General features: G+C 58.5%; 40 protein-coding genes and 4 pseudogenes (2 of these 44 only partly in view). 25 read left to right on the top strand and 19 right to left on the bottom strand.

All coding sequences use genetic code 11. The features are described from left to right. Positions 1-363, top strand: partial view of a hypothetical protein gene (locus BRA1417_RS43855; RefSeq protein ID WP_156948681.1) — the 3' portion only. The gene continues 201 nt to the left of window position 1, outside the view; only the last 363 of its 564 coding nucleotides appear in the window; the start codon falls outside the window, past its left edge; it ends in the stop codon at positions 361-363. Positions 364-1438: 1075 nt separating this feature from the next. On the opposite strand, the gene BRA1417_RS0111280 is transcribed toward BRA1417_RS43855, so the two are convergent. Continuing rightward, positions 1439-3091 (bottom strand): class I adenylate-forming enzyme family protein, encoded by a 1653-nt coding sequence (locus BRA1417_RS0111280; protein WP_027515885.1) that lies wholly within the window; start codon positions 3089-3091, stop codon positions 1439-1441. Positions 3092-3700: 609 nt separating this feature from the next. On the opposite strand from BRA1417_RS0111280, the gene BRA1417_RS42555 reads away from it, so the two are divergent. From BRA1417_RS42555 to BRA1417_RS0111300, 3 genes and pseudogenes are all read left to right on the top strand, one after another. Beyond that, positions 3701-4462: an IS5 family transposase gene (locus BRA1417_RS42555; protein WP_245286194.1), complete on the top strand. Its 762-nt coding sequence runs from the start codon at positions 3701-3703 to the stop codon at positions 4460-4462. Between the two features lie 25 nt (positions 4463-4487). Further along, positions 4488-4762, top strand: a pseudogene (locus BRA1417_RS42560) (transposase); the annotation flags it as partial. Positions 4763-5226: 464 nt separating this feature from the next. After that, positions 5227-5952 (top strand): LuxR family transcriptional regulator, encoded by a 726-nt coding sequence (locus BRA1417_RS0111300; RefSeq protein ID WP_027515887.1) that lies wholly within the window; start codon positions 5227-5229, stop codon positions 5950-5952. 802 nt (positions 5953-6754) lie between these two features. On the opposite strand, the gene BRA1417_RS0111305 is transcribed toward BRA1417_RS0111300, so the two are convergent. Further along, positions 6755-7492, bottom strand: a complete 738-nt coding sequence (locus BRA1417_RS0111305; protein ID WP_027515888.1) for an outer membrane protein — start codon at positions 7490-7492, stop codon at positions 6755-6757. A gap of 1515 nt (positions 7493-9007) precedes the next feature. Between BRA1417_RS0111305 and BRA1417_RS44720 the strand changes: the two genes are divergently transcribed. From BRA1417_RS44720 to BRA1417_RS42565, 4 genes are all read left to right on the top strand, one after another. Then, a complete protein-coding gene (locus tag BRA1417_RS44720; RefSeq protein ID WP_198034815.1) occupies positions 9008-9721 on the top strand; it encodes a helix-turn-helix domain-containing protein in 714 nt (237 codons plus the stop codon). Then, entirely contained in the window at positions 9645-10154 is a 510-nt protein-coding gene (locus tag BRA1417_RS44725) for an IS630 family transposase (RefSeq protein ID WP_245286353.1), read from the top strand. The genes BRA1417_RS44720 and BRA1417_RS44725 overlap by 77 nt, the downstream gene beginning before the upstream one ends. A gap of 868 nt (positions 10155-11022) precedes the next feature. Beyond that, a complete protein-coding gene (locus tag BRA1417_RS0111315) occupies positions 11023-12258 on the top strand; it encodes an IS701 family transposase (RefSeq protein ID WP_027515776.1) in 1236 nt (411 codons plus the stop codon). Positions 12259-12470: 212 nt separating this feature from the next. Beyond that, positions 12471-13219 (top strand): IS5 family transposase gene (locus tag BRA1417_RS42565; RefSeq protein ID WP_156948682.1). Its coding sequence is split into 2 segments (ribosomal slippage): positions 12471-12792 and positions 12792-13219, totalling 750 coding nucleotides; the frame shifts between segments, so codons are not numbered across the junction. A 171-nt stretch (positions 13220-13390) separates the two neighbouring features. Here the strand turns inward: BRA1417_RS42565 and BRA1417_RS0111330 are convergent. The 12 genes and pseudogenes from BRA1417_RS0111330 to BRA1417_RS0111390 all read right to left on the bottom strand — a co-directional run bounded on the left by BRA1417_RS0111330 (position 13391) and on the right by BRA1417_RS0111390 (position 27880). Next, the gene (locus tag BRA1417_RS0111330; protein ID WP_027515776.1) at positions 13391-14626 is read right to left on the bottom strand and encodes an IS701 family transposase; all 1236 of its coding nucleotides are present in this window, start codon (positions 14624-14626) and stop codon (positions 13391-13393) included. Then, complete coding sequence (locus BRA1417_RS44730; protein WP_198034937.1) at positions 14589-14996, bottom strand: NolY; 408 nt, start codon at positions 14994-14996, stop codon at positions 14589-14591. The genes BRA1417_RS0111330 and BRA1417_RS44730 overlap by 38 nt, the downstream gene beginning before the upstream one ends. 36 nt (positions 14997-15032) lie before the next feature. Further along, a pseudogene (nodC, locus tag BRA1417_RS40120) lies at positions 15033-16270 on the bottom strand (chitooligosaccharide synthase NodC); the annotation flags it as partial. A 15-nt stretch (positions 16271-16285) separates the two neighbouring features. Then, a pseudogene (locus tag BRA1417_RS45525) lies at positions 16286-16601 on the bottom strand (chitooligosaccharide deacetylase NodB); the annotation flags it as partial. A gap of 612 nt (positions 16602-17213) precedes the next feature. Then, positions 17214-17558, bottom strand: coding sequence for a hypothetical protein (locus tag BRA1417_RS0111345; protein WP_027515891.1), 345 nt, complete (start codon positions 17556-17558; stop codon positions 17214-17216). A 948-nt stretch (positions 17559-18506) separates the two neighbouring features. Next, complete coding sequence (locus BRA1417_RS0111355; protein WP_027515893.1) at positions 18507-18779, bottom strand: hypothetical protein; 273 nt, start codon at positions 18777-18779, stop codon at positions 18507-18509. A 68-nt stretch (positions 18780-18847) separates the two neighbouring features. Continuing rightward, the gene (locus BRA1417_RS40125; RefSeq protein ID WP_035968451.1) at positions 18848-19876 is read right to left on the bottom strand and encodes an LLM class flavin-dependent oxidoreductase; all 1029 of its coding nucleotides are present in this window, start codon (positions 19874-19876) and stop codon (positions 18848-18850) included. Between the two features lie 220 nt (positions 19877-20096). Then, the gene (gene hisC, locus BRA1417_RS0111370) at positions 20097-21173 is read right to left on the bottom strand and encodes a histidinol-phosphate transaminase (protein WP_198034919.1); all 1077 of its coding nucleotides are present in this window, start codon (positions 21171-21173) and stop codon (positions 20097-20099) included. Between the two features lie 665 nt (positions 21174-21838). Beyond that, on the bottom strand, positions 21839-22945 hold the full coding sequence (locus BRA1417_RS0111375) for a branched-chain amino acid ABC transporter substrate-binding protein (RefSeq protein ID WP_027515896.1): 1107 nt from the start codon (positions 22943-22945) through the stop codon (positions 21839-21841). 634 nt (positions 22946-23579) lie between these two features. After that, positions 23580-24299 (bottom strand): MerR family transcriptional regulator, encoded by a 720-nt coding sequence (locus BRA1417_RS0111380; RefSeq protein ID WP_027515897.1) that lies wholly within the window; start codon positions 24297-24299, stop codon positions 23580-23582. 2373 nt (positions 24300-26672) lie between these two features. Continuing rightward, positions 26673-26858, bottom strand: a complete 186-nt coding sequence (locus BRA1417_RS43860; RefSeq protein ID WP_156948683.1) for a hypothetical protein — start codon at positions 26856-26858, stop codon at positions 26673-26675. A gap of 92 nt (positions 26859-26950) precedes the next feature. After that, positions 26951-27880 (bottom strand): LysR family transcriptional regulator, encoded by a 930-nt coding sequence (locus BRA1417_RS0111390; RefSeq protein WP_027515898.1) that lies wholly within the window; start codon positions 27878-27880, stop codon positions 26951-26953. Between the two features lie 471 nt (positions 27881-28351). Here BRA1417_RS0111390 and BRA1417_RS0111395 point away from each other — a divergent pair, with 471 nt between their 5' ends. The 13 genes and pseudogenes from BRA1417_RS0111395 to BRA1417_RS0111455 all read left to right on the top strand — a co-directional run bounded on the left by BRA1417_RS0111395 (position 28352) and on the right by BRA1417_RS0111455 (position 43881). Next, on the top strand, positions 28352-28756 hold the full coding sequence (locus BRA1417_RS0111395) for a response regulator transcription factor (protein ID WP_245286354.1): 405 nt from the start codon (positions 28352-28354) through the stop codon (positions 28754-28756). Next, positions 28753-29385: a NodA family N-acyltransferase gene (locus tag BRA1417_RS0111400; RefSeq protein WP_027515900.1), complete on the top strand. Its 633-nt coding sequence runs from the start codon at positions 28753-28755 to the stop codon at positions 29383-29385. Before BRA1417_RS0111395 ends, BRA1417_RS0111400 begins: the two co-directional genes overlap by 4 nt. After that, positions 29382-30041: a chitooligosaccharide deacetylase NodB gene (gene nodB, locus BRA1417_RS0111405; protein WP_027515901.1), complete on the top strand. Its 660-nt coding sequence runs from the start codon at positions 29382-29384 to the stop codon at positions 30039-30041. The genes BRA1417_RS0111400 and nodB overlap by 4 nt, the downstream gene beginning before the upstream one ends. A gap of 15 nt (positions 30042-30056) precedes the next feature. Next, positions 30057-31415: a chitooligosaccharide synthase NodC gene (gene nodC, locus BRA1417_RS0111410; protein WP_027515902.1), complete on the top strand. Its 1359-nt coding sequence runs from the start codon at positions 30057-30059 to the stop codon at positions 31413-31415. A 24-nt stretch (positions 31416-31439) separates the two neighbouring features. Then, the gene (nodS, locus tag BRA1417_RS0111415) at positions 31440-32069 is read left to right on the top strand and encodes a nodulation methyltransferase NodS (RefSeq protein WP_027515903.1); all 630 of its coding nucleotides are present in this window, start codon (positions 31440-31442) and stop codon (positions 32067-32069) included. 11 nt (positions 32070-32080) lie between these two features. Further along, positions 32081-33793, top strand: a complete 1713-nt coding sequence (gene nodU / locus BRA1417_RS0111420; RefSeq protein ID WP_027515904.1) for a nodulation protein NodU — start codon at positions 32081-32083, stop codon at positions 33791-33793. Positions 33794-33797: 4 nt separating this feature from the next. Beyond that, entirely contained in the window at positions 33798-34712 is a 915-nt protein-coding gene (gene nodI / locus BRA1417_RS0111425) for a nodulation factor ABC transporter ATP-binding protein NodI (protein WP_027515905.1), read from the top strand. A gap of 3 nt (positions 34713-34715) precedes the next feature. After that, positions 34716-35504 carry an ABC transporter permease gene (locus BRA1417_RS0111430; protein WP_027515906.1) on the top strand — a complete coding sequence of 263 codons (789 nt, stop codon included), beginning with the start codon at positions 34716-34718 and terminating at the stop codon, positions 35502-35504. A gap of 205 nt (positions 35505-35709) precedes the next feature. Next, entirely contained in the window at positions 35710-37722 is a 2013-nt protein-coding gene (locus BRA1417_RS0111435; RefSeq protein ID WP_027515907.1) for a carbamoyltransferase, read from the top strand. 189 nt (positions 37723-37911) lie between these two features. Next, a complete protein-coding gene (locus BRA1417_RS0111440) occupies positions 37912-38886 on the top strand; it encodes a nodulation protein NodZ (RefSeq protein ID WP_027515908.1) in 975 nt (324 codons plus the stop codon). Positions 38887-39833: 947 nt separating this feature from the next. Beyond that, positions 39834-40519: pseudogene (locus BRA1417_RS42575) on the top strand (SDR family NAD(P)-dependent oxidoreductase); the annotation flags it as partial. 290 nt (positions 40520-40809) lie between these two features. Beyond that, on the top strand, positions 40810-42564 hold the full coding sequence (gene nifA, locus BRA1417_RS0111450) for a nif-specific transcriptional activator NifA (RefSeq protein WP_198034816.1): 1755 nt from the start codon (positions 40810-40812) through the stop codon (positions 42562-42564). A gap of 450 nt (positions 42565-43014) precedes the next feature. After that, on the top strand, positions 43015-43881 hold the full coding sequence (locus tag BRA1417_RS0111455) for an electron transfer flavoprotein subunit beta/FixA family protein (protein ID WP_027515911.1): 867 nt from the start codon (positions 43015-43017) through the stop codon (positions 43879-43881). A 532-nt stretch (positions 43882-44413) separates the two neighbouring features. Here BRA1417_RS0111455 and BRA1417_RS0111460 read toward each other — a convergent pair. The 4 genes from BRA1417_RS0111460 to gmd all read right to left on the bottom strand — a co-directional run bounded on the left by BRA1417_RS0111460 (position 44414) and on the right by gmd (position 50742). Further along, positions 44414-45763, bottom strand: coding sequence for an MFS transporter (locus tag BRA1417_RS0111460; protein WP_027515912.1), 1350 nt, complete (start codon positions 45761-45763; stop codon positions 44414-44416). A gap of 900 nt (positions 45764-46663) precedes the next feature. Further along, positions 46664-48490 (bottom strand): glutamine--fructose-6-phosphate transaminase (isomerizing), encoded by a 1827-nt coding sequence (glmS, locus tag BRA1417_RS0111470; RefSeq protein WP_027515914.1) that lies wholly within the window; start codon positions 48488-48490, stop codon positions 46664-46666. A 211-nt stretch (positions 48491-48701) separates the two neighbouring features. Then, positions 48702-49676, bottom strand: a complete 975-nt coding sequence (locus BRA1417_RS0111475; RefSeq protein ID WP_027515915.1) for a GDP-L-fucose synthase — start codon at positions 49674-49676, stop codon at positions 48702-48704. Beyond that, positions 49657-50742, bottom strand: coding sequence for a GDP-mannose 4,6-dehydratase (gene gmd, locus BRA1417_RS0111480; protein WP_027515916.1), 1086 nt, complete (start codon positions 50740-50742; stop codon positions 49657-49659). Before gmd ends, BRA1417_RS0111475 begins: the two co-directional genes overlap by 20 nt. Before the next feature lie 1892 nt (positions 50743-52634). Here gmd and BRA1417_RS0111485 point away from each other — a divergent pair. From BRA1417_RS0111485 to BRA1417_RS46220, 4 genes are all read left to right on the top strand, one after another. Next, positions 52635-52823 carry a hypothetical protein gene (locus BRA1417_RS0111485; protein WP_035969283.1) on the top strand — a complete coding sequence of 63 codons (189 nt, stop codon included), beginning with the start codon at positions 52635-52637 and terminating at the stop codon, positions 52821-52823. 819 nt (positions 52824-53642) lie between these two features. Continuing rightward, the gene (locus BRA1417_RS43865; RefSeq protein ID WP_156948684.1) at positions 53643-54059 is read left to right on the top strand and encodes a hypothetical protein; all 417 of its coding nucleotides are present in this window, start codon (positions 53643-53645) and stop codon (positions 54057-54059) included. Positions 54060-55477: 1418 nt separating this feature from the next. Then, positions 55478-56368: a 3-methyl-2-oxobutanoate hydroxymethyltransferase gene (panB, locus tag BRA1417_RS0111505; protein WP_027515918.1), complete on the top strand. Its 891-nt coding sequence runs from the start codon at positions 55478-55480 to the stop codon at positions 56366-56368. A 406-nt stretch (positions 56369-56774) separates the two neighbouring features. Continuing rightward, positions 56775-56870: a pantoate--beta-alanine ligase gene (locus tag BRA1417_RS46220; protein ID WP_354202422.1), complete on the top strand. Its 96-nt coding sequence runs from the start codon at positions 56775-56777 to the stop codon at positions 56868-56870. Between the two features lie 644 nt (positions 56871-57514). Here BRA1417_RS46220 and nolL read toward each other — a convergent pair. After that, a protein-coding gene (gene nolL, locus BRA1417_RS0111515) for a nodulation factor fucose acetyltransferase NolL (protein WP_198034817.1) crosses the window boundary here: on the bottom strand, positions 57515-57671 show its end. Its footprint extends 965 nt past the window's final position; 157 of the gene's 1122 nt are visible here — the last part of the coding sequence; the start codon falls outside the window, past its right edge; the stop codon is at positions 57515-57517.

The raw sequence follows: 57671 nt of genomic DNA on the forward strand, positions 1-57671 counted from the left end.
AACGCCGCCTGCAGCGTGGCGCGGCTGGCGGTGGCGGTTCCGGAGTTCTTGAACTTTGGCCGCTGCGACGTGTCTGCGATGGATGTGAAGTCGCTCCATGACATGCGGCAAACTTTGTTTGCGCTGAGATCGGGCGGCTCGGCGAACGAGGTATTAGAACGAGCCCTCACCAGAGGCGGGATTGCTCACCGGAAAGCTATGATGGACCGCGAGCATGATCTGCCGATCACCAGGCATGGAGGTCTCAAGATCGGCCAGCGGCACCGTTCAGGAATCGGCCCCGCGATCGGTGCAGGATGCCGATCGCGCGATCAGCCGGCGGCTCAACCGGGTGCATGGGGTTTTCGGTTCGCCGCATGCTGATAGATCTGCCGGCCATCGAACTGTACAACCCCCGCCGGCATGTTAAGGACGCTGACGCGGCAGATGCGGCTGATGCCAGCCGCGCATAACAAAGCCCGAGCCGGGCCCAAGATCTAACCGTACCTGCTGCGCGAATTCGAGATCACGCAATTGAACCAAGTTTGGGCGATGGACATCACCTATATCCCAACGGCTGTCGCTTTGGGTGCTGGACTGCGCGGCGCCTAACACCGCTCAAGCTGGCAATTGCCAGTGCGGTTTTCATCAGCGCGCTCGCTAACCGCGGCATCGCCATCAGCATGGAGGACAGGGACACATAGCGGGTCGCGAGCGGCCGTGACGCAGAGTCAGATATGCGGACGCCGGGGCTTATGACAGTGATCGAGACGCGCAGCTTCGATGGATCGAGATCTGGAGACTTTTGACGGCAGCACGCCGGACGACCCACTTCGGCCGCTGCCGCCCGCTGCGTTTTTCGCCCTGATAAATTCGTATGCACCAGCGTGCCCGCTGCTGAACGAATGAAGGACGGCGCGAACACTGTGCGGCTAGCAATACCTACAAGCGATCGTACCTTGCGCGAGTAGTGGCGCAGCAGCTTGGTCGCGGATTGAGGCAGATTGTCGTGCGCGTCGTGCGTGTTTGTGCGAAATGAGTGGCTCGACGCACCTGCGCCGCGCCTGGCGTTTGGCTAAGACGTGCGTGCATCGGTCGAATGCCAACTCGTTCCATGAGCCGTTTAACTGTGGAGCAAGAACTCGGTCCTGCCCTCAAGAACGTCGTCGGGTGGACGCGGAGCTCAGAGTCCGGGAGCCACACGTCAATTCGCATCAGAGCAGCAGCAATACGGATCGAAATCGAAAAGCACAACGTTGCGGAGGCCGAGCGCGAGCTCGATTGCGCCGGGATTCGCTAGCCCGGCGCCAGATGATTGACGGGAGGTAGATCTCGCATATTTCAGCGCTACTAACTAAGCCCGATCTCATGCTAAGCGTCGGGCGGATTGGACGTTTTGGTCATTTGAACTGTCGAACTGACAACAGCACGCCTGGTAAATCTGAGATGCAGGCGAGCTTCAGCGCCAGCGCTTCTCTTCAGTGTCATAGGCGCCGGCACACGGATCTTTAACGGCGGTCAGCTCTCGTTTGAGCACCTTGTTGCTGGACGTAGTTCGGGGTAGTGCGCGAGTGAAGGCGATGTACCGCGGCACCTTGAAGGAAGCAAGTCGCGCACGAGCATGATCGAGAATGCGGTGCATGATCTGATCGTCCGGCGTGACCCCATTCCTCAGTTCAACATAAATCTTAGCCTCCTCCCCGCGCTTGAGATCGTGAACGGGCACGGCAGCCACATCGGCGACGTCTGGAATTTCGCGGATGACGGCCTCCACCTCGCGTGCAGCGATGTTCTCGCCCGAGCGGCGGATCATGTCCTTGATGCGGCCCACCAGCCAATGAAAGCCGAGCTCATCTCGGCGCATCAGATCACCCGTTTTAAACCATTCGCCCTCAAACAAGGCGGCATTTGCTTCCGGCTTATTCCAGTAGCCCTCAAAAATCCCACGCCCTCTCACCCACAACTCACCAATCTCACCGATGGGCGTAGGGTTGCCGTCCGGGTTCATCAGGCGCAGTTCCCTAAAGGGCGCGCGAATACCCACGGACCCAAAGGGCGCGAATTCGTCCAGTTGGCTCGTCGTTAGTGTGCCGAAGCCGATTTCCGTCATTCCGTAAGCATCTTGAGTGCGCACCCGAAAGCGCTTTCGAAAGTCACGTGTGGTTTCAGGACTGGAGCCCCAATTCAAGGTGTGCTTCAGGCTTGTTAACCCGGCTTCGCCAGCGGCTTCGGCCTGACGCGCGATGAGCTCGGTGATTTGGCACCATTCGATATGGTGCTGCTTGACCCAGCCGATGAAGCGCGTCGAGCTGAGCTGCGGTGCCAAGAAGAGCGTCCCGCCCTGTCGATACGATCTCAGAAGATCCCCTTGCGGATCGCCATAGAAGAAAGGCTTCGCAGATAAATACCTTCGGTATGGCTGCTCGTCCCAGCACAGCCCCTGATACGAGCTCACGCCCCAGTAGTCGTGGGTCAACATGCAGCCCTTCGGAAAGCCCGTCGTTCCCGACGTATACTGAATGTTCAATAGGTCATCTGGGCGGATGTCCTCATCTATCGGAGCGTCATCAGCGCTCTTAAGCAATTTCTCGAGAGTGGTCGTGCTCTCAGAGGGGGGGTGTCCTGCCAGTATTATTCGACCCTTCGAGAGGTGTTCCGGCCAAGGCTCCATCGACGAAAATACCCGCCACGCGCTCCTTTGGACAACGGCGAAGCTGGCCTGTGTATCGGTGAGAACGTATTCGATCTCCCGCGGTGTGTATCGCATGTTAATCGGGACCATGACCGCACCCAGTTTCGCAATCGCGAACCAAAGGATGGGGAATTCGATGCAGTTTGGCAACATTACGCCAATGCGATCGCACTTGCGTACGCCAAACGCTCGCAGCGCATGCGCGAGTTTGTTGGACAGCTTGTCCATCTCCGAGTAAGTCGCGCGCTTGCCGCTCTCGAAAACATTGATAGCAGTTGTTGGCCCGTGCGTTCTCGCTCGCGTCGAAACCAGCTGACCAATAGTAATAGTTTCATACGCCGTTTCCATGGCCTCTAACTTTGACAACAAATTTGCGACGCACTGTTGCAGCTCCAGCGACCTCAACTTTGGATGGATCATCAATGGACTCCTTCGTTTTCAGGGGCAAAGAGAACGAGCGTGCCCTCTACGGTGACAAGCTTCCGATAGCGAGCGTTGAATCAACCGGTCCTGCAGCCGGGTGACGGATATTCGCTCTTCGATAACGGCACCGCAGCATGCGCGCGTTAACATCGGAGCGCATAGCTCGCATCGGGTGGAACGGTACACCCGAACGATGCGAATGTTTTGGATCGTCCAGAGCACCTCCATTCAAGTTAACTTCCCATTGCTGCACCTTCTGATCGTAATCATCAGCCTCATAGCGGAAGAAACTAGGCGAGTACCTCATCACGGAGGATCGAGACACTACCTACTCTGGCGAGGAGCATGAATTTGCTGTTTCATGTAGCCAATAATGAGCGATGAAGAGGGCCGTGAGTTCAAGGTCGCGGTTTGCCATCTGAAGGAGAGACCGATGGCCGCTCAGGAGGGGCGTAACCAGCAAGTTGACATGAACATTCTCCACGTTGGATGAAGCCCTGTGACGCCGATCCGCCGCAGGTGTTTCCCGTCAATCATCAGAATAAACCCCAAGCAGCAGGAGATTAAACAGCTGCGCCTCGGCCCCATGACCACAGCAGAACGACAATGCGGGCTGGTTTGTTTTGGCTGAATGACAGGCAATGGGCACGTATCGAGCCTCATCTGCCGAGCGGCCTTAGAGGACCGGAGCGGGACGACGACCGCCGTAATATCAGCGGGATCATTCACATGCTGCAGTCGGGGGCGCGATGGCGCGATTGCCCGCGTGAATACGGTCCTTACACGGCCGTCTACAATCGTTTCACCGCTGGGGCAAGCGTGGGCGATGGCGCGCCATCTTCGAAGCGCTGGCCAAGCCCGGCCAAGATGCCCGTCGCGCTGTCGCTCGACTCGGCCTCGATCAAAGCTCACCGGTGTGCCTCCGGCGGAAAAGGGGGGGAGCACAGCCAAGCCATCGGCCGTTCGCGGGGAGGCCCCACGACAAAAATCCATGCGCTGAGCGATCCGCTCTGCCGGCCGGTCGTCCTGCATCTGACCCCAGGCCAGGATGCCGATATTGCGGCGGCGCCCGACGTTCTGGCGCTCGCGCCGCCCATGAGCGCGCTCCTTGCCGACAAAGGGTACGACGGCGACAACCTTCGTGGCGAAATCGTTCGTCGCGGCGCCAAGCAAGTCATTCCCAACAAATCCAACCGCGTCGTCATCCATCGCTTCAACAAACGCGCCTACAAAGACCAAAATGTCATCGAGCGCCGCTTTTGCAGGCTCAACGACTTCCGGCGCGTCGCCACCCGATACGATAAGCTCGCACGGAATTTCATGGCCGCTGTTCATCTCGCCGCTCGCGTCGCATACTGGATCAATTGAATCTGGACCCTAAATCGAAAGCCAGACCGAGGCAGCTTACGGCGAGAAGAATCCAAACGCCTTGCCTAGCGCAACGGTTACCGCGACGGAATCTGGTAGACCCGTGCCGGCGCGGTCGAGCGCATCCCCAAGCTGCGCAAGGGTTCCTACTTCCCGGGCTTCCTGGAGCCGCGCCGGATGGCCGAGAAGGCGCTCACCGCCGTGGTGCAGGAGGCTCTGCAGGGCGTCTCGACCCGCTCGGTCGACGATCTGGTGCAGGCCATGGGCATGACGGGCATCTCCAACAGCCAGGTCAACCGTCGTCCAGCAGCAATGTCTTAGGCAAAGGCGGGAGACTGGCTAAAGTTAAACATCTTAGGTGGGCAGCTGCTGCTGCAGGATATGATCCCTCGCCAATACTGCCAGCGAGGCTGTCGCACTTACGACGAATGTCGCAATTCCAACAGTGTTCGTTGCGTTGGCATTAGATCCGCGGATGTCTCAATTGCTTGTCATTGTGCGAGATTTCGTGACCGCAGTGACTGGTACGACACTTGCTGGATTGCTTCAGGTCCGTCCGCCCCGGAAAGAAGCACATGCACAGTCGCTCCATCAAGCGAGTATCCCATCGGGAGACAGGGCGCCTCGCAGCGCGTGACGAGAAGTATGCTTGTTGCATTCGGTCGAGAACTTCGCAATGCCCGAAGTGGCGCCGAAATCCCCCGGACACGTTCAGTCAAACCACGCAGTACCGGCCTGCCTAAATCGGCGGCGCGAGGCGCCAAATGGACTTATTTAGCTTCGTCGAATGTGCAAAACAAACGCGATCTCTCAAGGCGCTATTCGAGCTGCTTGTGAGCTGTTCGAGCGAACAGGGCTTCAGTCACGTGGCTTACGGGTCACTGACCGACACGGGGCCGGCTCGCCTGCCAGAGTATCTCCGAGCCGCGGTGACGGTGAACTTTCCTTCCGATTGGTGCGAGCGCTATTCTGAACGCAGGTACAATGCCATCGATCCCGTAGTTCGGCGGACGACTATGCTATCGGCGCCGTTTCTATGGGATCGACTCGCCGACCAACATCAATTGCAACCGGGCGAAACGCGTGTGTTGAATGAGGCCAGAGAGGCCGGCCTGAAGCATGGCGTGACCGTACCACTGTTTGGACCATTTGGACGGCTATCCGTCGTATCGTTTGCGTCCAGCTTCGACGATGCCGACCCTGAGCATCGTCTCAGTCATCTCAACGCATTGGCTTGGCAGTTTCATCATGCGTTTGCAGAGATCGCGCCTTCATCGGACGGCAGATGCCAAATGCAAGTGGCTCTATCCGAACGAGAGAAGGACTGCCTCCGGTGGGTCGAACAGGGAAAATCATCTTGGGAAATCGGGGTGATTCTGAAGGTCAGCGAGAATACCGTCAACTTTCACCTCAAGAACGCAATGCGAAAGCTGGGGACGAACAGCCGTACCCACTGCGTCGTCAAGGCGATACGCCTTGGTCTTATTTGAATTGATATATGCGACCCAGGGAAGCTAGCGATGTCATTTCTTGACAATAGCTGCGAGCGGCGCGCTCACTCCGATATCGCCTTAGATGCAGCCGCTGTTGCAATAAATAGGCTGACAAGTGTGTCGTCCCGATCGTCATCGGTAGACAAACGTATTCTGCCGATGGTGGTTGGTCGTGGGTCGAAAGCGGGAGAGGTTCACACGAACTCCGTTAGTCCGACGCGGGCTGGACATGAGGGCGGACCATTCGCCGCATCGTTGATTGCGTGCGGTCAGAGTGATCTTCAGCGCAAGCGTAATCATCGGCGCGTGGCCCGCCCCCTCGACCCCGTGCTGCCGCCCGCTCAAGGATGGGCGCGCATGCAACTGGCCAAGACATGCACGCTTGGATGTTCCTCTTGCCCGTCAATCTGGCTGCCCAATCGAGCCGGAAACCTAAGCGCACGATTCCCCTGTTCTACGGACGCGCTCTTTAGGGGGTAGTCCCTGTGAAGTGAGGCTGAGTGGGCCCCCAGAGCAAAAGAGGCCCGTTCAGCGCCAGGTGCCAACTCGAACAGCAGCTTCACAGAATACAGGCCTCATCTGCCCGGTTCGGCTCGATTTTTGACATTCTCGCGTATATGAGCTTTTCGGGCGCGGATCGCGACGACATACCTGCCCAGGAGAACGGTTTTGCTTGATGCAGCAAGCGCGGCCTCCCGGAATGTCATAAGACCGTGTATGGCTCCTGTACAGCAGACTAACAGGTCAAAAAACCCCGGCCCATGGGCCGGGGCTTTCAATCCGCCGTTTGAACGACAGATCAATATTTGAGAAGAATCGGACCGCCGAACTTATAGTTGAGCCGTGCCGTTATAAGATCGAACTCCTGGCGGATGCGATCGGTCCCACCAGCGGGCGCGGCGAAGTTCACCGTGGCGCGCCGCATGAATAGGTGGTCGTACTCGAGGCCAACCGACCAGTTCGGCGCAAAACCGTACTCGATCCCAGCTTCCAATGCGCCGCCCCAAACTATGTGGTCGCTTTTCCCAAGCTGCGCGCCCGTCAGGGTCGAGCTCATTTGATAGGTGTTGCTCGTCACTGCGGCGCCACCTTTGGCGTAAAACAATACGTTGTCCAAGGCATAACCGATCTGCCCCGTCATAGTACCGAACGCATCAATCTTGCTCTGGTTGACATCCGAAAACGCGACGCTGACATTCGAGCCGGTCAAATCAGCCCAGTTCCCCTGGCCTTCAACACCAAGCACGGTCTGGCCCATCTGCCATCGATAGCCGATCTGGCCACCAACGATCACGCCGGTCGCATCATGACAGCCCTCGGGCGTGCCGCCATTGAAATCCCAGCAATTCGAGCTTGAGCCCAAACCGCCATTCATACCGATATAGTAGGCGCTCCAGTCGTAGATTGCAGCCGCGACAGGCTGTGGAACTTTGGTGTAGAGAGGTTGGACGGGCTGCGCAGCCAGATCTGCACCGAATGCGGGCGCCACTGCGCCAAACGCCACCATGCCCACAGTCGCAAGCAACAGGTTCTTCATTTCTACTCTCATCTCTTGAGTGCCCCGTGCCCCGTGCGTCTTAACAACGTCCGCGCGAATTGCTGTAACTGCATCGCGACATTCGTGCCAAAGGAATGTTCGAACCGAACGCTGCGTCAGGTTGCGGCATTGCAGATCATCTCCAACCGCGTCGCAATGCTCGGTCGCGTGCGAACAAAGGTAGCTAAAGGTAGCTTGTTGACGAAAAGCGGGCTGCTGATCTCAGCGGATTAAGCGCACCGCAAGCCAGATGATGCCCAGCCACACCGCTACCGAAAAGAGCAAAGCGCTTTGCAACGTCCTTGCTCTTATCCTGTGACGCCATCGAAGGAGCTGCGATGAGCAACCGGTGAAGCGCCGACCCCGTACAACAGCTATCACTTCATCGTAATCTGTGAACCGGAAGTGAGAGCGATGCTTACGAATATACTCCAGCCGCTCAGTGGGTGAGAGGCACTGTGCCCACAGCTCCCATGCCTCATCATCAAAACACGCGCGATTCTCAAGGACTTCGGCGAGGCGCTCGTCAGGCTTCATGATGCATCCGCTGTACTGACTATCGCGGATCGAGTTCTACGAAGGAAGCCTCACCTTCGAAACCTCTCAGTTTAGGTAGGCTAGTTCAGCGAATCGAACTCGGCCAGGAAGCATTGGTCACGGTCAACGCGGCGTTGATCCTGTTGCGAGATGAAATTCGAAGTCGTGAGGCCTCTGGATCTCTCTTCTCGTCCCGAAGCACTGTAGATGCCGGAAGGAGAGTCTTGTCGACGCTGCCGCAATCGTGCTCGCCGTTGCACTCAGTTTCAACCGCTCGCTCGCGTCTCAGACATATCTCCTCCGCGCTTCCCACCAGCGCTGATTGGAATTCGGTCCGGCAATCGCTTCCGCACATGCCAAGATCACACAGCGGTACGTTGTCAGGCCGGGGCCGGTTGCGAATCCACCGCCCCGACCCGATGATTCGTGAACGGCCGACTCGCAGTCTTGACCGCTCAGTGTCTCGGGTCAGATCGGCGATCAGTCACACGTTACGCCGTGCTGTTGGGGCCGACTCAACGCGACCACGCGTGGCCTCAACTCCGCCTTGCGAATCTGTGCTCGACGATGGCGGTGAAGGGCGTTCGCCATCGCGTGGCGGATCGGCAATTTCCTTCTTTGAACAGGGCCGAATGCAGCGTTAGGAACCACGGCGTGCGGGGCCTCGGAGCGGCGGCGGAGCAGAAGTGCCGGAATGAAAGAGAGCACCATAGAGCCGGGCGCGCTCACGTCGCTTCCGGGAACGCCAGCTGCGCACACCGTAGCCCAATCCAAAGCCGCCGAAGAAGATCATAGTGAAAAAAAGGAGTGCTGTCGTCATCTCGATGTCTAATCCAGAGGGATTGCTTTGATGTGTTACGTCGCACTCCCGCCATCGGTGGTTAACTAGACGACCGATTCCATGAACTTGGCAGTCATGGAACGGGACGCTTGTTTGTGGATTCTTCGTTTGGGATTGACTGAACGAGGAGTTTCATCATGGCAGGATGGCGGCAAGCGGTCGAGTTGGCGATGACCAATGAGGAGATCGAAACGTTGACGGCTCTTTCGCGGTCGAGGACCGAACCGGCGCGCCGGGTGTCGCGGGCCGCGATGCTGCTTGCCTACCGCGAGACCCCGTCGTTCTTTGCGGTGGGACAAAGACTTGGTGCCCATCATCAGACGGTCCAGCGCTGCGTCGAGCGGGCGGTGGCTGACGGTGCATTGACTGCGCTCGACGAGCGCCCGCGACCGGGCAGGGAGCCGGTGATCACGCCGGAGGCCAAGGCGTGGCTGGTCTCTCTGGCGTGCGACAAGGCCAAGGAGCACGGCTATCCGCACGAATTGTGGACGACGCGGCTGCTGGCCCGCCATGCGCGCGAGCACGGACCGGGGGCCGGACATGAATGTCTCGCCCATCTGGTTCAGGGCACGGTGTGCAAGCTTCTCGGCCAGGAGGAAATCAAGCCGCACAAGGTGCGCTACTACCTTGAAAACCGCGACGCCGAGTTCGAGCAGAAAATGGCGGAGGTTCTGTATGTCTATCGCGAGGTCCAGGTCCTGAAAAAAGCCCGCCGCCAAGTCGAAGAAATCGGACAAACCGGTAGCGATCGTCTCCTACGACGAGAAGCCTGGAATCCAGGCCATCGCGACGACAGCGCCAGATCTGCCGCCCGTGCCGGGCGTGCATGCGACCTTCGCGCGCGATCATGAGTACAAACGTCACGGCACGCTCAGCCTGTTGGCGGGGATTGACCTGCTCACCGGGAAGGTCCACGCGCTCGTCAAAGACCGCCACCGCAGCCGAGAGTTCATCGAATTCCTCAAGCTCCTTGATGCCGCTTATCCGGCCAGGACCGCGATCAAGTTGATCCTCGACAACCATTCCGCGCACATCTCGAGAGAAACCAGAGCCTGGCTCGATACACGACCGGCAGGCCGCTTCCAGTTTACCTTCACGCCCAAGCACGGCTCCTGGCTCAACCTCATCGAGGGCTTCTTCTCCAAGTTCGCCCGCTCCGTCCTGCGTCACATCCGGGTGACATCAAAGTATGAACTCAAAGAGCGCATCATGGCCGGAATCGACGACGTCAATCGCCATCCGGTCGTCCACAACTGGTCCTACAAACTCGCCGACGCCGCCTGATATGATTCGAACCAAGAAAACGCTGAACTAGTTGGTCGGCGCGAGGCGGCGGATGCCTGCTTCCTACAACGTGACGCCACGTACGATTCAAGTGCCTTCGGCTACTCCCAGCCAAAATGTATTCTAACTCGAGGTGGCCAGCAGCAGCAATGTGCGTGGAACCAGGCATAGTCTGCAGATCCGCGGAGCGGCCCACGCCGTGATCGTTGCACGAAACGACATTCCTTATGGCTGATACCCGTGGTTTGGTCAGAGTGGCGCGTTTCTCTCGGCGGCATTGCCCCAGCAGCCCGGGGAGCACCAGAGAAGACTTTCGGTCGCAGCCGAAACGTGGACGAGATCAGCCATCCCACTGCGCAGTCGGCGTGCTGTTAGGACGACCGGACTATTTGCGCGTCGGGGCGGCCGGCAGGCGGTCGCACTGCAGTGAAGGGGTACCGCACTCATCCTCTGAGCCCGAGGGTCTGAATTGCAGGATTCTTGCCTTGAGGATGCCGAAGAAGTGGTCCTACCACCTCTCCCGCGGCCTGCCTGCTGACGAGACGAATCTGTTAGGAAAAGGGGGCTGCCTGTATACACACGCTTGGCGATCTCGAAAGAACCTCCGGGTTCTCAAAAGTAAGGCGATGTCTTATTACGGTTCGAGTTTATTACCGTTCGAGTGCCTTGACGTATGTCCTTAAGCAGAATTCCGCCAGGTGCTAGCTGGAACCTCGATTTGATTAGAAGAGGAAGCGTTGAACGTGTGATCAATCAAATCGCCAAGAACGCAGGCGCCATGATTTGGGTCGGATTTGAGTTCACTTGTCGTTCCCCTAGCTAGCATTACAGTTGCTTTTGTTACGGGCTTCTGAATCCATGGGCAACCATGATTCGAATGTCGTGGGCGAGGGCCGCGTTGGTTGAGGAGACGCTTGCGTTGTGGGCGGCGTCGCTTCGAGAGATCAAGCAACGGATACGTCCGTTGTTCACGCAAGAGCGTGTTGCGACGAATGCAGGTCTATTCCTGGAAGGTCTGCTCGGAGATGAGCAACGCAAGACCGGTTGGATGCGCGCGGAGGCGGCTGGCGATCCCGGCCCATGGCGGCAGCAGGCGATTCTGGGTCGTGGAGACTGGGACGCTGATGCCCTGCGCGATATCGTGCACGACTATGTCATCGAGCATTTGGCGGATGACGATGCGGTGCTGGTGATCGATGAGACCGGTTTTCTCAAACAGGGCAAAGCGTCATGCGGAGTGGCGCGGCAATACACTGGTTCGGCAGGCAAGATTACGAACTGCCAGATCGGAGTCTTCGCTACCTACGTTTCGCGTCATGGTCATGCGTTCATCGACCGCGCGCTGTATCTTCCGAAGGAATGGACCGACGATCCGGATCGTCTGGAAGCCGCATATGTGCCTGCCGATGTCGGCTTTGCGACCAAACCAAAGCTTGCGACGAGAATGATCGCACGCGCGATAGCCGCGTCTGTACCATTCAGGTGGGTTGCCGGCGATACAGTCTACGGCGTTGGCGACATCGAACAGCAACTACGTCGGGCAGGCAAAGGCTACGTGCTTGGGGTCAGCAGCGCTCATGTGTTTCGATCCTGGGGCAAGCGACCGCCGGTCGCCGGTACGGCTGCAGACCTCGCCCGGACGCGGCACCAATCCGACTGGAAGCGCCTGTCGGCGGGAGCCGGAACCAAAGGACCGCGGCTGCACGATTGGTGTTATCTCGAATTGGCCGATCTCGAGGCCGAGCAGTTCAACAGTGCAAATGACGGTTTGTGGACACGCGGTCTACTGATCCGTCGTCGCATCGCCGATGATGACCTCGCCTTCTTCACCACCTGGTGCCCAGCGGGAACAGCCATTGAAACGCTGGTCGCGGTCGAAGGCCATCGATGGGCGATCGAGGACAGCTTTGAAACCGCGAAAAACGAGTTCGGGCTCGATCACAACGAGAGCAGATCCTGGCATGGCTGGCACCGTCACGTGTCCCTGGTGATGCTCGCCTTCGCCATGATGGCTGCGATCCGACATCGCGCTAACCCGCCACCGCCCAAAAAAACAAAACGGCGCCCCCCGGCAAAAGCCAAAACACAGCCACGGCGCCACTGATCCGTTGGTCAATCCAGGAAATCCGCCGCATTGCCATCAGACTCGCTCGAAACCGTATTCAACCCGCACACATCATCGCATGGTCTTGCTGGCGCAGAGCTCACCAAGCTAACGCCCAACGCGCTCACTTCAAATCAAAAATGCAACTGTAATGCTAGGGTCTGTTTGGATTCGGGATTCTCATCTTGGCTTGGTTATGATTCAAGCTTGGGATGGACCGATTCGTTTTGACTGACGCCCAATGGGCGAAGATGGAGCCGCTTTGTCTTGGCAAGCCGGGTGATCCCGGCCGGAGCGGCAATAACAACCGGCTGTTTGTCGAAGCCGTGCTGTGGATTGCCCGCACAGGCAGTCCGTGGCGCGATCTGCCGCGCGCCTTCGGCAACTGGATAACCGTGTACACGCGCTTTCGCTACTGGGCGAAGGCGGGCGTCTGGAAGCGCATGTTTGATGCGGTCTCAGACGAGCCGGACATGGAGTACGCCATGGTCGATGCCACCATCGTCAAGGTCCACCGCCAAGGACAGGGCGCAATAGGGGGACGCAAAACCAGGCCATCGGCCGCTCGAAAGGCGGAATGACCACCAAAATCCTGGCACTGACCGACGCGCTCGGCAATCTCGTGCGTTTCGTGCTGCTGCCAGGACAGCGCTTTGACACGGTCGGCGTCCCGCCACTGATCGAAGGACTGACCTTCGATGCGCTGATTGCAGACAAGGCCTTCGACAGCAACGCCATCATCGCCGACCTCGACGCACGCGGCGCCAAGATCGTCATCTCTCAGCACCCGCGGCGCGCAAAACCTCTCGCCATCGACGCCGAAATCGACAAATGGCGACATCTGATCGAAAACTTCTTCTGCAAGCTGGAATTCAAGCGGATCGCCATGCGAGCCGACAAAACTGACATCAGCTTCGAAGCAATGATCAATCTCACCGCCGCCGTGATAAATTCAAGATGAATCCAAACAGACCCTAGCATTACAGTTGCATTTTTGATTTGAAGTGAGCGCGTTGGGCGTTAGCTTGGTGAGCTCTGCGCCAGCAAGACCATGCGATGATGTGTGCGGGTTGAATACGGTTTCGAGCGAGTCTGATGGCAATGCGGCGGATTTCCTGGATTGACCAACGGATCAGTGGCGCCGTGGCTGTGTTTTGGCTTTTGCCGGGGGGCGCCGTTTTGTTTTTTTGGGCGGTGGCGGGTTAGCGCGATGTCGGATCGCAGCCATCATGGCGAAGGCGAGCATCACCAGGGACACGTGACGGTGCCAGCCATGCCAGGATCTGCTCTCGTTGTGATCGAGCCCGAACTCGTTTTTCGCGGTTTCAAAGCTGTCCTCGATCGCCCATCGATGGCCTTCGACCGCGACCAGCGTTTCAATGGCTGTTCCCGCTGGGCACCAGGTGGTGAAGAAGGCGAGGTCATCATCGGCGATGCGACGACGGATCAGTAGACCGCGTGTCCACAAACCGTCATTTGCACTGTTGAACTGCTCGGCCTCGAGATCGGCCAATTCGAGATAACACCAATCGTGCAGCCGCGGTCCTTTGGTTCCGGCTCCCGCCGACAGGCGCTTCCAGTCGGATTGGTGCCGCGTCCGGGCGAGGTCTGCAGCCGTACCGGCGACCGGCGGTCGCTTGCCCCAGGATCGAAACACATGAGCGCTGCTGACCCCAAGCACGTAGCCTTTGCCTGCCCGACGTAGTTGCTGTTCGATGTCGCCAACGCCGTAGACTGTATCGCCGGCAACCCACCTGAATGGTACAGACGCGGCTATCGCGCGTGCGATCATTCTCGTCGCAAGCTTTGGTTTGGTCGCAAAGCCGACATCGGCAGGCACATATGCGGCTTCCAGACGATCCGGATCGTCGGTCCATTCCTTCGGAAGATACAGCGCGCGGTCGATGAACGCATGACCATGACGCGAAACGTAGGTAGCGAAGACTCCGATCTGGCAGTTCGTAATCTTGCCTGCCGAACCAGTGTATTGCCGCGCCACTCCGCATGACGCTTTGCCCTGTTTGAGAAAACCGGTCTCATCGATCACCAGCACCGCATCGTCATCCGCCAAATGCTCGATGACATAGTCGTGCACGATATCGCGCAGGGCATCAGCGTCCCAGTCTCCACGACCCAGAATCGCCTGCTGCCGCCATGGGCCGGGATCGCCAGCCGCCTCCGCGCGCATCCAACCGGTCTTGCGTTGCTCATCTCCGAGCAGACCTTCCAGGAATAGACCTGCATTCGTCGCAACACGCTCTTGCGTGAACAACGGACGTATCCGTTGCTTGATCTCTCGAAGCGACGCCGCCCACAACGCAAGCGTCTCCTCAACCAACGCGGCCCTCGCCCACGACATTCGAATCATGGTTGCCCATGGATTCAGAAGCCCGTAACAAAAGCAACTGTAATGCTAGAACAAGTTTTGCGATTTGCGTACGATTGGCGATAGTACGGCAATCTGGCGGTAAAGCCGCGACTGCCTCGTCGAAAAGTTTAGCTAGGATGCGGAGGTCTTCTGGATAGAAGAGGCCACCGTATTTTTCCGCTGGGACTGTTCGCCTGCTGGCGCTCGCCTCGCCTATTGCGCCAAGTTCCAGTTTTGCCGCGACCAGTTCGCTTGTGAGTTCGTCGAGCAGCTTGACCGCTCCGAGCGCGAATTTGTCCTGGCAGATCAGTTGAGCCACGACCTCCAATTGTAGAGCAATGCGGTGCTCAATGTGCTGAATGCGCGACATGCAAACAATCTCCTTCGGTTTATCGGTTCTGGGGGCCGGGTACAAAAACTTGAAATGCCTTCCATTTTCGTCGGACAAATCTGGCGGTCTACGCGAGAGCCAGTCGCTGTTGCTCAAGGTACAGAGCGCATAGATTTCATCGGGAGCAGGAGGAAAATGTTGATCGGGGTGTGCAGCGAGAAGCCGAGAAATCGGAGCTCGCCGGCACGAAGGGCCGCCAGGCTGCATCGAATCATGGTCATCGCGACGATGGTCATACCGGTCCACCAGGGCACGCTGCCCGTGAGCGCGAGCTGAGCGAGCGCGGCAATCGACGAGATGGCGAGCAGCAGCGGCCCGAGGTTTTGTCCGAGCACATCGAGCGTGAGGTACCGATCGAGGCCGGGCAACAGGTGCAAACCGAGCAGCGTGTCGCGGTAGGTGCTCCGCGCCCAGCGGAGCTGTTGCCGCAGATACGGCACGAGCTTGTCCGGGACCACCGTGGCGGCGATGGCGTCCGGAACGTACTCGGTTCGAAACCCTGCCTTGAGCATGAGGATCGTGAGATGACGGTCCTCACCGAAGTCGCTCGGCTTTCCCCGGAAGAACTGCGTCTCGTACTGGTCGAGCAGCAACATGAGCGCGGAACGGCGGTACATGGCACAGGGCCCGCAGCAGCACATGACGGCACCAAAGCGCGTTTGCGCCGCGCGCTCCTCGTTGCAAGCCAGCCAGTACTCCATGTCGATCAATCCGGTCAGCCAGCTGTGGTTCCGGTTGCTGGCCGTCAATTGACCCATCGCCGCGCCGACGGCCGGATCCTGCATCTTGCGTACGAGCTTGCTGACGACGTCGGGCGCGATTTCCGTGTCGGAATCGACGTTGAGCACGAGATCGCCGAATGACCGGCGTATCGCGGCGATCTGTGCCTTGCGCTTTCCAACGTTACTTGGCAGCAGAATGACACTGACCCTCGGGTCATACGCGTAGCTCGCGTGGACCGGGGCCACTGCACCGACATTTGCAGAGCCGTCATCGACCACATAGACCTGCAATCGCCCTGGGTAGTCCTGGCTTGCGATCGACTTCAGGCAGGCCGCCAGCGTGCGCGGGTCCTCGTTGAAGCAGGGCACGATGACATCCACGCTAGGCAGAGCACCGGTGTCGACCGCGTCGTATCTCGGCAGTGAGGCGTCGGTTCGCAGCGCATAAAGCGCCTGCGCGCTCTTATGGACGCTGGAGAGCAACGCGTAGGAGGCAACAGCAGCGGTGCTGATGGTGGCAAGCAGGCTCATGGGAATTGATCTATTTCAGTGAGATTGAGGAAGCGACCGGATTGCAAAGCCACGGTCATGGAGTGCTGGAATGAGCTCGGCGAGCGCCGTCACAGTCTGGTCGCGCCGACCAGCATGAGGGCAGCGTCCCAACTCGTCGGGAGGGCATCCGTCGTAGGAGCACGATTGCCCCCGGCCGGATCGAGGTCAGCACCGCGGCAACAATCGCCTCGGCGCCAGGACGAGACCAGTCTTGCGGGTCGACTGACCAGTGCAGGGCTGCCAGTTCGGCCTTCGCCGACGCGGCAAGGGCCTCCTTGGTCCATATCCCATACGGCGCACGCATGTGCCGTGGCCGCGAGCCCGCATCAAAGACACTCCAGTTCCTTGTTGACTCGCAAAGCACTCACGATCGACACGGCGCCGGACCGGTGCGCGTTAGCGCAGCCATCCGGGATCAGGCTGCCAGAGCGCTGCACCAAACGGCGCTAGACCGCCCTTGTCGCTATTGGCTTGCGCTGCGCTGCGCTGCTCCTGCTAACGTTGGCTAGAGATCTGAAGGCGAGCTGCCCACGCTGTCTCAAGGCTGGTGTTGGAGCCAGATGAATGCATGCAAGCAGCTCGCTCGTGCCACCATAGCGAGATCAAGACTTGCCTCTATCTGAACGCAAGGGGTGGTCATGTGCTGACGCTTGCTCGTCATCCGTACATTGCATTGAAAATCGCGAATACATCGTCACACGCCTTATCCTGAATCATCCTTGCTATAGGCGGCGACAGCATTTCGGCAGGTTCCAACCAAGCGTGCCGGCCCCAGGAGACATTAGATTCATCAACTAGCGAGGTCGCTGTCGCTCGATTCCACCAGCTTCAAAGCTCCTCAGGAGCTCAATCGAAGCGCCTCGGCTAACATCAACAGTGCACAGCCAAGTGTTGCGGCGGGCGATGGGTGAGCGGGCATGGATCAATGCATCTTGGGATTAGCGCTGCAGATACCGACTCGACTAAGCGGATCCTGAATGCGGCGCGGTTCGCTGGTCATAAACATTTTCATCGCAAAATCGAGCGACCTGAATGCTCGGTCGCGGACTGCCTGCGACAAATCGGGAGTTGCGTCGATCGCAGCGCGCGCGTCGGTCACAATCTTAACTTTTGCGGAAAGAAGCTTTGCGTCCAATATTACGTGAAGCGTATCTCGCATGTCAGGTGCGATCGAGCTGTCGCCATCGATCAATTCTCGAAATTTCCAAAACATACGCTCGACTGCTACCATCGACCCGAGGACTGACATCAGTCTTGGTGACATCATTGGCCATCTCCTTCTCCAGCCAGATTCTGGCGACCATCCCAGCGAAATCAGATCTGTCCCTGTTTGACACCGGCGCGCGAGGCGACCGTGTACAGGCGAATGACTGGGCTAATTTCCTCTGCTACGCCCCAGGGGGGGTGAGCCGGACGTTCAAGATATGCCTCAGGGGAACTCGCAAAGAGTGCGATTGCGAGCAAAGCATCTATCTCTCCTGTGCTCGAGACCGTAAGCTGGGCGCGTGCGGTGGCTCACCTTCAAAACCGACATGAAGGGTGTGCGCCGTTTTCTGTTGCCACAATATTGCCAGCGAATCGGACTTGGACCTCTACTGCCACGCGACCGCGCTCTTCCGGTTGTTCACTCTGATCGCTCTGTTAGCCAGTCGGTATCGACTGAGTGATCCCGGTCACCCAAAGGTGGTCATTCGATATCCCGGTGCTCGGGGCCGGCGCGTTTTGTGATTGCATGGGTGCATCGAGATCGAGCCTCCCGATCTGTCGACGGTGTGTTGGTCGTGCGCTACGTTGGCCTCGATCGATCTCTTGAGTCTTCATCGGGCCGTCCGGTCGAGCCCAGGAGAGATACCAACTTAAACGCACAGATCATTTCCATGTGCCGGATTCCGTATCTCGGATTGATTCATCCCGTCTCTCTTACTGTTCTCGTCACTGCACGGCTATGCTGTGCAAACCGTGCATTTCACCAACCAGCGGCCACCGCGTTTCTCCGCGCGCAACTTGCCGCGGCGGATCCGAGAGAGCACGGCTTCGGGGCTTATGTGGTTCATCACTGCGAACCGCTGAACAGTGAGGTAGTCCTCCCCGAGAGGTCGCGGGGTGCTAATGCCGTGCGCGGCCAGCAGAATGCGCAGCGAAGCCAACTCCGCCAGGACGATCTCGAGCTTACGCGCGATCTCCTCCGTCTTGGCGGAGCGCTGCCGGGACCGCGTCACGACAGGGCCGCTCGGGCGATAAGCCACACCTTGGATTCGTGTGGAATGAGATCGAGGAACTGGCGCGCCAAAGCGGGATGAGCGTGAGCCAACTCACCTGTCCAAGCAAACCCCTGCTCCGGCAATGTCAACGCACGCAAAATGAGGGCCAGGCCATTTATTGCCGTCAAGCCTCCTGTTTGGTGATGTAGTCGAAAAGGTCGCATGCGCGTAAAAGCCATTTGAACCATGAGAGCGGCCTGATCGATGCATTCGGCGGCGGTACTCATTGGCCTCGGTGTTGCCATTTGTTTGCCGGGTCAAGGGCGAACGTTTTGGAATCGCTGTTGGGTCACCGTCAGCGCTCTGCCGCTATGAGTTCGGAGTGAATCGCAGTTGCGGTGTTGATGCAGGCATCCAGTGACAGGGATCCGAAGGCGAGCTGGCAAAGGAGATAGTTGGCCCCTGCCTCTTCCAAGTGATCGAGAAGAGTTTGGCGCACCGAAGCGCGGGTTCCGACAACGCACAGTTCACTTTCAATTGCGGCATCCAAGGTCAGGGGCAGGTTGGATGGAGGAGGGATGTCGTTGAGCTCGTACAGGAACTTAAAGCTCTTGAGCCATGTTTCGTAGGCTGGCGCCGCGAGGGAGTGGGCCGCTGCTTCAGAGCTGGCAATTACGACCATGCGGAGCAATGCGAGAAACGGTGCTGAACCGCCCACGTCACGCTCCGTGTTTCGATGAGCGCGATAGACATCGGTTATCTTGCGAACGGCAGAAGAGGGGCCCATGCACGCGAGATTGGCGCCATTTGCCGCAGCCCAGCGGGCTGAGTCTGGCCGATTTGTTGCAATCCATGTCGGGGGACAAGGATGCTGGTGAGGAGAAAGCGTGAGAGGAACGTCGGTCAGCGCAAAATGTTGCCCTTGGTATGAGAGCGGGCCGCCATTCATCGCGCCAATAAAGATTTGGGAAGCTTCCTCGTAACGGCTTGAGGCAACATCGGCTCCAACTCCAAAATAGCTCAGTTCGATCGGTAGGGAGCCGCGACCAAGGCCGACCTCAACCCTGCCGCTGCTCAGGTGATCCAACATGCAAATCTCCTCGAATGCACGCAGCGGATGATAGAGGTTGAGCAGCATGACCAAGGGACCAACGCGAAGTCGCCGTGTGCGTTGTATGACGCTCGACAGAAACAAGTTCGGCGATGGGCCCCGTCCATGGGGAGTGCAATGATGCTCCGCCAGATGATAGGCATAGAAACCGAGCCGGTCGTAGGCCTCCGCGAGGGTGAGGCGGTCCGCGTATTGCCGTGCGATATCGCGGCCGTCCTCGTCAAGATGATCAAAGATGCCGCAGGTCAGGTTTGAGGGAAGAACGTTTCTCACTCAGCTATCTCCTATAGAGAGAGGACCGGAGTCCGCCGCGTTTCGGGGGTGCAAGAGGTGCTCGCCGGCAATGCGCTGCATATGCTGCGAAGCCGTTCTCAATAGCTCGTAATGCGCTGACTGGATGAAAACTGACTCCGGCTGCGTCGCGAAAGCTGCATCAGGTGTTCGATCCAGATCGATCACGAACGGGGATGCGTGACATGAGTGGAAGGGGCCACTAGCCACGGGATCCCACTTTCTTAAGAATGCTGCCGACAGCCGCAAGAAAAGCATCCATCTGGCGCTTTGTACCGATGCTAACCCGAATACACTCTTCCAGGCCGGCGTCCGGAAAGAAGGCAACAAGGACTTTCTGGTCTTCCAACGCCGCCTGCCACCATCTGCCACTCTGGCCTGCGGGCACACGGGCGAGGAGGAAATTCGCGTGAGAAGGCGTTACAGAGAACCCAAAGTCTGAAAGGGCGGCCGCTACGCGCTGCCGCTCAAGCGTGACGTGGCGATGGTTCTCCTCGTAGGCGTCGCGATGCGCAAGGACGCTCATGCCCACTGCATGAGCGACCACATTCATGTTGAAAACATTCTGGATGTTGCGAAGCCGCCCAATCAGCTCTGGATGGCCGAAACCGAAGCCGACGCGAATGCCAGCGGCGGAATAACTCTTGGAAAACGTGCGCAGGACCAGCAGATTCGAATGGCGCTCAACAAGGCGCAGGCCGTCCTCGGGTGCGAAATCGACATAAGCTTCGTCCAATACAATCAATCGGTCAGATCGTATAACGAGGCGTTCGATCTCGGCGAGCGGAACAAATGTTCCGGTCGGATTGTTCGGATTGGCCAGCAGAATGAATTTGGCATCTTTCGCCGCACCGAAAAGCAGCTCGTCCATCGGCAAGCAATCAGGTTCAGACCAGGGAATTTCAATGAAGCGAGCCCCTTGCAACATGGCAAGCTTGCGATTGAATGAGAAGCCGGGCGACATCATTGCGACGCCGTCGCCGGGGGCAAGAAGGGCTCTGTAGATCAGGCTGAGGAGTTCAGACGATCCATTGCCAGCCATCACGCGATCAGTTGCAATGCCATAGGCAGCTGCGGCCGCTTGTCTCAAGCTGACATTGTCGTCTTCTGGATAGAGGTATTGCAACTCAAGAGCTGCAATTGCGCTTCGCATCACGATGCCTGGCAAAGGAAATGGGTTCTCATTCGTGTTCAGTTTCACGCAACCATTGTCGGGGGTAGGCCGCCCGGACGGCAGGGCATCCAATTCGCGTGCGACCGGCGAGAGCGAGGAAAGCATAGCTTGCAGTTTGGTATCCAATTTGGTGTTCTCCCTTTTGTCGACGCGAGCAGTTGACGGCGTTCATCGAGCCTACGTGGCGCGTGCTATATTCGGAGCCGGGAAGCGCAAGGCGTTCATGAATGAATGTTGGGGGTTCAATAGCCGGGCTTAGATCTAAGCGCCGCACCGGATCAGAGCCCGTCTCAAATTGTTAACGATCAGCACGGATCAGGCGCCGCACGGCGTTATCCAAACGGATATTTATTTCCGCGAAGAGAAGGCACGCCACGTCCACTCCGCCGAACAGCGCTCTAACGCTTGGCTCGAATTCGCGCAAATCGTAGAGCGACTGTGCGCGACTGACATCTTGCCCATAAGGTACGTTCCTTCTGAAGAGGCCATGACAGTTTCCAATCAGTTTGAAGAGCGGGAAGAAGGTGCCGATGTTCGTCGGCCTTGCGAATCTGGAAGTGGTGCTCACTGCAGTGGCACCAGGCGAATGGGAACGTACTCTTCGGGCGGCCGTTCGGGCGCGCACGACAGCTGTGATAGCACTGCTGTGAGGGCGAGAAATGCTGCGACTGCTGCGACTGCTGCGACTGCGAGGCACGTGGGCAGCGCGTAATCGCTATGTCGAGGATGGTTCATCATTCGAACGCTCCGTGCGGTGTTGAGTCGGGCGATCAGTTCTGCTCGACCGCTTCGACGGTATTGTCGCGCCAGCCGTAAACGATGAAGCCAGGAGCGGCATTGTCTCCCTTGGAGTCGAATCGAACTGTGCCAATGGCCGTTTCGATTAAACCCGAGCGTAGGGCCGCAGCGACCGGGGTGGCATCGAAGCTCCCGGCCCGTTTGACGGAGTCTGCCCATGCTTGAACCGCGGAATAAGCGTAGAGCGTGTAACCCGCGGCCGATAGGCTCGAATCCTTGAGCCTAGCGACAGCGGCTGCCCCTGCAGCATTATTCGTACGGTCCGGCATAAAGGTGATGAGCGTGCCCTTTGCGGCCTCGCCGGCAATGGCCAAAAGGCCGCTTGACATCAGCGGATCGTCGGCGATCACGGTCAGGCGTGCGCTCGCCTCAGCAGCTTGACGCAAGATGATGTCGATCTCGTTGTAATAGCCGATATAGACGATCTGGAGTCCCTCTCTCTTCAGTTTCGAAACTCGAGTGGTGTACTCCTTCTCGCCGGCAACATCGCTTTGTCGAACAGTGTGCTCGCCAGCTGCTCGAAGCCGCGGTTCAACGATATCGGCGATGCCTTCTGCTGTACCCTTATCGTCGAGGACCGCGAGCTTGGCGCCTTGGTGGTGCCGCACGATGTAGTCGGCCGCACCCCTGCCTTGTTGGTCATCGCGGCGGCAAATCCGAAACAGCGTGGTTAGGCCACGCTCTGTCAGGCGGGGATTCGTCGAGCCAGGTGAAATCTGAATCACCTCCGCTTCGGTGTATATATCTGAAGCCGGGGTCGACGAATTTGAACGGAAGGGCCCAACGACAAGCTCGATCCCGTCAGCGGTCAAGCGATTGGCAACAGCGACGGCCCGCTTGGGATCGCTTGCGTCGTCGGCAATCCTCAATACGGGCTTTGTGTCAGGCAGTAGACCCGATGCATTTATCGAATCCATGGCCGCGGTCGCTCCGTCGCGTATCTGCGCGCCCAGCGCCGCAGTACTTCCCGTCATTGGGCCCGCTACCGGAATGTAAACATCGTTTGCCCAGGCGCTCGAACTCAGGGTCAAGGAAAGGAGCGCAGCAATTGCAAGCCTATGAACGCGAAGAATCGGCATGTGGGGCTCCCGACTATCGCGCCACGTCTTAGTCTGCTTCGCCGTTGGTATGACGCGGCGACCAGCAGCCCGGCGCAATGATGTTTGAATCGAACTCAGATTGGTACGAACAGGCTCAAGTTGTTGCCAAGTTCATCCATAAGCATCGGGCGGGCACGGACGGATTGGGGAGTGGTCAGGAGAGCGTCCTCCAGGCGTTGATAGGACCCATATCGAACATCCTGCCGGCATCCGGTACACTCGCCAAATCTCCTGTGCTCGGCAGATGTGTGCCGACGAGGCGCTTGAAGGGCCCGGACGATCATCCACCGACGTGTTCGCGCCGAGGCCTCTCACCGGGAAAGTCCGAAAGTGATGCCGATCATTGGAGTCTCCCTCGGTTTAGCCGACGGTCTGTCCGCCCCGTCGCTGTGACGACGCGTTAGACGGTACAATATGACGCTACGTGCGAATCAAGTGCTTCGAAGCTTGCACGTCGAGGTTGCTTGCCAAACCTCACAGAGCGAAGGACTCAATGAGTGCCGACAATGCAGAGTCGGAGAGGAACTGCTACAGGCCAACGACCTCGTCAGAATTGATCGGTCACCATCAACTCGTTGGTTACAGACATTCCGACAAGCAGTGCGCAACCGCGTCAATTCTGTCCCAGTTGGTCCTCCAGCGCGGCGAGGGCGAGATCGAGGTATCGCATGAGGCTCGCATCCCAGCCGGCGAGATTATGTGGTTCGGTCAATCGCGTCAGCACCTTGAGTATCATTGAGACGGTCGAATCAACTCCTGCGATCTCAGTCAGCAGCGAACGGGCCTGACGCGCGACCGCAATTGCCCGCTCACTGCATGGAGGCTCGCCCTGATCCATGCAGCTTCGTAGCTCGTCGCGAATCGTGCGCCACCGATCTTCGCGGCTAGCATTAGAGGCGCATGTGCAGATCGCCGAGCGGGTACGCTTCTCAATCCGCGACATTGCGTCCAACGTGGCCGGCAGTTCGTCGACACTGACTTGTGTCTCACCTTGCGTCGTCATATTGCGCAATCGGTCCCTTAATAATGTCGCCCGCGCGACTTGAAGTTCAATCCGTTCCAGATGGTTGCGCAATAGGTCCGTGAGAGACGTCCGCCCCTCGATTGCTTTGCGGATCTCAGGAAGCGAGAAGCCGAGCTCACGCAGCGCGCGAATCTGAGAGACGCGTTGTAGGCTTTCACGATCGTACATGCGGTGACCGCCATCGGTACGTTCCGAGACCGCCAACAGCCCGATTTGTTCGTAGTGATGCAGAGTGCGTACCGTTACGCCGGTCGCCTCTGCAAGTTCTCCAATGCGCCATCGGCGCCGTCGTGGTGTGGCGTTTGTCATGGTCCTCAATTTTCAAGCCTACAACCTGACGTCACGTGAGAATCAAGTTATTTCAATGATCTAGATGATGCGTCTCTTGCTGCGAACCGCAGAAGGACTGAGAGCTGCTGTTGATCAAGCGGCCGAGACAAGTGCAAGCATCAAGTTCGCCAGCGACCCCAATTCATCCCTCGCTGCGCGTTGCAGAACGAGTCTCGCGATCGCCGCTCGGTTCTCGCTGTTTCGCATGCATGTCGGTAAACATGTGATTGCTTGATCAAAAAGGTGTCCCAACATCGCGAGATCCTCCGGATCGTAGACTCCACTCGATTCATTCAAGAGTAGGCTCCTTTCATTGTCGCACTCGCGCCGCACGTGACGAAGCCGTTTGGCCGTGGTGGGGCAAAAACGAGACGGACTGGCGACGTGCGCGAAGGAATGCGACAGGGAGGAGTCGCGTGATGCCATTGTGCAACACGGCGTGTGCTTACTTTTGTCCACGATCGCGCTAACCGGAAACTGTGCAATTTCTCCTGGATGCTGCCGCCGCCGTAGCCATCAGCTGTCTGATCGGCACGAAAAGCGAGCGCATGTGCATGCACCTCCGCTTGATCTTAAGATAGTGCGTCACGAAACGGCGGACCCAGACACAGTTCTGATCCGGTGGGCCTCTTTCGATCGCAATCCTCGCTGTGGTGTCTATCGTTGAGCCGGGCGTTGATTGGTCAATCATGGCAGATCAGCTCTACCACCAGGTCGTGGCGCGGCCGCCGGCTCAGCGCCTAAGAGCGTTTTCAACACTCTGCTAGTCCTGTTGGGATGGCATTGTGGGCGCGAAGGCGTTGCTCGCGCATGGCTACATCTGTTTTTGGAATGCCACAAGATGAGGGCTGCTCATTAATGGCGCAACTCCGCGGCCGCGAAGCGTCGGGAGGATGAGCGAAAGCGGGCCTCAAAACCATTTCCGGCATGGATCTCAACGCAAGCGCATCTCGCGCGGCTGGCGAGACGTTGCTCACGATTGAGGAACGAGTCTCGAAGGAGCACTCCGGCATCCGTGGACGTGGAGGCGCTCGAAACGGGTCCATGGGTTCCGGCGGCGCAGCGCGGCCACGCACGGCGAAACGACAACGTGCCATGGCTCCTAAAGCAATGACTCGCATATCCAGACCTGTGCCGGATCAGTGCCGCGGACCGCGGTACATCGGACGGCCTCGCCAGATGCAATCCACTACAAGTGCAGGGATCATAGCGGCATTGTGTTTGCAGAAAACTTGACGAGCCTTGCTGACAGCCGCGCTATGCGCATCCGCAATAGCAAAGGATGATGATGCTATAGCTTGCACGAGGATCTTAATGCGCGCTCAAGCCAACGCCACCCCTCCAATCTGGGGGGCCCGTGTCTGGCGAATTCGCCGCAAGTATCCTATCGAACATAAGGATCGAAGTTCCCCCTTCGCGGTATTGACTTGCTCGTCCGGCAGCTCACTCACTCAATTTCATCGTCGAGCAGTATCGCTTTGACGTGTGCGCGCTGGACATAAATGCTTCGGGTAAGATAGGCAAATCATGTTACTGCGCCGATGGCCCATCGGGCTCAGCGGTGAGGGGCAGCAACTCGAGATCGGCGGCGGTGGCGTCGCGCGTCACGCCACGACATTTCCGAAAGGACATGACTGTCGCGAGAACCGAAGGAAGGGCCCCGCACGCATGATCCGATCTGGCTTGGGTGAACATGTCGGCCAAATAATCAAGAGCTGGAGGTGGAGCAGGGCTCGGCGAATTGGAACGGCGAGCCTTTCTGTTCCGTGCGCGGACATTGGCACAGCTGCCGTCCTCTCATCAGAAACACTCATCACAAACACCTGGTCAACGCGCCAATGCCGCGAGTTCATGGTTGGCGGATCCAGGTTGATCCTACGGGCCGCGACTTTGCGGTTGCGCTCGATCATGCCGGATCGAGTACAACAGAGTAAGATAGGCATCATTGAGATGACGTGTCCCAACCTGCATTTCTAGCGTTACGCAATACCTCTGACTTGCAGGTCCCGCTCTCCCGAGTTTACGTCAGCTCGCGTTGGGCTTTGCGCGCCCGAGGGCCGACGGCGTTGGCGTTCGGCAGAACAAGTTGGTTCGACGCGAACGAGCGGACATCGCCCTTTTAGGTCGCCCGTCACATAGACGTCTAGCTACTGGCGTCCTTCGGCATTACTTCGATCGTCGGACAGTTGACGGTAAGAAGAATGTCCAGCGTCAGGCGAAGAGCGGTGCGGGTGCGCTACGAACGTCCAGTTTGCAGCCTCGATCGCAGGTGCTGGTCTACAACCTGACGCGGCGTGCGATTCAAGGGAATTGTGGTGCTGAAGCCGGATATTGTTCACCCGACTCGCCGGATCATTTCGTGAGCTCTGACCTCGGCTCACATTGAGCGGTGCGATGCAGCCGGTCTGGATCAGCGAAAATCGTTGGGGAGAGCGCCGCCGAACGAGCTGTATGACGCACAAGATCATCATGCCAGCGCGAGATCAACAGCGCCTGCGGCTCGATCAAACTGCGCTCGAGCGTGGCAATTTCGACCATGCTCAACGTCAGTCAGAGGACACCGGAGCTTCGAGCCTGGCGTAGATCTGGTTAGGTCGCAGCCGGCCCGAACAATCCTACAACGAGCTGTGTCATTGGCTGCTCTCGGACGGGGGGAGCATCATGGATGCTTCTTGCAAGAATATGTTGCGCATCCAAATGCTTGCAGGATCAGTGTTATGAATCGCCGGCCATTGGACGGCCTCAGTGAATGTGAGAAGTCGCAGCGGAGGTTCGATGACCCGCAGGGGCATCGTCTTTGCGAAATGGCTGACGAGCCTTGATGGCATGCTCGCGATACGGTTGGTGCCCAATAACATAGGCGGAATCATACCAAAACCCTGGACGGCGACCTCGGTGCGTATCTTGAAACCATACTCGAGCAAGAGCCATTCATGGAAGGAGGGCCTCAAGAAACGCCCAAACCGAGCTTCGACGTGCCCGATTGACATGTATTTCTCGAAAGTGAGTCGCGGTGCTAGCTGCTTATTCATGGGGCAGCCCACGCAGACGAAGGTGTCCTCGAACAGTGTCGCCTTGGGATGCTCACTCGACATGAACATCTCCGGATACATGAGAAAATCAACTTCACCGCGCCGGAGAAGCTCGTCGGGTTCCTCTGCGGGTGGCAGCAACTCGAAATTGATTGTTGGAGCTTCCCGCGCGACGCGGTCCACGATTCTTCGAAAAAACACGACAGTCATGAAGTCGGACAGGATGATCTTGAATCGCCGAGTCGATTGAGACGGATTGAAGTCGTCCGGAGAGATGATGGACAGCTGAATGTGAGCGAGAGCCTCGCGAATTGGGGCTGCGAGTGCTTCAGCCCGCGGCGTCGGCACAAGTTTTCGGCCCCTCATCGTGAATAGCTCATCGCGAAAGTAAGAGCGAAGCCGCGCGACGGCGGCACTCATGGCAGGTTGACTGAGGTTGATGCTTCTTGCCGCCGCAGTGAGGTTGCCTTGCGTCACCAGGGCGTCGAACGCGACGAGAAGATTCAGATCGAGGCCCTTGAAGCGCATAATGCTGAGTGATCCACGGTGTGAATATGTTCTATCGATACAATCGATTTTACCATTTGTACCGAATGAGGATAGCAAACGATAGTTTAGCGAGAAGTCAGATCTATCAGAATGGTTATGAAGCGTTGCGCCGGGTTCGAGATGGCCTCTCAGCTCAGGGCCAAGGATCAATCAACGCGTCTGGACCGTGCGCTCGCAGTTTCGCGCGTGTTGCGCAAGCCATATCTCGATCTAGGACGGTGGGCATCCGCAAACTTGCGTTGGCATATACGACGGGCAAACCTTCGTTTGGCTTTGCCAACCCATTCTATATTCGCCGTGTACCGCCGTAGAATTGAGCGAACGCTCAACTTGGCCGTAGATTTCCGTCCAGTCAGACCCTCCCGGTTGCGGGTGCCGAATGTGTTGTGGTCGCAGTCGATTGGATTGCGTCCTTGCTGGGGTGAAATCGTGCGGAACATGCAAACGAAGATGTCCTTGGCGAATCTGATGCGAGTTGCGCACACGCTCGATGTGGTCTCGATTGTGAATGCAGATCGGTCAGTGCGTGAAACTCTCACGGATGTGGTGTTTTCCGCGGGTTACGTGCCCGAACCGTTTGAGAGCGCAGACGGGTTCTTGAAATCGGGCCGCCGTTCGATCACGTCCTGCCTGATCGCGGAGATGCAGTCGAGCGCGATGAGTGGACTCGATCTTGTCCATCATCTGGTTGCCTCCGGAGGCGCGATTCCTACGATTCTGCTCACCGACCATTTTGAAGACGACGTGACGCGAGTGATGCAAGCTGGACTCCAGTTCTTGAGAAAACCTTTCGAACGTAGCCAACTGCTGGCCTGCATCAGGAGCCAGATAATGAATAGGAATTACTCTCTATGAACATGATCGCGCCCGAATCCACACGAGGTGCTTCGGCGCGCCCTCCAGTTCGTTGGAGGCTGTGCTGGGAGAACGAGCTTCAACTCGCTGACCATATTGAATTGTCCGACTTCTTCCGCAAGACCTATGGTCCGACCGGGGCATTCAACGCAAAGCCCTTTGAAGGTCATCGAAGCTGGGCCGGCGCAAGGCCTGAGATTCGGGCAATCGGCTACGATGATCGAGGCGTCGCGATTCACATTGGCGCACTGCGCCGCTTCATCAAAGTTGGTGAGGTCGATCTGCTAGTGGCTGAACTCGGACTGTACGGGGTACGCCCGGACCTCGAGGGGCTCGGAATCAGCCACTCCATCCGCGTGATGTATCCCGTGTTGCGAGATCTTGGCGTACCGTTCGGCTTCGGCACGGTCCGATCTGCCCTGCAGAAACATATTACGAGACTGCTCGGTCGACAGGGATTGGCGACCGTTCTGCCAGGGCTTCGTGTCCGGTCCGCTCGGCCGGATATCTATCTCACTGTGCCTCCGACGCGCGTGGAGGAGGTGGTCGGCCTCGTTCTGCCGATTGCTAGGCCAATGAGCGAATGGCCGGCCGGTGAGATGATTGAACGGAACGGGCCAGAACTGTGACGTCGACAAACAAAGTGACTGAAGCGCGGAGCGACTACGCCGAGGCCGGCGGAGAGAACTGCGTCTATCTGACCTTCGATGACGGTCCTAACCCACATTGCACGCCGGCTATCCTGGACGTTCTGGCGCAGCATCGGGCCCCCGCGACCTTCTGCGTGATCGGCGCATATGCCGCGGGCCAGCCACAGCTGATTCAGCGGATCGTTGCAGAAGGACACGAAATCGCAAACCACACAATGACGCACCCGGAATTGTCCAAATGCATGCCGGATGAGGTGGACTACGAGATCCTCACGACGAACAAGGTCATCGGAATGGCCTGCCCGCAATACTCTGTGCGGCACGTGCGTGCGCCGTATGGGATATGGACCAAGGAGGCCCTTGCCGCGTCGGCGAAGGCCGAACTGGCAGCCCTGCACTGGTCAGTCGACCCGCAAGACTGGTCTCGTCCTGGCGCCGAGGCGATTGTTGCCGCGGTGCTGACCTCGATCCGGCCCGGGGCAATCGTCCTCCTACACGACGGATGCCCACCCAACGAGTTGGGACGCTGCCCTCATGCTGGTCGGCGCGACCAGACTGTGACGGCGCTCGCCGAGCTCATTCCAGCACTCCATGACCGTGGCTTTGCAATCCGGTCGCTTCCTCAATCTCACTGAAATAGATCAATTCCCATGAGCCTGCTTGCCACCATCAGCACCGCTGCTGTTGCCTCCTACGCGTTGCTCTCCAGCGTCCATAAGAGCGCGCAGGCGCTTTATGCGCTGCGAACCGACGCCTCACTGCCGAGATACGACGCGGTCGACACCGGTGCTCTGCCTAGCGTGGATGTCATCGTGCCCTGCTTCAACGAGGACCCGCGCACGCTGGCGGCCTGCCTGAAGTCGATCGCAAGCCAGGACTACCCAGGGCGATTGCAGGTCTATGTGGTCGATGACGGCTCTGCAAATGTCGGTGCAGTGGCCCCGGTCCACGCGAGCTACGCGTATGACCCGAGGGTCAACGTCATTCTGCTGCCAAGCAACGTTGGAAAGCGCAAGGCGCAGATCGCCGCGATACGCCGGTCATTCGGCGATCTCGTGCTCAACGTCGATTCCGACACGGAAATCGCGCCCGACGTGGTCAGCAAGCTCGTACGCAAGATGCAGGATCCAGCCGTCGGCGCGGCCATGGGTCAATTGACGGCCAGCAACCGCAACGACAGCTGGCTGACCGGATTGATCGACATGGAGTACTGGTTGGCTTGCAACGAGGAGCGCGCGGCGCAAACGCGCTTTGGTGCGGTCATGTGCTGCTGCGGGCCCTGTGCCATGTACCGCCGTTCCGCGCTCATGTTGCTGCTGGACCAGTACGAGACCCAGTTTTTCCGGGGAAAGCCGAGCGACTTCGGTGAGGACCGCCATCTCACCATACTCATGCTCAAGGCGGGGTTTCGAACCGAGTACGTTCCGGACGCCATCGCCGCCACGGTGGTTCCGGACAAGCTCTTGCCATATCTGCGCCAACAGCTCCGCTGGGCGCGGAGCACTTACCGCGACACGCTGCTCGGTCTGCACCTGCTGCCCGGCCTCGATCGGTATCTCACGCTCGATGTGCTCGGACAGAACCTCGGGCCGCTGCTGCTCGCCATCTCATCGATCGCCGCGCTCGCTCAGCTCGCGCTCACGGACAGCGTGCCCTGGTGGACCGGTCTGACCATCGTCGCGATGACCATGGTTCGATGCAGCGTGGCGGCGCTTCGCGCCGGCGAGCTTCGATTTCTCGGATTCGCGCTGCACACCCCGATCAACATCTTCCTCCTGCTTCCGATGAAAGCCTACGCGCTCTGCACCTTGAGCAATAGCGACTGGCTTTCGCGCAAAGTAGCGAAATCACCAGACGTTGATGAATCGAAGGCCTCGATCGAAGACGCGACAACTGGACCAAGTCTTAACCGGGCATCGGAAAGGCCTGGCTCAATTCGCAGGGCAGGCCTTTCGTGCTCTTCCTCGCAGCTGATCGCGCCGGATGGCATTGCGGCAGAGACTGACTGAGCAGTTTTGTAGGGGTATTAACTCGTGAGCGTAGACAACACATATCAGTCGTTGGAACGGGAGCTGGCTAACGACGATCCGTGGCGGCTTGACGACAATCCGTTTGAACGTGAGCGTCACACCCAATTGCTGCGGCTATCGCTGTCGAGCGGTGCCGTCTCAACCGGCCTCGAGATCGGGTGCGCGGCCGGTGCATTCACGGAGAAGCTTGCTCCTCACTGCAACCGGCTCACGGTCATCGATGTTATGCCGCGAGCGATCGGTCGAGCGGTCCAGCGCACCAAGAGGTGGTCGCATATCAGCTGGGCGGCGACCGATATTCTGCAGTTCTCGACCGAAGAGCTGTTCGATCTGATCGTGGTCGCCGAAGTTCTCTACTATCTCGAAGACGTGACGCAGATGCGTACCGCAATCGACAAGATGGTGAAGATGCTTGCTCCAGGTGGGCATCTGATCTTCGGATCTGCGCGTGATGCCACCTGTAGGCGATGGGGGCATGTCGCCGGCGCCGAAACAGTCATCGCGATTTTGACTGAAGCGCTCATTGAGGTCGAACGCGTGCAGTGCCAAGGGCAGTCGGCTGACGAAGACTGCTTGTTGGTCCGCTTTCGCAATCCGGAGCAATCTTCGGTCCGTCCCAACGGCCGAGCTTGAAAGGAGCCACTATGCGTATCTGCGGTATCAAGTTGACGCATGACGGGGCAGTCGCTCTGATCGAGGACGGCCGGCTGGTGTTTTGTGTCGAACAGGAGAAGCTGAACAACAATCCGCGTTATCAAACCATTGACAACCTGGATGCCGTTGTTAGCTCCTTGGCGGAGCACGGGCTGGATCCAACCGATGTTGATCAGTTCGTCATTGATGGCTGGGATGGAGAGTCCGAATCCCAGTTTGAAGTCCTTAGTGGGACGACGACCATCAAGCTCAAGGGCGCGCCGTATGTCGAACGGCAAGGCGATAGCCCCCTAGCTTCCCGCGATCGCATTGGCCTCATGCTCGATGGCAAGCTGTATCCCTATCGAAGCTATCCGCACGTCACCGGGCATGTAACATCCGCATACTGCGCCAGCTCATTCGCCAAAACCGCACAACCTGCTTTCTGCTTGGTGTGGGACGGCTGCATGTTTCCACGCCTTTATTATGTAGAGCCCCACGGCATCCGGTTCATCGAGTGCCTGTTTCCAATGATCGGCCACGCCTATGCGGCGGCAGGACATCACTTTGGACCTTACAGCCGGGCGGACCGGACTGGCTGGGACCTCGGTATTGCCGGAAAGCTGATGGCCTATATCGCGCTGGGATCTGCCGATGCGGACATCGTTCGAACGTTTCAGGAACTCTATCAGGCGCACTTTGCCAGCAGTGCCGAGGGAGCTTGTCCTGACCTTGCAGACATCAATAGCGCACAAACGCCACTTGAAGCCCTGCATGACTTCTTCGATGCCTGCGCAACGCGATTGAAGGCCGAGCGAGCCGAAGACGTGCTTGCGTCGTTTCACGTCTTTCTGGAGCAGCTGCTGGTTCGCAAAATTTCTGATGTTGTGCAGCGGCACTCCGATCTTGCGGGGGCGCGTAACCTCTGCATTGCGGGCGGCTGTGGTCTGAACATTAAGTGGAATAGTGCGTTTCGAGCGACCGGGCTGTTTGATGCCGTGTGGGTACCGCCCTTTCCAAACGACAGCGGCTCAGCGATCGGTGCTGCTTGCGCCGCACTTGCGGCACAACAAGGCTTTAAAGCCCTGGACTGGTCGGTCTACAGTGGGCCGTCCGTTCGTCCGACCGAAGTCCCGCCCGAGTGGGAGGGCGCGCCCTGCACTATGGGCGAACTTGCGGCAATCCTCGCGAGCGACAAGCCCGTGGTCTTCCTTGCCGGGCGTGCCGAGCTCGGACCACGAGCCTTAGGTGGGAGAAGTATTCTTGCAGCTCCCAGCTGGGAGGGAATGAAGAATCACCTCAACGACATCAAACTCCGTGAGCATTTCAGGCCGGTAGCGCCGATATGCTTGGAGGATCGTGCCCTGGAGATTTTTACCCCAGGAACACCCGATCCATACATGCTGTTCGATCACCAGACGAGACCGGAATGGCGGGACAAAATTCCCGCTGTCGTACATCTCGATGGATCTGCTCGGCTGCAGACGGTTTCCAGAGCCTCTGAGCACAAAGTGGCCGAGCTTCTCATCGAATTCGAGAAGCTCACAGCCATTCCGCTGCTCTGCAATACCAGCGCCAATCTACATGGACGCGGCTTTTTCCCAGATGCTGCAGCGGCGTGCCATTGGGGACGCGTCGATCACGTCTGGTGTGACGGCCTGCTTTGGACAAAAAAGCGCGCGGACGAGGAATCGGCGCGAGCAACATCCGTCGCGATGGCCTAAGCAAATGTCTACCGCGGCAATCGATCTTTTCGAGGTGAGCAAGTCCTACAACGGCAAGATCGTCGTTGACGACCTTTCGTTTACGGTCTCGCCCGGAGAGTGCTTCGGTCTACTGGGGCCGAACGGCGCGGGCAAGAGCACGCTTGCGCGTTTAATCCTGGGTGTCGCATCGCCGGACGCAGGTAAGATCTGCGTGCTCGGCGAGCCGGTGCCTGCACGTGCGCGCTTAGCGCGCCGGGGCATCGGGGTCGTCCCACAGTTCGATAACCTTGATCTTCAGCTCACGGTTCGCGAAAACTTGCTCGTTTTCGGGCGCTACTTCGCCATGAGCGCGACAGAGGTCAAAGCGGTCACGCCGGCACTGCTCGAATTCGCCCGGCTGGAAAACAAGGCGGATGCTCGCGTCGGCGAACTGTCCGGGGGCATGAAGCGGCGGTTGACGCTGGCTCGGGCCCTGATTAACGACCCGCAGCTTTTGGTGCTTGACGAGCCGACGACCGGCCTCGATCCGCACGGCCGGCACCTGATTTGGGAACGCTTGCGCTCGCTATTGGGACTCGGAAAAACGATTCTTCTCACGACCCACTTCATGGAAGAGGCCGAGCGACTGTGTGACCGCCTGTGCGTGCTTGAGCACGGCCGTAAGATCGCCGAAGGCCAGCCTCACGCGCTCATCCAGGAGCAGATCGGCTGCCAGGTGATCGAGATTTACGGTGGCGATCCGCATGAACTGCTGCCGCTGGTCAGCCCGCAAGTGCAGCGCGCTGAGGTGAGCGGGGAGACTCTGTTTTGCTATGTCACCAATCCAGAGCAGGTGCGCCTCCGGCTCGCCAACCGCACCGATCTCCGCCTTCTGCAGCGTCCCCCAAATCTGGAGGATGTTTTCTTGCGGTTAACCGGGCGAGAGATGAAGGACTGAACGATGCGGCAACGTTTTGCGCCTGCACTCCCTGCCAATCCATGGAACTGGATCGCCATATGGCGCAGAAATTTTCTGGTTTGGCGGAAAGTAGCCTTGGCGTCGATTCTTGGCAATCTGGCCGAGCCGATGAGCTCTCTGTTCGGTCTTGGTTTTGGCCTTGGAATGATCATAGGTGGCGTCGATGGGACCTCATACATCTCATTCCTTGCGGCTGGCATGATCGCCATAAGCGCAATGGTCGCCGCAACCTTTGAAACGATCTATGCAGCTTACGCTCGCATGCAGACGAACTGCATGTGGGAGGCAGTGCTCTGTACACCGCTTACGCTCGGCGACATTGTTCTCGGTGAACTGGCATGGGCAGCGAGCAAGGCCTTGCTGGCCGGGACGGCGATCACGATTGTTGCCGTAACACTCGGTTATGCGGAGTGGTCATCCATTCCCTATGCATTACCAGCCATCGCACTGACTGGTCTCACTTTCGCGAGCCTCGCAATGGTCGTTGCAGCACTTGCACCGAGCCATGACTATTTCATCTTCTACCAATCACTCATTCTCACGCCCATGATGTATTTGAGCGGAACGATCTTCCCAGTGAGCCAGTTGCCAGGTTCATTTCAACGCATAGCGGCCTTCCTGCCGCTGACGCATGCGGTCGATCTCATTCGTCCAGCAATGCTCGGTCGGTCGGTCGACAGCGTCGGCATGCATATGGGCGCACTGTGTCTTTACGCGGCAGTTCCATTTGTCGTCGCGGCCGTGCTGCTTCAGCGGCGCCTGATGCGGTGATGGGCACGACGAGACCAAAAGCGAAGCACCGCGTGCGCGACAGCAGATGTCGGACGCAACGAAAGGTTTCGGTTGCGTGCCACGCGTTTCCTGCGCGTCGTTGCGCTGGTGATGCGCAAATCTATCCGCGGCGAGGTCCGGCCTACTCGCAAAGCAAGCGACAAGTAATAGGCCGGAAGGCCTCTCAGGATGTATGGAGAACAAGATGTTGTGTCTAGGACTGAGTGGTGGGCTCGACAGGGTCTATGAAAACCCGCTTGAGCTACCGAACACGTTTCTGCACGACGGCGCTGCGGTACTTGTCAAAGACGGGCGCGTGATCGCCGCCGTCGAAGAGGAGCGCCTCAATCGGATCAAACACTCAAACAAGCTCCCGAGCAGTGCGATCGAATACTGTCTTGCAGCCGCGGGCGTGGAGCTTCGCGACGTCGATCGTATTGCGTTCTACGCCAGTGAAGCCTATTGCAACGCGATGCTTGAACGGCTCTTGATATCACAGCCGGAAAGTTCAGTTCCCACCGATGCCAATCTGCTGTTGCGGCACCTTTTAGCGGCGGAATTCGGTACCGAAATTGATCCCTCGCGGGTGTCATTCGTGGGCCACCATCAGGCCCATGCCGTGAGCGCTCTGGCGATGTCGGGTTTTGAAGAAAGCCTGGTTCTCGCGGTCGACGGTTGTGGCGACTTTCTGTCGGGGCTCTTGGCGGTCGGGTCGGGCACCGAAATGACCGAGCTTGCGACGTTTCCAGAGAATAACTCTCTCGGACTGTTCTATCTGGAGACGATCCGATACCTCGGTTACGGCCTGTTCGACGAGTATAAGGTCATGGGACTGGCTCCCTACGGAGATCCCGCTCGCTATCGCGAGCTGTTTGCCAAATTCTATGAGCTCTCCGCAAACGGTGGCTACCGCGTTCACCTCGACCGTATCGGCCCGGCATTGCTGCGCAATATCGAGGTCCGGCGAAAAGGAATGCCGTTCACGCAACAGCATCGAGATGTGAGCGCATCGTTGCAGGAGGCGCTTGAGCGGATCGTGTTTCACATTCTTCGGCATTATCGTGAGTCGACCGGAATGAAACGGTTGTGCCTGGCTGGCGGAGTGGCCCACAACTGCACTCTGAACGGAAAACTTTTGTATTCAGGTCTGTTCGAGGACATCTTCGTGCAGCCCGCCGCGCATGATGCCGGATGCGCATTGGGCGCAGCACTGATGGTATCTAACGAAGCCGGCAAGCCGGCGCCCCGCGAGCGACTGCAAGCGGTATATTGGGGGCCGGATGTCGGCAGCGACGATAGCATTGAACAGGAACTGAAGGGATGGGCCGGACACCTGGAGATTGAACGGGCCGCTGACGTTTCAGCCAGAGCGGCCGAGTGGATTGCGGATGGCGCCGTGATCGGGTGGGTACAGGGCCGGTCCGAGTTCGGCCCGCGCGCGCTCGGCAATCGCAGCATTCTGGCGGACCCCAGGCCCGCCGCAAACAAGGAGCGGATCAACGCGATGGTCAAGAAGCGCGAAAGCTATCGTCCATTTGCGCCGTCAGTTCTGGAGGAGGATGCGGGCGCCTTCTTCGAGTTGCCGGATGGTCGCGCAGAGTACCCCTTCATGAACTTCGTCGTTCGCGTGCGAGAACCCAAGCGTCCTTTGCTGGGCGCGATCACGCATATCGATGGTACGGCTCGGCTGCAGACGGTTTCCCGCACGACCAATGCCGCTTATTGGGACCTCATCAATGCGTTCAAGAGCCGGACCGGCGTCCCAATTCTGCTTAATACGTCCTTTAACAACAATGCCGAACCGATCATCGATTCCGTTGCCGATGCGATTACGGCGTTTTTGTCGACCGAGCTGGATGGCCTTGTCGTCGGGTCATTTCTCGTCAAGAAGCGGGCAACAACGCTCGAAAACTGGACTGCGCTCACTGTGTCACTGCCGCCCCATGTATCTCTTTACCGCGTTCGCGCTCATGCGGGTCGAGAACGCCAGGAAACAGTCTGTGAGGTTCGCATAGATCACTCCAACCGTGATGGCGTGCGCGTTTCGCATGATCTGTTCGAAATGCTGATGCAAATTGAGAAGGAAGCTGTTGTTGGCGATCTTCTCGACAGCGTCACCTCTGATGGGGCCAAGAGGGAGGCTCTCGTGATGGAGCTGCGCGGGCTCTGGGATCAGCGCCGCATTCGGCTGCATCCATCACGGAATGCGCGTTTGTAAAAAGGTCAGCATACGGAGGGCTCAGTGAGCGCGTCTTGCATGATCTGCCAATCGCTTGCCAGCGAGGGTCGGCGTGCGAGTTGATCGCCTTGCGTCTGGCTGACCAGCCTCCATTGGCGTCGATCGGAATCCCAGATGAGTAGATGCTGCACATAAAGTGATGTTGCGCAACGAGAAGGGTGTCACAACTTGACGAACGAACGCTTTGTTATTTCTCGGAGGCGTACTGGTTTTGGTGATTGCCTCTGGTCGTTGGCGTCAGCCTGGTCGTATGCGCAGCGGACCGGGCGAACGCTCGTCATCGATTGGCGCGGTTCGTGCTATGTCGATCAGCCGTTCAGCAACGCCTTTCCGGTGTTCTTCGAGCCGGTTGAGGAGATCGCTGGCGTGCCGGTGATTTGCGATGATCGGATCAACCAGCTCTCGTTCCCCGGACCGTTCTACCCGAGTTGGTGGAATAGGCCGTCAATCGACTGCATCAATCGTCCGGACGAGCAGATTTTCCGAGAACGTGACGAACTGACCGAGCTGTTCCAGGCACGAGAGGATAACCAAGCCAACACCATTGTCTGTGACGCTTGCCTGATGTGGCGTTGTGCCGAGGAAGCCGAACGACTGATTTTTCGGAACATCAAACTCAGGTCCGAGATTAAAACGCGGATCGAGGCTTTGTATGAGGACCACTTCAGCGGCCACAGCGTCATCGGCGTTCATGTTCGGCACGGCAATGGCGAAGATGTCATGGGGCATGCGCCGTACTGGGCCGATTCAGAGCTCGCGCTTCGTCAGGTGTGCATGGCCATCCATAAAGCCAAGGCGTTGCCATATCCAAAGCCGGTAAAGGTTTTCCTGTGCACGGATAGTGCACAGGTGCTCGATCACGTATCGGGTCTGTTTCCCGATGTCTTCGCCGTACCAAAACGGTTCCAGGCCGATCGGGCAGGGCCGTTGCATAGTGCGGAAATGGGAATTGAAGGTGGAGCTTCCGCTCTCGTCGACATGTATCTTCTTGCGCGATGCGCTACCGTGATCCGCTTTCCCCCAACCAGCGCCTTCACGCGCTATGCCCGTCTGCTCGTGCCACGCATTATTGAGTTTGATCTGAGCAATCCGGAGCATTTGACGATGATCGATAACCCATACGAGCATTTCGCCGCTTCATGACGTGCCATAAATCGTCTCGAGCCTGAGCAATGGTCAGCCAGATCATCAGCCGCATGCTGATGGTCTCGGACAATATCGAGTTTCGCGCTCACAGAAGCGGCGGACAGGACTTCCCTCCGCAGGCGACGGTACCGACGTGGCGATGGAGAGTGCCGGCGTCGGCCTGCTCAAGGGGTACTTTATCGGCATCGACCTGTCGCCGGGCTCGATTTTAAGCGCCGGAAGGATGGCGAGCAGCAGGTCGGCAATAAGTCACGAATCGAGTTTATGGGGTGACCGGCGCACTATCACGGTTCTGGTGCGAGTGGCCGGGCGGACGCCTGCGAAACTTAGGCCAATGCCGGCGAGCGCCGGCGGCTTTGCCTCGCAATGCTTCGGGCCGTCATGTGTCAGTCGGGCCGCGCGGAAAGGTTATGGTCGTGTCATGATCTGGCCTAAATCGCCATAGCTGGCCGGACGGTGAAGAGCAGGGCCCTGGAGGGTCCGGGCCGCCAAGGAAATCTGACGGAGCCGACAGTCGTGTCAGAATGTCTGAGCAGCAAGGAGGCGCGTCCGGTAAAATGGTTCGCCTTTCCTGGGCAATCCTTTTGCGGTCACCTCGGTTGCTTGATGACCGCGTTATTCATGAGCCGCTCGCAGAGTTCTATCGGACCGAGGCGTAATGAACAGCACGGCCTGTGGCCGGTCGGTACCGCCCGTGGCGTGAGGCGCAGCCATGTCGCCTGCGAGCGCAAGTCTCTGGGCTCCCGAGACGTAGCGCACGCATTGGGCGGCGCGTCCGGCAACTGGACGCCACGACTTGCTGCGGCGCTGCTGCTGTCGAAAAGCAAACACCAGCTGTTCGGAACCGACCATTTGGGTCGTAACGTCCGCCGTTGTGCCCCCCATCGCTCTGGCCCGGATCCTGCACCAGGTGCACAGCCGAGGGGAGGGGGAGCGAGCCGCGCGTGAGTCTAGATCCACCAGCTGACAAAGCGATCCCAGCTCAATCGTCGGAAACGGACCCTGGCCGTCCAGTTCACGCCGATCGAGCGGGCCGTTCGCTGCGTGAGCGGAAGACGCTGGTATTGACGGGGGCATCGCGCGGTATAGGTCGCGCCACCGGAAAATTGCTTTCGGAGGCCGGTTGGCGCGTCATTTCTTGCGCGCGCCAACTATTCGATGCGGTGCGCTGCCCATGGGACACAGACGGCGACAGCTATATCAACGTCGACCTGAACGAGCATCGCAGCCTGCCGCGGGTGCTTGCCGTTCAAGGAGCGCCTTGCAGGGGCACGGTTGCACGGACTGATCAACAACGCCGGAAACTCACCAAAGACGCCGAACGATACCCGGCTGACGTCGCTGGCGACCTCAGTCGATACCTGGATGAGGGTGTTCACCTGAATCTGGTGGCGCCGATCCTGCTCGCTCAAGGTCTATTCGACGAACTAAAAGCAGCTTCAGGGGCGATCGTCAATGTGAACTCAATCGCTTTGCAGGCACGGCATATGCAATTTCGAAAGCCGCACTCGCTTGTCTCACGCGCGAAATGGCGCACGATTATACTTCACATGGCATCGCGCCCGGCGAAATCAAGAGGGACACATTGTCGCCTGACACCGAAGCGCATCTTGTGCCAAAGATCCCACTTCTGGCGCCGAAGTACCGATCAATGGCGGACAACGCTTGTGACCAAGGCCGCTCCTGCCGAGTCGGTCTGGACCTAAGCAATGAAGCCATTTAGCGGGGGCGAATCGGTGCGGCGAGCTGGAAAGAGAGCAGCAAATCGAATCTCTGTAAGAGCTGCCGGCGGTGCCAAGAGCGTGACCTCTCGGCCCGACCGGAGGACTGGATGTCGGATCGAGGATTGGCATGCAACGCAATTGCAACAAATCCGATCGCGCTGATGGGGAGGATCAAGAAAGGAACGGAGAAGTCGTTATGCTGGATGGCGTTTCCCCACGCGAAAATCCAAACTCAACCCCCGAGGCGGACCCTTCCGACTATATTGTGCCGTCGCAACAGAAATCGCTAAACACGATCTTTGAAATAGCGCACACCCTCACCGCCCTCTGCCGGCTAGAAGCCAAGATGGCGAGCGTCATCGAGTGTCTGCGGTCGCTTTTGCCGATGCGGCGCGGCATCGTATGTCTCCTCGATCACGACGGAACGCCGGAGATCTTCGTAGGCGGCGACGGGAGCGAGGCGCACGATGAGCGCAGTGGGCTACGCTTGCCGCGAGGAGCAATTGATCAGATCTTGACGACGCGGCGGCCGCTTATCGTGGAGGATGTAGCGCTGCATTCGGCCTTCACTCCTTCGGACCTCCGCATGCTAGATGCGGCCGGCACGACCCGTGTCGCCTTCATCGGCGTTCCCATCGACATTGGCGACAAAGTTGTTGGCACGCTGAGCGTCGACCGAATCGCGGATGATAGGTCGCGTGCGCAGCTTCAGGATGACCTCGGCCTGCTGACCATGGTCGCTAGCTTGCTGGGCCAGACGGCAAAGCTGCATCGTGTGTCAGCGCGCGATCGCGAGCGGCTTATGGACGAGGAGTTTCGGCAGCAGAAGCAGCTGTCGGAGCTCAAGCCTCATGGGCGGGAGCGTAAGAAGGTTGAAGTTGACGGAATCATAGGCGACAGCCCTGCGCTATGCGCCTTACTTGAGAAGGTCGAGGTGATCGCAAAATCAAACAGCACGGTTCTGCTGCGTGGCGAATCGGGTACCGGCAAAGAGCTGGTCGCGAAGGCTATTCACGAGCGTTCGGCGCGCGTCAAGCGCCCGTTTATCAAGCTCAATTGCGCAGCTCTCACCGAGACGGTGCTGGAATCCGAATTGTTCGGTCATGAGAAGGGGGCGTTTACAAGCGCATTCAACGCGCGCAAGGGCCGCTTCGAGCTCGCCGACAAGGGAACGTTGTTTTTGGACGAAATTGGAGAGATTTCGGCCTCGTTCCAGGCGAAACTGTTGCGCGTGTTGCAGGAGCAGGAATTCGAGCGCGTGGGCGGCAATCAGACGATCAAAGTGGACGTCCGCGTGATTGCAGCCACGAACAAGAATCTTGAAGAGGCGGTGGCAAGAAACGAGTTTCGCGCCGATCTATATTATCGCATCAACGTGGTTCCTCTGCTGCTGCCGCCCCTGCGCGAAAGACGTACTGATATTCCGCTTCTCGCCGCTCGATTCTTGGAGAACTTTAACAAAGAGAACGGCCGTGCTCTGACCTTGGATCCAGGTGCGATTGACGTGCTTGTGAATTGCGCATTTCCCGGTAATGTCCGCGAGCTCGAGAACTGCATGCGGCGGACCGCGACCCTAGCGCAAGGATCGTCGATCGTAAGAGACGATTTTGCGTGCTGCCAAGGGGAATGCCTGTCGGTCAAGCTATGGAAGTGCGGACCAGAGGAATTGGGGCGACAGCCGAGCCCGACAATCTCACTGCCCGCGAGCCTGAGCATGCCGCCAACACAAGCTGTGCCACATGTTCAGCCGGTCAGTGGCGAACTGACCCCGCTTGAGCCCCCCGGCCGACCTGTAATAGGCGCGGCGAAGGTCATCGATCGCGAGCGCCTTATCGCTGCGATGGAAAGGTCCGGGTGGGTACAGGCCAAGGCGGCACGCCTGCTTGGACTGACGCCGCGCCAGATTGGGTATGCATTGAGAAGGCTGGGCATCGAGATCAAGCGCTTCTGAATAGGAATCGGGCTGGCTTCTCTCTCTGCTCTCCTCTCTCTCTCTCTCTCTCTCTCTCTCTCGCGCGGCTGCGGTGAGAAGAATGTCTGCAAGAGGCGGCTACTTACTTTGGTGCAAGACCCGGACGTGAAACTTGTGGGCTTTGCTTGGGGCGCGTGTCGGAAAGCGTAACGCCTCTTCGCGTCGGCCGATCTCGTCATCGCCTGCTTGCAATGAATTCGCCCTATGAGAGATGGCCACGTTTCGAGTCAATGCAGGGTCGCGGCGGCAACGTTTCTGCCGTGACGCAGATTACCGGGAGAAGTCCGCTTTGCGTAACCGGTCGCGGTCGCCCGAACCGTTTCATCCTCGGTCGTCCGTCATTGCATTCGTTCCTCATCGGCTAACTACCTGGGATGGTATGACACTTGCTGGTCATGGGCAGCCTGCTCAACATCTTAGGAGAAGCATATGCACAGCATCGTCTGCATCAAACAGGTCCCCGACTCCGCACAAATCCGCGTGCATCCTGTCACGAATACGATCATGCGTCAGGGCGTGCCGACAATCATCAACCCATACGATCTCTTCGCACTGGAAGCTGCGCTCGAGCTACGAGATAAATTCGGCGGCGAAATCACTGTCCTCACAATGGGGCCGCCGTCGGCCGAAGAATCTCTTCGAAAGGCACTGACATTTGGAGCCGATCGTGCTGTCCTGCTCACTGACCGTAGTTTCGCAGGCTCCGATACGCTGGCGACGAGTTACGCGCTGGCCTCCGCGATTCGCAGTATAGGGAGGGAATATGGCCCACCGGACGTTATATTTACTGGCAAGCAGACGATTGACGGCGACACGGCACAGGTGGGCCCCGGCATTGCAAAGAGGCTGGGGGTCCAGCAGCTAACTTATGTTTCTACAATCAAAGCGTTGGACTTCAAACTACGCACGATCGAGGCGGAACGGCGCTGCGAAGGAGGAGTCCAGGTGCTGCGTTCTAAGCTGCCGTGTCTCGTCAGCATGTTAGAGGCAACCAATCAAATTCGCCGTGGCGCAATGATTGATGCCTTGCGTGCCGCCCGTGCCTCCATCATAAAATGGAGCGCCCAAAATGCCGGTGTGGATGACATGGCCAAATGCGGTCTGAGGGGGTCGCCAACCGTCGTCAAGCGTGTTTTCGCGCCCTCGGCGCGAGCGGAGAAGGCGACGTGGGTGGAGGCGGCCGAGCAGCCGGCGCAAGCGTTGATCAACGCCCTGTTCGAGCGCAACCCTGCGCTCGAGGCGGAGCTCGTACAGCTCGCGCGCGGTACGGCATCCGCGCAAGCTAGCAGCGGGTGAAGTCGCGGTTGATCGAGCAGAGCCACTGATGGACTGGGCCTTGGTCATGCATCGCCCGTCGCCGGCTTGCACGAGGCACCATCGACCTTATCGGTTGATCACTACGAAATATGGTAAGGAAGGGGAGCCTTCAACTTGCGTACCTGAGCACCGAGAGGCTCGTATCAAGTCAAGGTAACAGACCTCTCGTTAGGCTGACTTGTGATAGACGAGTTCGCTGGCGAGTTCCTGACGTCAGAAGGCGTTTAGTTTGTTTGGCAGCGGCGATCCAGGAGCCCGCGCGAGCTCTGCCGTTTTCGCGTGACTGCAAGGTGCGAAGATGACCCTCCCGCCGTTCGACCACGGGAGGGTGTGGAGCGTCGCGACAATGCTCGGCCATCAACATCGGCGCCGGCCCTCCCTGATACTGCTCAAAATCGCAGAGGACAGTGATCCGCAGAGCGGCACGCGGACCACCGTGAGATCACCGCAAAGACAGTCACGCGCCAGGCTCAGTTCAGGTTGCGCCGTGAACGTCCCCGTGCGAGCGCCGCTAATACGTGCTTAATTGCGCCTTTACGGCCCGGTTGGTTCGCTCTGCCCGCGATGCATTCGCAACTCTCTTGGCGTTTCCTGGATAGATCGTGAGTGCGGCGATGATGCCGAGAAAAGCTGCAAACATCAGCCAGAAACCGGGCGAGGCCTTGTCATCGGTCCGGTCGATCAGCCAGGTCGACGCGAGCGGCGTAAATGTGCCAAATAGAGCCGCGGCAAGTGCGAAGGCCAAAGAAAAGCAGGTTGTGCGAACATGCTTCGGCACGATCTCGACCAGAGCGCCCAACATGGCGCCGCTATAGGTGCCAAAGTAGAACGACAACATCATCTCCACTGCCAGCATCTTGCCAAAGCTTGGGTTTGTTACAAGCCAAGACAGTGCCGGATAGACGGTCACCAAGGCGAGGCCGGCAATGGTCAGCAAGACAGGCTTCCGGCCAATTCTGTCAGAGATTGCGCCGCCGATTGGGTTCCAGATGAAGTTCGTCACGGCGACCAAGAGCGTCACCAAGAGCGTGTTCTGGGAGGAGAGCTGCAAGACGTGCTTGCCGAAAGTAGGCGTGTACACGGTGGCGAAATAGAAGGTCGTGGTCGTCAGCATCGCGATCATCATGCCGAGAATGACGATGCGCCAGTTCGCAACTGTCGAGGCAAGCACCTCGCGGGCCGTTGGGTGCTTCTTCATGACGAGAAACTCCGGAGTTTCCTCCAGGGTGCGGCGCAGGAAGAAGATAAGCGGAACGATTAAGCAGCCAAGGAAGAACGGGATCCGCCAGCCCCAGGCGGCAACCATTTCGGCCGGTAGAGCTTCGCTTAAGAAATATCCGATAAGAGCCGCGACAAAGATGGCGACCTGCTGGCTCGATGACTGAAACGACGTGTAAAAACCGCGATTGCCCGCAGTGGCAATTTCGGAGAGGTAGACGGAAACGCCGCCAACTTCAACGCCGGCAGAAAAGCCCTGCAAAAGCCGCCCGAACAGCACAATGACGGGTGCGGCGATGCCGATCGTTGCATAACCGGGACAGAACGCGATGATGACTGTGCCAATAGCCATGATCGAAAGCGTGATGATCAGACCTTGCCGACGGCCAATCTGGTCGATATAGGCTCCCAACACGATCGCGCCGACAGGTCGCATCAGTGCCCCCAGCCAGAACACACCGAAGGTGTTGAGCAGAGAAGCGGTTTCGCTTCCCGATGGAAAGAATGCGTTTCCGATGGCGCTGGCGTAGAACCCGAACAAAAAGAAGTCGAACTGTTCGAGGAAATTACCGCTCGTGGCACGAAAGATGGCGCCAATGCGCGATTTGGCATTTGACGCGTGCGCAATGGACGCTGGTGACATCGCGAGTTTCCTTTCAGGTTTGGATGGGCCGGCTACGGAGAAAATCTCACGCCAGCCGAGCGCAGTGTTATGGCCGCGAATCTGCCATCACGGCACTGTCGACCGACCCGTAAGCGCCTGACGTTTCCGGCATATTTTCGGCAATTGCAGCAAGGTCGTACAGATTTTCGGACGTTATTTCGCTCGCAGCAGGAGTGACTCCCAACCTACTGAAGCCCCGGGCAATTCTCGGTGATCAGTTGTTGCGGCGCGGCGGAATTTCATCGAGCGCACCGACATGCAACGACACGACGCCTGGCCTTACGCGCCGGCGGGCAAACATGTCACCCGACGTCCAGCGATTTGGCCTGGATATTGCCCCCGAGTTGTCTCGACGTTTGACGAGAGGATTGGTGAGTGTTCCTGGCTTTAAGCCCGTCCGCAGCGGGATCGCCGTGCTCGGCAAGCACCACGTCGCCGTTCGAAGCGCGGCGTGCCTTGGACATCGAGGGCGCTACGGTCCAAATGCGGTCGAATCCCGCAAGTGAGGGGACAAACGTGCCGCCCATCGACGACAGCATTCGTTGTCAGTCGAACAGGTTCATCTGGCCGCACTATCCGCCCTCTCAAAAAAACTTGGAGTCCTCACGAACTATGAGCACGTCCCAGCAATCGGAATGCCGCGATCGGTCAGCTCCTTGCACGGCGGAGGCAAGGCTACGTCAGTGTCCCCACCTGATTGGCCTTAGAGTTTTCGCACCGTCCCAGCTTCCGTAGACAAAGACCATGAACCGGCACAACCAGGACGCCATGCGATCCGTCGGGCCCGGAACCGGGAGGCAGATCGTGATGACATCGGACCGGGGTTTTGTGCGTCTTCGGTTTCTGAGCCACTACAATCCCAAGTGCCGTCGCCTTGGCTCATTCGACGGTAACTGATTTCGCGAGATTTCGAGGTTGGTCGACGTCCGTGCCCATCAGGGTGGCCGTGTGGTAGGCTAGGAGCTGCACCGGAATGGCATAGACAATGGGCGTAAATGTCGACCCCATTTCCGGCAGCACGATCGTCGCGAGTGAATCTGTGGACGCCTCCGCGGCTCCCCTCGCGTCCGTGATCAAGATAATCTTGCCGCCGCGTGCGGCGACCTCCTGCATGTTCGACATGGACTTCTCGAACAACCGGTCCCAAGGAGCAATGACGATTACCGGAACGCTCTCGTCGACCAAGGCAATGGGCCCGTGCTTGAGCTCTCCGGCCGCATAGCCGGCTGCGTGAATGTAGGAGATCTCCTTCAGCTTCAATGCCCCTTCCAGCGCTAGCGGAAACGACGTGCCGCGACCAAGATATAGCACGTCACGCGATTTGGCGATGTCGCGTGCAACCTTCTCGATCTGCGGCTCGCAGGCAAGCGCCGATGCAACTAGCCGGGGGATTTCGATCAGCGCTCTTACGAGCTCGACCTGGTCCCTCTCGCACAATTCACCGCGCGCCTTGCCCGCAGCGATCGCAAGTGCCGCCAGAACGACCAGCTGACATGTGAATGCCTTTGTCGAGGCAACGCCTATTTCGGGTCCCGCGAATGTCCGCAATACTGTCTCGCTTTCGCGCGCAATGGTCGAACCCATTACGTTCACGATCGAGAGGGTATGCAGGCCTTGCGATTTAGCGTAGCGGAGCGCGGCCAGCGTATCGGCCGTCTCGCCTGATTGCGAAATGAAGATACCAAGATCTCCCTTGCGCATCGGTGCCTCACGATAGCGAAACTCGGAGGCAACATCGAGCTCGACCGGAATACGAGCCAGCCGCTCGAACCAGTATTTGGCGATATGGCCGGCATAGCCTGCCGTACCGCAAGCCGTGATCGAGATATGCCCGACCTCATTGAAATCGAACGGAACCTGCTGCGGCAGTGCAACGCTCGCGGTGGCGACCTCAACGTAATGCGCCAGTGTCTCCCTGATTACATCTGGCTGTTCGTGGATTTCCTTCGCCATGAAGTGGCGGTAGTTTCCTTTGTCAGCGAGAAGTGACGACGCGCCGGATGTCACCACCTCGCGGTCAGCGACGGTGCCTTGTGCGTCGTAGACCACGCTGAAGTTGCGGTTGAGTACAGCCAGATCGCCGTCCTCGAGATAGGTGATCAAATCGGTAAGCGGGGCGAGCGCGATAGCATCCGATCCGAGATACATTTCGCCTTCACCATAGCCGATCGCAAGCGGTGAGCCCTTGCGCGCGCCGATCATGAGGTCGTGTCGGCCCTTGAATACGATTGCAAGCGAAAAAGCGCCCGCTAGCCGCGGCAGCGACGCTTTTACTGCGTCCTCCGGGGAGCAGCCATTTTTCAGATAAAAGTCGAGGAGATGCGCCACCACCTCGGTATCTGTTTCAGAGGTGAAACGGGCGCCACCCTGTTTCAGCTCTGCACGCAGCTCGCGGAAATTCTCGATGATGCCGTTATGGACGACTGCAACGTTGTCCGTTGCATGCGGATGAGCATTGTGCTCGGTCGGCTTGCCATGAGTAGCCCAGCGCGTGTGCCCAATCCCGATATCGCCAGCGAGCGGATAGCAGCGAAGGCGTGTCTCAAGGTTCTTCAGCTTGCCTTCCGCGCGCCGAAGCTCGATATGATTTCCTTTGAGCGTTCCGATACCTGCTGAGTCATAGCCCCGATATTCCAGTCGCTTAAGTGAATCGATGAGGCGATCCGCGACCGGACCGCGCCCTAAGATACCGACAATTCCGCACATGCTAATTGGTTTACCTGAAGTTCAAAACAGACCATCTTAGGACCGCAAGGCGCGCCCGACTGAATTCGCTACCTAAAGTTATTCGCCATTCTAGCGGCTTGCTCTCTTCTGGGGCACGGGTCGAGCTCCAACTACAAGTAAAGCTCCGTCGAGTCGCGCGAAACAGCGTCGATCTTGAACAACTTTCGGGAAACCGAACAAGTAGGCGTCGTCAGCTCGCCGATTGTCTCCTCTTGCCCGATGTAGCTGATTCCGCCAAGAAGGCCCGGTAACTGAGCCGCATTCCAGCTGCAAATGACGTCGTGGCACGCCAGCCGAGCCTTGCCAGGCGGCTGACGTCGAGCAGCTTGCGCGGCGTGCCGTCGGGACGCGAGGGATCGTACGTAATATCGCCGCTGTAACCGACGACCCCGGCAACGATGCGGGCCAATTCGGCGATGGTGATGTCCTCGCCGGTGCCGATGTTGATCAGGTCCGCCCCGGAATAGGTCTTCATCAGATGCACGCAGGCATCCGCCATATCATCGACATAGAGGAACTCGCGCCGCGGCGTTCCTGTACCCCAGACAACCACATTCTTCGCGCCCGCCAGTTTCGCCTCGTGAAAGCGGCGGATCAGCGCGGCAACGACGTGGCTTAGCTCGGGGTGATAGTTGTCGCCCGGGCCGTAGAGATTGGTCGGCATCACGCTGATGAAGTCGCTGCCATACTGGCTGCGATAGGCTTCGGCCATCTTGATGCCGGCGATTTTGGCAATGGCGTAAGGCTCGTTGGTCGGCTCCAGCGGGCCGGTCAGCACGGTATCCTCGTGCAAGGGCTGCGGCGCTAGTTTGGGATAGATGCAGGACGAGCCGAGAAACATCAGCTTCTCGGCGCGGTTCACATGCGCGGCGTGGATCACGTTCGCGGCGATCGCGAGGTTGTCGTAGATGAATTCAGCGCGTAGCGTGTTGTTGGCGACGATGCCGCCGACCTTGGCAGCGGCAAGGAACACAACTTGCGGCCGCGCCTTCGCAAACCAGCCGAACACGGCGGCCTGGTCGCAGAGATCGACCTCGCGCCGGTCCACCGTGATGAGCTTAACGTCCTCCCGCGCCAGCCGGCGCACAAGCGCACTGCCGACCATGCCGCGATGGCCGGCGACGTAGACGCTTTTGCCCTTGAGCTCAAACGGTGCGTTTGCCATCGACCGCTTCGCGTTTTGCTTCGGCCAGATCGCTCGCCATCATCTCTGCGACGAGTTCCGCAAACGTCCGCTTCGGCTTCCAGCCGAGCACTTCGCTCGCCTTGCTGGCGTCGCCGATCAGGAGATCGACCTCGGTCGGGCGGAAATAGGTCGGATCGATCTTCACCAGCGTCTTGCCACTCTTGGCATCGACGCCGGTCTCGTCGACGCCCTTGCCGCGCCATGCGATGCGGCAGCCAACTTGCGCGAACGACAATTCGACCAGCTCGCGCACCGAGTGCATCTCTCCGGTCGCGAGCACGAAATCATCCGGCTTGTCCGCTTGCAGGATCTTGTGCATGCCTTCGACGTAGTCCCTGGCATGGCCCCAGTCGCGCTTGGCTTCGAGGTTGCCGAGATAGAGCGTCTCTTCCAGCCCGACCTCGATGCGAGCGACGCCGCGGGTGATCTTGCGGGTGACGAAGGTCTCGCCGCGGATCGGGCTCTCGTGGTTGAAGAGGATGCCGTTGGCCGCGAACATGCCATAGGCTTCGCGGTAGTTCACCGTGATCCAGTAGCCGTAGAGCTTTGCGACGCCGTAAGGCGAGCGGGGATAGAACGGCGTGGTCTCCTTCTGCGGGATCTCCTGCACGAGGCCGTAGAGCTCGGAAGTGGACGCCTGGTAGAACCGCGTCGCCTTCTCCATGCCGAGGATGCGGACCGCTTCCAGGAGCCGCAGCACGCCGAGGGCATCGGCATTGGCGGTGTATTCGGGGCTCTCGAAGCTGACGGCGACGTGGCTCTGGGCGGCGAGATTGTAGATCTCGGTCGGCCGGATCTGCTGCACCAGGCGAATCAGATTTGTCGAATCCGTCATGTCGCCGTAATGCATCAGGAACGGCACGTCGCCGAGATGCGGGTCCTGGTAGAGATGGTCGACACGCGCGGTGTTGAACGAGGACGAGCGCCGCTTGATGCCGTGCACGACATAGCCGAGCGACAGCAGGTATTCAGCGAGATAGGCGCCGTCCTGGCCGGTCACGCCGGTGATGAGAGCGACCCGCCCTCTTCTCTCTTGGTTTGACAAAGTGGTTCTCTGGGCAGGCGGAATGTCTTTCCGCGATCGATGACCTTCAATCGCGTCTGGCCTGTTCGAATGCGGAAGGCTCTCGCTTTCGAAGCACCGAAGTATCGATCGTGTACAGGCATTGCATCGAACGCACAACTGTACGCAGCTAAACCTTCACATCGAAAGGGTTTTGAAGAAGTATACGAACGTTTGTAATGCGGCGGAATTGTTGGGATTAGCTATGCTATCTTGCGAGCGGCCAGCATCTCGAAGCGCCGGTCATGGGCGCGTCTCCCAGTCATCTTGAGCTGCGGGCGATTGTTAGGCCGGCATTCTCGAGCCTATCCAAAATCCTATCAACAACCGCCCGCGGATCGCGCTGATCCTCTAGGCTCACGCAGGCCAAAGTAGCAGAGATGATCGCGTGTGCAGTTCTGCGCTGGAGGCGATCGTACTCGGCATACTCACCGCAAGAGTTGCAGGTGATCACCGGTCGGCCAGTCCAAGGATCGTGCAGTACAACCTCGTACCAATTGTCTGCGTGACATTTTGGACAGAGCATCAATGGTGACTCCCCTCAGAGTTCCCGCGGTACGTTGTCTGTAGCGCACCTGCACCTGAACATGGTGGGGCGGCTCAATTTATCGTTCGACATGGAGCCGGCCGCCCAGAGTACCGGAGCCCTCAGTCTACCTGATGGCAATGGCATCCTGCAGAGGATCGAGATCGCACGCGATCCGTATGGTCGCACGCCGCCGGGCTGCCGAAGATCTCACGAGCACGGGCGCTCCGCACGAAACTGTCGCAGATCATTCTCCTGCGCCGCTGCAGGTGCCACCCCAAATCCGTTTCGCTGAACGACGTTGCGAGCCGCTGCGCACTACGATCGCCCGGGTTGCAAGGTAGTTTGTTGCGGCGCTTGCTCGAGTGATCCAGCCTTGCATTGTGGTCCTTTGGAGGGGGCGCCCAAGGCCCTGTTGTTGTTGTAAGACGCTGGGCGAAGACATGTGACCTGCTCCAACAACCGATCGTTGGCGCAGAAGTGCTTGCAGTCGGGCTCCTCGAGGTTTCGATTCGCACATCGAGAAGGCGCTGGTAATTGTCCTGGGCCCTCGACCTTCCTGGATTGCTCAAAAAGCTGTCGGGCAGCTCGTGATCGAGTAGCTTTCGTACGATGGCCAATCGTTCCAAGCCGAAAACCTCTGGATGGGAGGATGCGTCCCAAACGCTATGGCCGCTTGTATGCCTACAGCTGCCGCGTTTCAGCGCCAGTAGGCTATTTGCAGGTTCGCGGGGTTGATCACGACCAGCTAAGTTGAGTCTAGGCGCCAATTGTCATTCCTCTCTGAGTTGCGAGGGGCCGACCTCCTGAAGTCTACGCCGCCGAGAGCAGCATCTTGAATTGGGCGAATCGCCTGGATCGGTGCTCCTGTGCTTGCGGTACCTTGCAGTGGTTCGCCGACGTGACCCCATTGCGCCGATTGGAGGCGTCGCGGGCGGATCCGAGCTGGTCACATACTACGAATTTTGTCGTCCTGAAGCTGTTGTACGGCCAGCCAAGGTCGCCAGCGGCATGAAGATCTTACAACCTCACCCTACGTACGATTCAAGCCCTTATGTCGGGAGTCGTGCAGTTCACGCAGGATCGGATGCGAACCCAGCAGAGAAGCCCAATGTCCCCGATCATGCTCCGTTAGCGTGAGGTTTCCAAGCGGCGTTCTCAACCCAGAAGGAGACCGCAGTGAAGCTTGCTCGCCGCGCTTGCATCCGTTTGTAAGCAGCTTGTCTGATCTCAGACAATGCGAGTCGCAGATAACCGCAAACAGGGTTGCATTGCGAAAGCAGCCTACGGGATCTTACGGAGGGCATCTGTCGCATTTTCTTGATCTAGAAAATGCATGTTGCTCTGCATGAAGCAGAAGAAGCCATTCTCCGACGCCAAACACTGGCGAGGCCGCGCGGAAGCGACGCGAACAAAAGCGGAGTCGCTCGAGGACGATGCGTCCAGATGCCGGCTTTTCAAGATCGCGAAAGAATATGATAAGCTGGCTCGCCTCGCGGAGGAGCGGCAAAGAAATGAGGTTGACGAACAGTTCTGATTGCGACCGGAGCTGACGGTTGCATCGAAGGTCCAGGCCTTGCGACCGCGGCGCCGAAGCCTCTCCACAACGTCGGCTCTGGGCTGAACTGCGAAAATCTCTCGCGACAGGGGGAATGAACGAGGCTGCTCGAGTCTGCGGTCTGCGCGTCCGAGCCGCTGACCCTGAATCCATCGTGAAGCGGGCCTAGCCGGCCACATAGATGACGCATTGCCGGTGTCTCAGGCGGCAACCCGGCTAACCGCCACACATGAGAAGAGACCAGATGCAAGCCCACAGTCAGATCGTCGCAAAGCGAATTTACAAGCCTCTCGCTCGACGAACTGGCGACAATCTGTGGTCGCTTTGGATCACGAGCTGAAGTCAGCGAGGTATCTTTGCGTGACAACGTAGCCGGGTCGCCGGATCATACCACGCAAAATTGCCCTCCGCCGCCATTTTGGCTGTGAGGCATTTTAGTCGGTTCCTGGCACCTTGCGCCAAGCACGGTTAGCTCAAGCCGTAACGTGGCGCCGAAGAAGTGAGCACAAGCTGGCTTCTGGCGCGGCGTGCGAAGGCAAACGTCGTAAATGTCTGCGCGCATTGCCTGCACGAGGCGAGTTCGCAGCCAAGGCGCGCATGACGAGAACATCGACTGACAATTAGATGTCGAAAGACCTCTTGGGTAGACGATTCCAGACAGAAGCGATGTTCTGATTGAGATAAATTCAGTGCAGATGCTCAGGACCGCCGATGGCTGGGTGGCAACCGTCCGCTCCATGAGTCGCGCGACACGCGCGGTGCCGGATTCGAGTCTATCGCGCAAAAGAAGGAGGACGCGTGAGGAAGCAAATTGTAGAAAGGCTCGAGGCGGGACGCGTCCGCGATGGCCGATTCGCCACTGCACCGGGATCTGGTCCTTCCGGTGTCTTCTTTGTGCAGGGGCCTTGTGGCTGTGAACTCGAGATCATCGGCTTCGTCCGCCCAGGATGGGAGCATGTCTCTGTGTCGACGCCACGGCGTTCGCCAAACTGGGAGGAGATGTGCCTCGTCAAGGATCTGTGTTGGGATGAAGAGGAATGCGTGATGCAGCTGCATCCTCCTCATTCACAGTATGTCAACAATAGCCGCTATTGCCTGCATCTCTGGAGACCGATCAGCCAGGTCATTCCGACGCCTCCGGCAGCCTTCGTGGGCATCGTCGGGCTCGGGCCGTCTGAGGCGGCAATTCTGTTTGCACAGATCAGCGCGATGTAGCGGACCTCGCCGCTTCGGTGTTAATTCGCGCCGCGGGATGGTACTCTGCTGTTCCGCAGATCATCCCAGAGTGCGACGGAGTTGCTCACCACAATGGCATGGGCGCCCTCTTGATGGAGCCTGGGTGACCTATAATAGTGCGCAGGATCGCGAATGGGCGTTGGGCTACCACTCTGCGTCCCAGCGCCCAACCCGCTGCGCTTCCGAAGGCGGCGAGAGGCAGCACTCGCAGATGCGGTTAATCGTGAGACTGCGCGCTTGGCTGGTCGAGCTTTGAGAACAGAAGCTTGGCGATCGACGCAAAGTCGACTTGGGAGTGCCGAACACTCCTCGGCAATGGAGGGAGAGCGACCTTGCAGTTGCCGACATCCGCGCGTCGGACCGGCGCGGTGATCGCGTGCGGCTTAATCCGACGATGCTGCTGACGCCCATTCGATGTTCCGGATTACCTCCGTTGCTTCACCGGTACTAGCGGACGGATCAAAAGATGCCGGCACGTGGGCCCTGAACACTGCGCAGTGCGGCCAACACACACGCTGTCCTAATCGAATGCTGCTCGCGCAAGTGCATCAGGACCGGAAGGTGGTGGACGCGTTTGTCCGCGGCCTGGAGGGCGTCGTGTATGTTGCCCATCACTGGCCTGCATCGCGGCCGGTTTGCACGTATCTGTGACGGCGCGGAGGGGCCGGCCTTGCAGGTAGTGTGCAGGAGCCTGGGCTTGACGGAGCCATGTTTCATCAATTCCAAATTTATGAGATTGTCTTGGCGGCGCCGACGACGGTGGCTGTTTTGGTCCTTGCCGGCGAAGGTTCACAGATTATGGCCGGTTCATCAAGCTGCCGATCCAGTGCACGCTACGAGGTTTTTCTGCTGCCGCGCGCGGCATTCGCGAAAGCTGCGTGGGGCTCGCGTCGGATCATAAGCAGATTGCGACACAGCAGCGGTCTCGAGGCGAATGATATCTCGGTCGGGCCATGCCCAACCAGTTCTGTAGATCCGTTCTCCGGCGTCCAAAGGCACCGGACGAAGCGGTCGCACCCCAAGCGCTGTCAAATCACTCCGCCGAAGCGGCGCCCTTGGGTGTCTTACGCCGCCGTTGCGCCAGCGAGACGAATGAACATGCTCGCGCTGACACCTGTCCTGACAACTCGGACCCATCAAGAAGATCCACTATCGACGCTCGCGTCCGTGGTGTCCCGGTAGGTTTTGACAGGCAAGACGTATGGATGGCGAGTGCTCAGAACCATCGCGCAAAACCAGATCTTGAAAGATATTGCTTGCTGATCGCGCAATCATTGGAAGTTTGTGCTTTCCAGCTTCTCAGTGACGCGCTTTCTATCTCCCTATTGACAGACACCCCTTGCTCTTCCAAGGGAAAGGCCGATTTTCATGGACATGCGGGCCGGATCAGATCGAGCATGAGTCACATTTCGCACCTGTCTGTTGAACGCGTCACGATTCCAGTTCTGCAACGATGCAAGGAGGAAAGGCGCGCCATCGTGATGACCACCGCTTACGATGCGGTAACAGCGCGCATCGCTGATCCCGTCGTTGACGTCATTCTCGTTGGCGACAGCGTCGGCAACGTATGCCTTGGGTTTGACGACACTTTGCCGGTCAGCATGGCGATGATGAATCACCACTTGGAGGCGGTCGCGCGAACAAAGCCTCGCGCGTTGCTGGTCGCGGACATGCCGTTCCTCAGCTTTCATCTCAGTCCTGGCGAGACGATACGCAATGCTGGAGGTTTCCTGCAGCGTGGTGCAGACGCCGTCAAGCTCGAGGGAGGTGTGAAGCGTGCCCAAATGATTCGAGCTTTGGTGAATTGCGAAATTCCCGTGATGGGCCATCTTGGTCTCACCCCACAAAGCGTCAATGCGATGGGTGGATTCAAGGTACAGGGTCGAAACGCGGACGACGCCCTACGTCTGCTGGACGATGCGCACCATCTGCAGGAGGCCGGATGCTTCGCTCTTGTCCTTGAAGGCATCCCTGCCGAGCTCGCTGCCCGAGCGACGGAATCTCTGACCATACCAACGATCGGGATCGGAGCGGGCCCAAATTGCTCGGGCCAAGTGTTGGTTTTTCACGACGTGTTGGGGCTCGCAGGAGGTCATCATCCCAAATTCGTGCGTGTCTATGTAGAGGGCTGCCAGCTATTGCAGGACGGGCTGTCGCGCTGGGCTGCTGACGTCCGTAGCGGAGCATTCCCTGCGCCGAACGAATCATACCGGCTTCCGGACAGCCTGCGCGACCCGATCGCAAACTGGACGCCCTCCGAGGTAAGTGCAAAGTCCAACATCCTATAGCAAGTACGCTCGAATCTTCGTGATAATCGAGCCGGGCTCGCAGCGGGTATTTCTTGCCTGCACAAGCTCATCTAGCGGGCAAAAGCGCGCGAGTGTGCTGGCTCGAAGCGAACTGGACCAGGTCCGATATTCCCCGGTCGAGCATCTTGCTCAGCTGGTGCAGTTCGGATCAACTGAGGATTTCGGCATGTACCCGCATTATTTTTCAGCGCATGAAAAACTGCCAGCGAAGGCGGCGTCACTGGCAGCTCTGCGGCACTTTCACACGGGATTTATCGGGCTGACATGGCAGTTTCGTAACGTCGCGACTCGCAATCCGTTCGAGACCGTGCAGCCAGCTGTTGCATGGAGTGGACAAGAAAGTTCAACCAGTCGGCTCTGATGCGCTGCATGGTCGTGAACCTCAATCGTTGAGATCGTTACGATGCCAAGCGTGAGAGAATCGGACGGGCTCGCGATGAGCAGTCGCAATCTCGGGGAGGGCAACGCCGCCGAGCTGTAGTCGTCAGCCGCGACTTGTTCGTTGCCAAAGAGGCATGTCACTCCGGCGAGCGGCAGGCTGGAACTGTTCTTTGGCTTGCCATGAGCTGAGCGCCGTCAGTCGGATGCAGTGTCGTGATTTTCTCGATGCTGGCACACACAGAGCTGCATAGTTCCGGTAGTCTCCGCGGCGGCGGTGTGGACTGCCGGCCTACGCTGGCGCGACAGAGCTTCCGGAGGACGCGACACTACCAGTCACCACTCAATACGGCCCCAAGAACCATCTCGCTGGATATGATTGGGTTCGGTTCGACGGCCGGTTTCGATTGAAGCCTGGCGAGCGACGCGACTCTCAAGGCGGTCGATCTTACTGCAGCGAGCCCAGTACGATGCCGTCGCCGGCGGCACATACCCCCAGCAATCCGCGCTTGATCTACACGGTACAGAGCGACCAGGAGCTACGCGAAGGTCAGCTGCTGCTGCAAGGCATTCTTGTCTGACTTCGAATGATATCCGCGTAGCGGAGAGCGATGTTCTACTAAGAAAAACGCGCCTTGACGCCAGGCGTCCCGAGTAGTCGCGTCCAGGTTCGAAGGCTATTGCGGAGGCGGCACAAGTCAATGCTGCTATCGCAACGCCATGCCATGTTCGCAACGGAATGCATGGCTAGTTCATTGCAGGTTTAGCCTGCGAAAGACCTGAACGCGCCGGCGTTCCAAGGACAAGCTGAGACAGATATGGAACCGTTCCAACAATCGAGCGGACCGTTAGTGCGAACACAACAATGCAGGCTCCGAGCGTACCGGCGACGGCAAAACGGGTC

Origin of the sequence: Bradyrhizobium sp. WSM1417 (assembly GCF_000515415.1) — a bacterium.
Taxonomy (GTDB): Bacteria; Pseudomonadota; Alphaproteobacteria; order Rhizobiales; family Xanthobacteraceae; genus Bradyrhizobium.

Coding starts and splice junctions, on each gene's coding strand:
- BRA1417_RS0111475 (WP_027515915.1), bottom strand. CDS start 49,676: ATGGCAAACGCACCGTTTGAGCTCAAGGGCAAAAGCGTCTACGTCGCC.
- BRA1417_RS0111300 (WP_027515887.1), top strand. CDS start 5,227: ATGGACTTATTTAGCTTCGTCGAATGTGCAAAACAAACGCGATCTCTC.
- nifA (WP_198034816.1), top strand. CDS start 40,810: ATGCTGGATGGCGTTTCCCCACGCGAAAATCCAAACTCAACCCCCGAG.
- BRA1417_RS44730 (WP_198034937.1), bottom strand. CDS start 14,996: ATGTCGCGCATTCAGCACATTGAGCACCGCATTGCTCTACAATTGGAG.
- BRA1417_RS0111305 (WP_027515888.1), bottom strand. CDS start 7,492: ATGAAGAACCTGTTGCTTGCGACTGTGGGCATGGTGGCGTTTGGCGCA.
- BRA1417_RS0111390 (WP_027515898.1), bottom strand. CDS start 27,880: ATGCGCTTCAAGGGCCTCGATCTGAATCTTCTCGTCGCGTTCGACGCC.
- glmS (WP_027515914.1), bottom strand. CDS start 48,490: ATGTGCGGAATTGTCGGTATCTTAGGGCGCGGTCCGGTCGCGGATCGC.
- BRA1417_RS0111375 (WP_027515896.1), bottom strand. CDS start 22,945: ATGCCGATTCTTCGCGTTCATAGGCTTGCAATTGCTGCGCTCCTTTCC.
- nodU (WP_027515904.1), top strand. CDS start 32,081: ATGCGTATCTGCGGTATCAAGTTGACGCATGACGGGGCAGTCGCTCTG.
- BRA1417_RS0111455 (WP_027515911.1), top strand. CDS start 43,015: ATGCACAGCATCGTCTGCATCAAACAGGTCCCCGACTCCGCACAAATC.
- panB (WP_027515918.1), top strand. CDS start 55,478: ATGAGTCACATTTCGCACCTGTCTGTTGAACGCGTCACGATTCCAGTT.
- BRA1417_RS0111460 (WP_027515912.1), bottom strand. CDS start 45,763: ATGTCACCAGCGTCCATTGCGCACGCGTCAAATGCCAAATCGCGCATT.
- BRA1417_RS0111280 (WP_027515885.1), bottom strand. CDS start 3,091: ATGATCCATCCAAAGTTGAGGTCGCTGGAGCTGCAACAGTGCGTCGCA.
- BRA1417_RS42555 (WP_245286194.1), top strand. CDS start 3,701: ATGCGGGCTGGTTTGTTTTGGCTGAATGACAGGCAATGGGCACGTATC.
- BRA1417_RS0111345 (WP_027515891.1), bottom strand. CDS start 17,558: ATGATGTCACCAAGACTGATGTCAGTCCTCGGGTCGATGGTAGCAGTC.
- BRA1417_RS43860 (WP_156948683.1), bottom strand. CDS start 26,858: ATGGTCGAAATTGCCACGCTCGAGCGCAGTTTGATCGAGCCGCAGGCG.
- BRA1417_RS44720 (WP_198034815.1), top strand. CDS start 9,008: ATGGCAGGATGGCGGCAAGCGGTCGAGTTGGCGATGACCAATGAGGAG.
- BRA1417_RS0111430 (WP_027515906.1), top strand. CDS start 34,716: ATGCGGCAACGTTTTGCGCCTGCACTCCCTGCCAATCCATGGAACTGG.
- BRA1417_RS0111355 (WP_027515893.1), bottom strand. CDS start 18,779: ATGAGTACCGCCGCCGAATGCATCGATCAGGCCGCTCTCATGGTTCAA.
- BRA1417_RS0111395 (WP_245286354.1), top strand. CDS start 28,352: ATGTCCTTGGCGAATCTGATGCGAGTTGCGCACACGCTCGATGTGGTC.
- BRA1417_RS0111315 (WP_027515776.1), top strand. CDS start 11,023: ATGATTCGAATGTCGTGGGCGAGGGCCGCGTTGGTTGAGGAGACGCTT.
- nodC (WP_027515902.1), top strand. CDS start 30,057: ATGAGCCTGCTTGCCACCATCAGCACCGCTGCTGTTGCCTCCTACGCG.
- BRA1417_RS0111330 (WP_027515776.1), bottom strand. CDS start 14,626: ATGATTCGAATGTCGTGGGCGAGGGCCGCGTTGGTTGAGGAGACGCTT.
- BRA1417_RS0111400 (WP_027515900.1), top strand. CDS start 28,753: ATGAACATGATCGCGCCCGAATCCACACGAGGTGCTTCGGCGCGCCCT.
- BRA1417_RS0111380 (WP_027515897.1), bottom strand. CDS start 24,299: ATGACAAACGCCACACCACGACGGCGCCGATGGCGCATTGGAGAACTT.
- BRA1417_RS0111485 (WP_035969283.1), top strand. CDS start 52,635: ATGAAGCAGAAGAAGCCATTCTCCGACGCCAAACACTGGCGAGGCCGC.
- nodI (WP_027515905.1), top strand. CDS start 33,798: ATGTCTACCGCGGCAATCGATCTTTTCGAGGTGAGCAAGTCCTACAAC.
- hisC (WP_198034919.1), bottom strand. CDS start 21,173: ATGCTTTCCTCGCTCTCGCCGGTCGCACGCGAATTGGATGCCCTGCCG.
- BRA1417_RS0111435 (WP_027515907.1), top strand. CDS start 35,710: ATGTTGTGTCTAGGACTGAGTGGTGGGCTCGACAGGGTCTATGAAAAC.